Source organism: Nostoc sp., assembly GCF_036917975.1.
Taxonomy (GTDB): domain Bacteria; phylum Cyanobacteriota; class Cyanobacteriia; order Cyanobacteriales; family Nostocaceae; genus Nostoc.
In genome coordinates, this window is record NZ_JBALEJ010000022.1 from 173,015 (window position 1) to 220,486 (window position 47,472).

The window sequence follows — 47,472 nt, forward strand, 5'->3', positions numbered from 1 at the left end:
GCCGATCGCTTGTTTGTCTATCAGGGTAGAATAGCGCCAGAGAAAAATGTCGAAGCCCTCCTCCGCGCTTGGAAGCAGTCGGCAATGGAGCCTGGTACTAAGTTGCTAATTGTTGGCGACGGCCCTTTAAAGTCTTCCTTAGAGCCGTTTTATGGTTCAGAATACGGCATTATCTGGTTGGGATTTGTCGCTGATGAAGACCGACGCATCGAAATTTTGCGGGGCGCAGATGTATTTGTTTTGCCTTCATTGGTAGAGGGTTTGTCCCTATCTCTGTTAGAAGGAATGGCGTGTGGATTAGCTTGTTTAGCAACAGATGTGGGTGCAGATGGAGAAGTCTTGGAAAAGGGCGCAGGTGTGGTTATTAATACTAAAACAGCGCGATCGCAATTAAAAACTCTCTTACCAGTGTTGCAAGACCATCCAGAGTTAACAACTTTACTGGGGCAAAAAGCTAGACAGCGTGTATTAGACCGCTATACCCTGAGTAAAAATATTACTCTACTGGAAGAACTTTATAAAGAAGTTTTAGCACAGCGACCTCTACCACTAAGTCGTAGAGCATAGGGGTTGAATTTCACTTACCTAAGCTTGATATTATATGCCCAACTTCTTGAAGAAGTTGGGCATTTGAGCAATTACCGGCAAAAATTAATATATTAGTTATTATAAAATAATAACTAACAGTAAGTTCAAGCTACAAAACCAACAAATGACTGCAATTATCGACATAAAAACATTATATGAATCCAATTACCTGCAATGGTTAGAAGAGACTATTAAATGTCTCAAAAATCGACAATTAGCAGAGATTGACTATGAAAACTTAATAGAAGAATTGGAAGATTTGGCTAAAAATGAAAAAAGGCGAGTCAGAAGTTTATTAGAACAGATTATTAGACATTTATTACTTTATCAATATTGGGATTTAGAAAAGCCAAGAAATGCTAATCATTGGGCTGCGAAAATTATTAGTTTTCGGAACCAACTAAATGAAGATTTAAGTGCCAATTTACGCAATCATTTAGAGGATAATTTCAACATAATTTATAGCAATGTCTTAGATTATGTTAATGCTAAAACACAGCTAACCAATTTACCTGAATTATGTCCTTATACCTTAGAGCAGATTTTGGATAAAAATTGGTTGCCTTAATCTTAAATTTTGATTCTTTGCGCGAGACATATTCATATTTTAACTCAGTAATACCATAAGATTAAGTCGCTACAATTTATCATATTCTTCTGGTTCTACGTTAGGGACTTTATTCAAAACTTGCTGGAATTTTTCCCAACTACCGCTTTTAGCTTTTTCTTCCAAATAGTCTTTGGTCATCCATGCGGAAACTTGTGCCGATAAAGCAATGGTTGCAAGTTGTTCAATGGAAATATTTTCTCTGGCTGCTAAAGCTTCAATTTGTTTATATAAAGATTCAGGTAGCTGTACATTTAAGTTAGTCATGGGATTTCTCCTACTATTTGCAAGAATTCTTTTGGTGAAACTACCCTCAGTCTAGCGACGAGCTTATACTCTACCTATTGATCAATTAATCTTTGAATTATCCACTAAAGACCATCCCAAAGTAGTTGGCTGTTCATAAACCCGCTTTAGAGTATTCACATCTCTTGCAGAAATCGGCGGCGGGTTACGAACTTGAGAAAAATATAGCGCATCAGTTTGTAGCGGACTATGACCCCAAATTCCCAACGCATGACCGAATTCGTGGCGGGTAGCTGCAATGAGATACTCACCTGTTTGACTGGGACTTAACAAGATGGTGAAGCGGTGGGATAAAACTTTGTTGCTGGTGTATAACTCGTAAGTAGTTTGTGCCGATCGCGCACGGGATATATTACTACCAGGGGAAATTTGTAGAGGTGGCGCTTTTCGTACAATCGTAATATCAGCAACTTCTGGCTGTTCGACTATTGTTAAAGGTAAATAAGTACTCCACTCCTGTACACCCTGCAAGACACCGTTAACCCATGCTTGAGCTTGTTTTTCGCTGATGGCTTTTGGTGGTTCTACGTAAACTCGAATGGGAAATTGCGACCAGACTAAATAACCAACTTGGGTCGTTTTGACTTGGGAAAAGTAGTCACCACTGTTAGTCTTATCTTGCCACTGTGCAAGTGTGGGCGGTAAGGGATGGGGTTTTGGGGAAGATGAGGGGAGAGAAATTCTTAAATCCGAATATACATATTCTGGTATTATTGTAAACCCATCACTCGACTCGATATGAGTAAAAACGATTAACAGCCCTGTGCCAAGGAACAAGGCAAGAGCTACAATTAACCGTCGTAAAATTAAATTTATTAGGGTGTTAAGTATTGGGTGTTGGGTTATTTTCCCCATTTACCTATCCTTATTTAGGCAGCCAACCAGCACTTAAAACTACTGTTAAACCAAGAAAAATTACTGTCAATGCCCAAGTAATTCGGTTTAAGGTGTTTTCTGCACTTTTGGTGCTGCTAAATAGCTGGGCTTGTCCGCCAATAGCGCCAACGCCATCACCTTTAGGGCTATGCAGTAAAACTAAGATAATCAAACCAGTGGCGGAAAATGCCCAAATGCCTTGCACGATATTACTAATTGTCATGGTAGGAATCTCATTTATAAAAAGTTTCAAAAAACAGAATTCAGGAGTCAGAATTCAGAGATTCAAAAGTTAGGAGTTCACTAAAAACTCCTAACTCAACACTCAGCACTCAGCACTATTTTACAGTCCTACTTGCACGGGGGTGCGAGTACGTTGCAGCTCATATTCTGCTGTTTTCAGCAGCGATCGCCCGGTCATTTCTGGTGGCTGAGGCAGCTGTAAAATCTCTAGAATTGTGGGGGCGATGTCGGATAGCTTGCCATCACTTCGCAGTTCGACATTTGTACCGTATCCAGGGATTTTGACTTTCTCTCCTTCCACCAAGATGAAGGGGACTGGGTTAGTGGTATGAGCCGTCCAGGGATTACCCCCATCATCTAGCATATACTCAGCGTTGCCGTGATCAGCAGTAATAATTGTTGTACCGCCGGCTTTGATAACGCTTTCTAACAAGCGACCCAAACAGCGATCGACTGTTTCAACTGCTGTAATGGTAGCGTCGATTTGACCAGTATGCCCTACCATGTCTGGGTTAGCATAGTTAATCACAACTAGGGAATACGTACCCTTTTGAATCGCTGCGATCGCAACATCTGTAACTGCTACTGCTGACATCGCTGGGGCACTATCATAAGTCGCTACCATCGGGCTGCTTACCAGTTCCCGATCTTCTCCAACAAAAGGTTCCTCCAGACCCCCATTAAAGAAATAGGTGACATGGGCGTATTTTTCGGTTTCGGCGGTGCGGAACTGATTCAAACTATGATTGGCTATGACTTCTCCCAGAATGTTACTGAGATTCTGCGGCTCAAAGGCTACAGCCACGGGTAAGTCTGAATCATACTGCGTAAAGGTGACAAAAGATAGCGGTGTGATTTGCTGTCTTTCAAAACCGTCAAATTTGGGACTGACCAAAGCTTGAGTTAATTGTCTGGCGCGATCGGGGCGGAAGTTGAAAAATATTACCCCATCCCCTGGTTCTATTGCGCCGGGAGCAATTCGGATGGGGTTGACAAATTCATCTTTTACCCCTTCTGTGTAAGATGCTTGCAAGACTTCTACAGCCGTGCGATCGCCACCTGCACCATCTTGGGTCATCACGTCGTAGGCGCGCTTGACCCGATCCCAACGGTGATCGCGATCCATCGCGTAGTAGCGACCGCTGAGGGTGACTATGCGCCCAATTCCGGCGCGGTCTATATAATCTTGCAGCAGTGCGATCGCTTTTACCCCGTCTGTTGGGGCGGTGTCACGACCATCGGTGATCGCGTGAATACAAACTTCTGGAATTCGCTGGTCTTTGGCTAAGTCAAGTAGTCCGAATAGATGGGTGATATGCGAATGTACCCCTCCCTCAGAACAAAGCCCGACTAGATGCAGCTTACTATTCCGAGAACGAACTTCCTGGCAAATTTTGACAAGTGCTGGGTTAGAGGCAATAGAACCGTCTTCAACCGCATCGGAGATACGTACCAGTTCTTGCGGTACAACTCGCCCAGCACCAATGTTCAAATGACCAACTTCCGAGTTGCCCATTTGTCCCTCTGGCAACCCTACAGCTTTTCCTGATGTGCGGATGAGGGTATGCGGATAAGCTGCCCATAAACTGTCCACGATGGGAGTTTTAGCAGCAACAATAGCGTTTCCTCGCTTTTCCTCGCAGTAGCCCCATCCGTCTAAAATGACTAGCACCACAGGAGCAACAGGTGCTTTGGTCATAGTAAAATTGCCCTTTACTTTTTGTAATACCCGAATGATACCACTGCTAATCCACGCCGCAAGTGAATTTTTGCTTATTAACTTATTTTCTGAAGGACTTGCAGCTTTTTGAAAGATTTTTTTTAATTTTAGTAATTTTTCTGTGATGTTTTAGAACGCTAATAAGGAGTGATTACTTAGTAGTAGTGCTAAGACGCTACTACTAAGCCCTTTTCTAGTTTCTCATTTCCTTTTCGCGGAAGCTTTAGCAGCTTTTTTCGCTGCTTTTTCGGCTTCTATTGCAGCTAACTTGGCCTGTTCTTTTTCTTCGGCAATTTTCTGGAGATAGTAATGATAATCTCCTAAGTAAACGCGGAATTCACCATCACGGATTTCGACGATTTTATTAGCTACTTGAGAAATGAAGTAGCGGTCATGAGAGACTACAATTGCCGTACCATCATAATTTTTCAGTGCTTCTTCCAGCATTTCTTTCGCTGGAATATCTAGGTGGTTTGTCGGCTCATCTAAAATTAGTAAGTTCGCGGGACGTAAGAGCATTTTTGCTAACGCCAAACGAGCTTTTTCTCCTCCACTTAATGCCCCAACTGCCTTAAATACTGTATCACCAGTAAATAAGAAGCGTCCCAAAAGGGTGCGGACTTCTTGATTATCCCAGTCGGGAACTTCATCATGAATAGTTTCCATGACAGTTTTCTTCAAGTCCAAGGCTTCAGCTTGATTTTGCTCAAAGTAGCCAGGAATAACATTATGATCGCCTAATTTAACACTACCTTCTGTGGGTGGTTCCATACCCATAATTACGCGCAGAAGGGTAGATTTCCCAGCACCATTGGGGCCAAGAAATGCAATGCGATCGCCCCTTTCAATTAGGAGATTTGCTGCTAAAAACAGGATTTTCTCACCATAAAGATGAGTTAAATCTTTAATGTCCACTACCTCGCGTCCACTGCGGGGTGCGGGGGGAAAACGGAAGTGTAAAGTTCTTACCCCAGCAATGGGTGCTTCAATGCGCTCAATTTTGTCCAGTTGCTTTTCCCGGCTTTTCGCCTGGGTACTGCGAGTAGCACTGGCGCGGAATCTATCAACAAAGGTTTGCTGTTTTTCTAATTCTTTTTGCTGGCGTTCGTAAGCACTCAGTTGTGCTGATTGACTTTCGGCTTTTTGTTCCAAATATGCCGAGTAATTACCAAGGTAGCTGGCAGAAACGCCACGTTCAGTTTCCACAATTTGGTTGCAGAGGCGGTCAAGGAACTCCCGGTCATGGGAGACTATTACCATCGGCGTAACCAGCCCTCTGAGGTAATTTTCCAACCACTCAATGGTTTCTAAATCTAGGTGGTTAGTCGGTTCATCCAGCAGCAACAAGTCGGGTTTTTGCAGGAGAATTTTACCTAAACTCATCCGCATTTGCCAACCACCACTGAAGGCACTGACGAGGCGATCGCCATCTTCTAGCCCAAACCCCATTTCTGGTAGAATTTTCCCGATGCGTGCATCTAAGTTGTAACCATCTAAGGCTTCAAATTTGCGCTGCAAGCGATCCAACTTATCGATTAGTCGATCCAGTTCCTCTGGGGTAGCCGTTTCCATCTCTTGTGGTATGTGCGCCAGAGATAACTGTACTTCGTTGGCTTCTTTGAAGACAGTCCAAAATTCTTCTCTAACGGTGCGGGTGGGGTCTACTTCAAACTCTTGGTTAAGATAGGCTATATGTAAGCTATTAGGACGAATGATTTCGCCGGCGGTGGGTTCAATTTCCCCAGAGATGATCTTTAATTGGGTGGATTTTCCAGCACCGTTGACACCGACTAAGCCAATGCGATCGCCTGGTTTAACTTCCCAGTTGATATCTTTGAGAACTTCGCCTGTGGGATAAATTTTACTTATATGTTCTAATCGCAGCATTAAGTTTCTCTCAGGTAGGGAGTGGGTGGTTGAGGACGAAGTACTAACACCGCCTCTAATATTAACAAAAATTAACTATAAATTCGTCGTGATCGAGTTTGGAAGCCGCAAACCAAATTTAGCTTGAGCCACGGATAAAATTTACCACATCTATCTTAAGGCTGACTTTGTGCTACTTGTCTGGCTTCTTCGACACTGAAATCAAATGCCTCAGCCACTTGTTCCACTGTCACCCCAAATTTCAATAAGGTGGGTATTAATTTTAATTTGGCTATACGCTACTTTATTTGGATGCCATCATGATAGAGTTTCGCGTTTTGAACTTGGTTTATAGTTAAACCTAATCCCTCCGCAACTTGCTCAATAGTTAACGCTAAATCTAATAGACGAGGTACTGATTGCCGTAAACCTTCCAAACGCCCTTCTTCAAATGCTTCTTGATAAACTTTTGTATCTTTGAAACTCATAGTTCCTATGTTGTAGTCCACCAATTCCTCTACTCCTCGATCAGAAGAATCCTACTGCGCGGCTTGTCTGACTTCTTCGACACTCAAATCTAGCGCCTGTGCTACTTGTTCTACAGTCAACCCAGCTGCCAACATTGCTGGTACTGCTTTGAGTTTACCTTGCTCAATGCCTTCAACCCTACCTTGTTCAATGCCTTCAACTTTACCTTGTTCAACACCCTCCTGAAAGGCTTCTTGATAAAATCTGGTTTGTTTTAACTCGCTTAAGCCAAACATTTCCTCCATCTCCTCCCTACTCATTGTGGGAAACTTGTAAGCCAAAATAGTCTCTATAAATTGTAATAATTGCTGCTGTTTTGGTGGTGAGCTTATCGGTGACTTGGTTCTGTCTATCAACTCCCTTGCTTGTGCGATCGCTATATCGTCGGTTGCAATTACTAATTTAGCAGTTGCAATGCCAATTGGAAGTGATGCAGCTTCACCTAATTCATCCAAATAAATGCGCCTGACACGCCCACTTGTGAAAAACTCACGGTAATGTTTGATATTGCCTGTATCTACATTCCTGTTTGGGTATAAAACTACAGCACTCCAATCATTTGATGGTTGATTATGACGGAGGTATAAACATATTTCTGCAATTAGCCGTGAATAAATTTCCCCATCAGCTTGAAATTGCACTTCAACAAAGTAAATCGGGTTCTCACTTCCTTGTGTCGGTAGAAATACACCATCTATTCTGAAGGCTGTTTGTTTGATTTCAACCGATGAAAATTGATAAAGGCTAGCTTCTTCTGGCGGATTACCAATAAGTTCAAAGAAGATATCAGGAAATTCTTGAAACAGCCGATAAAAGATGATGTCTGTTTTCACAACTTTATATCACTTGAATATTTTGATTTGCTGTTCATGTGTTACTTTATTATTCACAACCATCTCGCACTTTCAGTAATTGCTCTTTTGCTATCCCTAATATACGTGAAAGGGGCGCTAATAAACTATCATCAAATGCTTCTCCAGCATAAATATTATTCAGTTCCGTAGGAGATAATTTAAAGGTATCGCAGAATTTTGCAAACTCCTGGTTACTCAAATCAAGCTCTTTTTGCCTATCTTGAAGTAAAACTGCGATCGCTCTAGTTCCATGCTTCGGACGCTCACTAGTTTTTACATATTTTTCCATTAAATAATTGACTTTTCTGGTATCGCCACCGATTTTTTTAATTAAATCAGTACAAGCCATTTTTAGCGCTTTCTTTAAAACTTCTTCTTCGTTTAAAATTTTAATAATTTCACTGGCATATTCTGGTTTAAAAAATCCCACCAAATTCCCTTGATGATAAACTGGTATATAAGGATTATTCGTTTCAAGTTGCCAATCTAAAGGCTCATTGCGTAGCGACATAGCTGCACCCCTAAATATTTTAAGATTGCACTATTTTAAAACCATTTATTCCTTAACTGCCAGTAAAGTATGCTAGCCCTGGCGATTAGAAATCGCAGCTATACAGACAAAACCCACCTCCGTGGGTTTCAACTTGCTGGAGTCCACGCAGATGGACTTCGTTTGTGTAGCCATTACGTATTTCTACCAGAACTTTAACTCAGCCAAAATTAGCGATCGCCAGATGAATCAAGGCGATTCTACTACTCACACGCCTTGTTTTGTGATTCGTATTCTTCAAAAATTATTATAGCAGCTTCTAAGTATCGATCTAATAGACGACGAGCGGATATATCAGGTAATACTAATTCGACTGCCCTAGTGGTTTCCATTACTCCACCACGATCTTCTCCATCTTTAAAAGCTGCGATAGAACCCCATAGTCGAGCTATTGCAGTTTGAATTTCTTCCCTTTCAGGCAAATACCATATTTCTCGACTAATTTCATTACACTGTAAAGGAGTTAAAAAATTTGGCTCTGACAAAGCTTGCTGAATATATTTATTAAGCTAGGAGAGTTTGTCCGATTCAATCTCGGATGAATATATTTGTATGCATTCTATTGCCCATTGAATTGCCAAACTATAGTGATTTTTTTGTAATTTCAGTGCAATTGGATAAGCCCAAAGTATTTGTTTTTGCGCTATAGTTTGTTTTACATTTTCTATTACTTGTTTCATAGATGTAACTATATCTAACTAACTTGCAGTAAAACTTATATGTATATAATTTTTTTCACCTCGTTCTACTTAAGGTATCTCCAAATAACAAATGAGCGTCATAAAAATGGCAATAATTATCCTTCCCAGTCTTGATGAGTATCGCACAGAAAATTGTCTGCGATCGCATCATCAAATAAATAAGGGCAATGCTCTGGAAAAGTTCGCAATGGTAAGTTAGTTTCTCGTAGCGCCAAATCAACTCCCGCTTCAAAGCCATCTAACAAGGCTTCTTCTATTCGAGACTTTAAGCTAGGGTTCTGTCGAAGATGCCTGCGGATGGCGCGACGCTGTTCTCGAATTGTTAAAAACCAGCTGCGAGAGCGTTGTTCGGGTTGATACTCCCACTTCAAGAGATGACCGAGTAATACACTCAGACGACTCACGAGTTCCCGATATTCCTGTCTCCCCAAAGCTTGAATTTCCTCTTGCAGGTGTTGCCAGTCTAGTTCCATAACTAGCCTCTGCTCTAACGCTTTAGCCTGCTGCTGTGTCCAGCCATAGAAGTCTTGGTTATACAAAAAAGGTTTGTCCATAGATTTGAGAAACGAGAGCTATAGCGCTTCTGGGTTGAGTCCAATACAGACCTAACCCCCAGCCCCTTCCCTACAAGGGAAGGGGAGTAAAACTCAAAGCCTCTCTCCTTTTAGGAGAGAGGTTTGGAGAGAGGTCAGAGTGCATTGCATACAAACGAGAAACGTTATATTTTAATGATTTCAATTCAATTCTGAACAAATATTCAACTTGCTTTTGCTTCATCCCCAGCTTCAGCCACAGCGGCCAATCTATCTGCCGCAGCTTGGACGATTTGAGCCACTTGAGCCAAAGGCATGTGCTGGATTTGTCTCAAAATCAGACTCAAATCTGAGGTTTCTGGAATTGGTTTGCCATCAATACAGCTGATTAACTCTTCCATTGTGTAGCCTGCTTTCGATGCAATTCGAGCCAAATTTTCTGTATCTGGCACCTTCACACCTTTTTCCCACATCTGAACAGCAGTAGCAGATACTCCCAAAAGCTTACCAAACGCTCGCTGACTCATTGAACCGCGAGCTAGTTTAATGATCTCAATCAGTTTTTGTTTGCTTTCGATCTTCACTGCTTATATAGCTAGCCAACTTTATTTACAAGTCTACTTTCAATATTACAAGTTTACTTTTATATTGACAGCCTTGTGTTTTAGTACTAAACTATATCTCTGGTTGTAAATCGCCAACTACAGGCATCAAGCTAGTAGACGAACCCATCTATCTTTAATCAATCCAAAAAACTTAGTTTGCTACGGCAGTTGTGCTAGTAGCTAGACTTTGCTGCGAAGAAATAATATCGAAGGTGCATCATGTTTCGCAAGCCACGCAAAATTAATCAATATCGCCGCAAAGGTAAAAACTTTATAGCCACTAATAAAATTAAACCAGAACAGTGGAACATTTCTGACGCAGAAACCAAAGAAGCTTTAAAAGTTAAAGGCTACGATGTTAAGCAAATCAAAAAAATTCACCTTCTGAAACATCAAGTGTGTATTTCCTACTGGGATGCAAAAGAGAATATATGCAGTAGCTTTTTTAGCTACCGGATTTTTGCGCGTTGGCAAAAAGAAATAGAAAATTTAATTTATACCTGTCAAACCCTGAAGGAATGGGCGAAGCTAAATTACCTTATGAAGTACGAATTTGCCTATTACCATTATCCCAGTGAAATAGAAAATGTACTCCATGCGATATTAGAAAACCACCTGTGTGTGTTAAAAGAAACACAACAACAAGTGGTTTTACAGCATATTTACCAACAGAATTTAGTTAGCGGCAGAAGTCGCTAACTCTGCCAGACGTTCTTGCTGGTCTAGAGATATGCAAGATTGGATAAGTGTCTCTAAATCACCATCCAAAACAGGGTTAAGGGAATAATTCTGACCTAACCGATGGTCGGTAGCACGGTTATCTTTATAATTGTAAGTGCGAATTTTTTCCGATCGCGATCCAGTACCAACCTGCGATCGCCGCATGGAAGTTACAGCTGCTTGTTGTTCGCCTAACTTGATGTCATACAACTTCGCCCGCAGAATTTGCATTGCCCGTTCTTTGTTTTGCAACTGGCTGCGTTCTTCTGTACAGAAAATGCGTATTCCCGTTGGTTTGTGCATCAAGTCAACGGCTGTTTCCACCTTGTTGACGTTTTGTCCACCAGCACCACCAGAACGGGCTGTAGTCATTTCAATATCTTTCGGGTCAATGTGAATTTCCACATCATCCACCTCTGGCATAATTGCCACGGTAGCTGTGGAAGTATGAACCCGTCCTCCAGATTCCGTTGCCGGCACGCGCTGCACACGATGCACTCCAGCTTCAAACTTTAACTGGCTGTAAACGTCATTACCTTTAATTTCGAGAATGACCTCTTTCCAGCCACCCATTTCTCCACGAGATTCGCTCACTAGAGAAACTTTCCAACCTTGAGTCTGGGCATAGCGGGTGTACATCTGCATCAAATCGCCAGCCCAGATGCTTGCTTCATCGCCACCAGTACCAGCGCGAATTTCCAACATGATATTCTTTTCATCATTGGGGTCGCGTGGTAGCAGTAAGACTTTCAAGCGAGACTCTAAATGTTCTATTTTTTCTTCAAGTTCCTTTACTTCCAGTGCTGCCATTTCTTGAAACTCTGGATCACTTGCAGATTCTTTGTAAACCTGACGCGCTCCGGTCAAGTCTTCTTGGGCTGTTTTCCAAATTTCATAAGTATTAACAACCTCTTCCAAAGAAGAACGAGACTTAGCAATTTCTTGATATTCATCAGGATTGCTAGCGGTATCGGGGTCGCCAAGACGACGGGTTAACTCATTAAAGGTTTGTTCAACGGATTTTAGTTTGTCCAGTAAGTATGATTCAGCCATGACGAGTGCGATCGCTCCTTAAAAAATAACAAATTGGCTCGAGCATATAAATGAAAATCGACCCAGCTGATGCAGGGCCGTCGTTAACAGCAGAGCCAACTCGCTACTTTTTGGTTTGTTCGTCGCCAGATGTTTGAGTGCTGCTCATGCCGTACTTGCGGAGGAAGCGCTCTACTCGACCCTCAGTGTCAATAATCTTCTGAGTGCCGGTGTAAAATGGGTGATTTCCAGACCAAACGTCTACGTGCAATTCTGGCTTGGTAGAGCCAATGGTCATAACAACTTGACCGTTGCAGTAAACTTTAGCATCTGGATACCACTTGGGGTGAATATCAGCTTTAGCCATTGTTCCTTTTGTGATGAATCTATATCAATTATAACTTTTAGCTCTTCAGCGTTTGTAGAATTTTAGATTTTAGACTTTACATTACTCTCTTCGGGCTATAAAATTACCTATTTTTTCCTCTGTTTCCTCCTTGGCGTTCTTGGCGTCCTTCTCTACGAGACGCTGCGCGATGGCGGTTTGTTAAAAAAATTAGATATTCTTTCGGCTTTATTCAGAGTAATTTTAAATCCAAAATCCAAAATCCAAAATCCAAAATTCCCTAACGCTTAGAGTACTGAGGCGCTTTCCGAGCTTTATGTAAACCATATTTCTTCCGCTCTTTTGCTCTCGGATCGCGAGTCAAATAACCTTCGGTTTTCAAAGGTGGGCGGTTATCTGGGTCGAGTTGGCACAAAGCACGAGCAACTCCCAAACGAACAGAATCAGCCTGTCCGGTCAAGCCGCCGCCTTCTGCTTTTACCAAAATGTCATATTCGTTTTCTAATCCCAGAGTTTCCAGGGGTGCTTTAATGACTCCCAGGTAGTTGGGGTTGAATTGGAAATACAACGTTCCATCTTTACCGTTCACAATCAGTTGACCGGTGCCTGGAACCAAGCGTACCCGTGCTACCGCATTCTTACGACGGCCAGTACCCCAGTATACGGCGCGACCGCTATTAGCATCTGCTACTACCATTAATTTTCTTCTCCAGGAATTGTACTAACTTTTAGTTCTTTGGGTTTTTGAGCATCATGGGGATGGGTAGGCCCAGCGTAAACTTTCAGCTTGGTGAACAACTGCTTACCCAGGCTATTTTTAGGTAGCATACCTTTAACAGCTTGTTCTAAAATTCGCTCTGGTATGCGGTCTTGCAGTTTAGCGAAAGTTTCGGTTTTCATCCCACCAGGGCGACCAGAATGGCGGCGGTAAAGCTTTTGAGTGCGCTTTTTGCCTGTTACTGCTACTTTCTCGACATTGATGACTATTACAAAGTCACCTGTATCTAAGTGGGGTGTATATTCAGGTTTCTTTTTGCCTCTCAATACCTGGGCGATTTCGCTGGCGAGGCGACCGAGGCGTTTATCAGTGGCATCTACTATGTACCACTCACGCTCAAGGGTTGCTTGAGAAGGAAGGTATGTTTTAACTGTTGTCATTTGTCATTTGTCCTTTGTCATTTTTAATTTGTCATTAGTCATTTGTCTTTTGTCATTCGTCAGTTGTCCTTTGTTATTCACTAATGACAATTGTACAGACGCGATTAATCACGTCTCTACTGACCAATGACTAATGACTCTTGACTAGTGACGAACTTTGGCAAGGTGTCGTACCAAATCTCTTTTGGAAAGGGAAAATCGGGATAGCCGACTCGCAATAAGCACAAGCCTTGAGGCGGTGCGGCGTGTTTCACTTCTTCCCGACGTTGTTCTTTCCAGAGTTCGGTGAAGTTAGAAAGTGTTCGTTGTTCAGAACCTACTTGTACCAGCATCCCTACCAACAGCCGTACCATGCCATATAAAAATCCATCTGCCTGTATTTCAATATGGATAAATGGCCCACTGCGACGACACTCTGCTGCTTGCACCTCTACCCAGGAATGCGATCGCTTTGAGCCAGCACGGTGAAAAGCAGCTAAGTGATGCTTTCCCAACAGAGGTTTCAAGGCAGCCTGGATTAAAGATTCATCCAGGGGTGCATAATAATAATGCCAACTGAAGGGTCTTACAAACAAGTTAAGCCGATCTTCAGTATAAATTGTGTAGCGATACCGTCGATAGCCTGCACTAAAGCGAGCGTGCCAACGGTTATCGACACTAGCTGAAGCCCTGATTAATATATCTGGCGGCAGGTAGCTGTTGAGGATTGTTGCCCACTTGTGAGGCGGAATAAAACCTGTAGCTTCAAAATGGGCTACTTGAGCAGCAGCGTGAACTCCTGAATCGGTTCGCCCAGCCCCATGTAGTGTTACATGGTACCCAAGAATAGTGGCGATCGCAATTTCGATCTCTTCCTGGACTGTCCGTTGGTTTTTTTGCCTTTGCCAGCCATGAAAATGAGTGCCCAGGTATTGGATTACCAAGGCTACTCGATGAGTTTGTGTAGGCTGGTGGCTTTCTAACATACAGATTTTGTCATTTGTCATTTGTCAGTTGTCCTTTGTCATTTGTGAATAACCAATGACTAATGACCAATGACTAAATGACTTAAACCAATTCAATTATTGCCATTTTTGCATTATCACCCCGACGCGGTACGGTACGCAGGATGCGGGTATAACCGCCCTGGCGATCGCCATATCGAGTTGGAGCTTGCTCAAATAGAGCGTGAACCAGTTGTTTGTCGAAGATATAGCCAAGGGCTTCCCGACGTGCTGATAAGGAGCCATTTTTGGCTAGGGTAATCATTTTTTCCACTTCACTTCTGAGAACTTTCGCTCTAATTAAAGTGGTGGTGATCTTACCATGACGGATCAGCTCGGTGGCGAGCGATCGCAGTAAAGCACGGCGTTGATCGGCTGGTTTACTGAGTTTTTTGACGCGACAACGGTGACGCATAATTATGCACTATGAATTATGAACTGTTTTCTTAAGGGTGTTTAGAGCCTCTTTCCATTGGCAGGGTGATGCCCAAGCGTCGCTGCAAAGCTTCCACAACTTCTTCTGCTGATTTCTGCCCAAAGTTCTTAATTTCTAAGAGGTCTTCTTGGGTATAATCCAACAAATCTGCCACAGAGTTAACTTGTGCCCGTTTGAGACAGTTATATGCCCGCACAGAAAGTTGCAACTCTTCGATGGGTATCTGGGCAGTTGGGTCGTCTGGAATATCGGAACCTGTATCTGTCGGTTCTAGGGAGATGTCTTTCAACGGATTGAATAAATCTACCAAGATCGCAGCAGCAGAAGATAGTGCTTCTTGAGGGGAAATACTACCATTTGTCCAAACTTCCAACAGTAGTCGGTCTTTTGGAATCAAGCCTTCCCCACGAGATTCTTCAACACTGTAGTTGACTTTTCGCACTGGCATAAATATCGAGTCGATTTGGAGAAAATCCAACGATGTGGCTTCCTCACGTCCTCGCTCTACAGTGCGATAGCCTTTGCCCTTCTCGATCCGAAATTCCATTTCTAGCTTTCCACCCTCAGCGATGGTAGCTACATACTGAGTCTGATCGATGACTTCTACTTCACTGGGTAAATCAAAATGTGCCGCAGTGATTGTTGCTGGGCCGCTAACGAGTAATCTACCAATCTGAGGCTGCGAAGAATAGTTTTTCAGGATAACTTCCTTCATTCTCATGAGGATTTCCAGCACATCTTCCCGCACGCCCGGAACTGTGGCGAACTCATGTGAAACGCCCGCAATCCGCACTGCTGTAACTGCTGTACCTTCTAAATTAGACAGTAAAACCCGCCGCAGTGCGTTGCCAACAGTTGTTCCTTGACCGCGTTCTAGAGGTTCCAAAACAAATTTACTGTAATGGTTCCGACTTTCTTCGGTATTCGACTCTACACATTCAATTTGAAACTGCGCCACGGATGAGCCTCCCTTCTTCTAAGGTGCTGCTAGCAGACAAATCAATTGCCTCCTGAATTGATTGCCAATTTTCGATTTTGGACTTTGGATTTTGGATTGTGCTTCTTTCGTTCATGCTCCGCCTCTTATTGACAGAACAAATCTTAAATCATCAACTTAAAATCCACGAGGCCCAGCACCCTTATAGTCGGGTTCAATCTAAAATCGCAAATCTAAAATCCAAAATTGATTAATAATATTTTGAGTAGCCCAAAGCTTAACAGCTTTCCCGGTGGGAAAATCTGACACGCTTCTGGTCGCCCAAGCTCTGACTCAATGACAATTTGCACGTTAGACGCTCAAGTGGTCATTGCTGGCTGTCATTTTTCGCCCTCGCTGTCCAAGTCTTAGTATTTAAACTCGACGGCGCTTGGGTGGACGACAACCATTGTGAGGAATCGGGGTAATATCCCGAATCAGTGTAATTTCCAGCCCTGCTCCTTGAAGTGCCCGGATAGCGGTTTCTCTACCTGCTCCTGGCCCACTGACCATTACCTCAATTTGGCGCATTCCTTGATCGATAGCTCGGCGGGCTGCACTTTCAGCTGCGGTTTGCGCTGCAAAGGGAGTTCCCTTTTTTGCTCCCTTAAAACCGCTAGAACCAGCGCTAGCCCAGGAGATGACATCTCCGTTTTGATCGGTAATGGTGACAATGCTATTGTTGAAAGTAGACTGGATGTAGGCCATTCCACTGGGTACATTCCGTTTCTGCTTCTTGCTCCCGGTTTTTTTAGTTGGTTGTCTCGCCATACTTGTTTAGTTGATTTAAGGTAAAACTTGCTCGGATTAGCAAGCGTTGCAAAATTATTTCCCTGGAGCCTTCTTCTTCCCTGCCACTGTCTGCCTTCTGCCTCTACGGGTTCTGGCATTGGTGCGAGTTCTTTGGCCTCTGACTGGTAAGCCCATACGATGACGACGACCTCTGTAGGTACCAATGTCAACTAAGCGCTTGATGTTCAAAGACTCCAAGCGCCGCAAGTCGCCTTCAACTTGATAGTTGGTTTCTATTTCCCCTCGTAGCGCTGTCACATCGGCATCACTTAAGTCCTTAACGCGGGTGTCTGGGTTCACACCAGTTGCCGCTATAATTCCTTGAGCGCGTGATAACCCAATTCCGTAGATGTAAGTCAGACCGATCTCGACGCGCTTATCGCGTGGAAGGTCTACTCCGGCAATACGTGCCACAATGAACTCTCCCTATTGTTCTCGCAATTACTGTTGGTTAGGAAAAACGTGATTAATCGCGTCTTTTCGTTTTAATGATGATATGCGTCCTGCAACTCACTCTGTTGGTAAGAGTGTTATCCTTGACGTTGTTTGTGCTTGGGGTTCACGCAAATCACCATGACGCGACCACGACGTTTGATCACGTTACATTTTTCACAAATTTTCTTGACTGAGGCTCTAACTTTCATGCCTTTTATTTTTTGACTCCAAATATAAAATTATAGCATTTATAGGGAAAATAATCCAGTTAAATGACTAGCAAACAGTCAAAAAAATGGTTTTATGGTAAAATTCTCTACATATACTTACTTCTTTCGTAGTCGATAGGTGATTCTGCCTTTGGTCAAGTCGTAGGGGGTTAACTCCACCTTGACGCGATCTCCGGGCAAAATCTTGATATAATTTCGGCGAATCTTGCCGGAAATGTGTGCTAGCACGTTAAAGCCATTGTCCAAGTCAACGCGAAACATCGCATTGGGCAAGGACTCTGTAACCGTGCCTTCCATTTCAATCAAATCTTGCTTAGACAATTTGTTTTTTCCTCAACTCAACAATTTCATGTTCAGTTGCAGCCTTCATCTGCAAAGAAACACATTTTAAGAAATATATCAACAGTTTATTAATATATCTTAGCTAAAATTGATCTTTTTTTTGCTATGGGGAGTGGGGAGTGGTGAGTGGGGAATAGTGAGTGATAAGTGGTGAATTCCCTACTCGCTACTCCCCTTTCAAGAAGCGATTACCTTTTGTAGTTCACCAGTGACATCTTCTTGGGACTGATTGCCATTGACTGTTAGGAGTTTTTGGCGATCGCCATAATAATCAATTAAAGGTGCAGTTTCCGCGCGGTATACTTCTAAACGACGACGAATTACCTCTTCGGTATCATCTTTTCGTCCTCTAGCAAGCAAACGTGCGATGACAATTTCATCTGGTGCATCTAAATTGACTACCCTTTCGCCACCTTGATGTATTGCTTCCAGTAAATTCTCCAGAAAAGCTGCTTGGGTCACTTTTCGGGGAAATCCATCCAGAATCCAACCATTTTTGGCATCTGGTTGACTGAGGCGCTCCTGTACCAAGTCCTGCACTAGCTGGTCGGGTACTAACTCGCCGCTATCAACATAGCTTTGAGCTTTGATTCCTAAAGGAGTCTGCTCTTTCATGGCTTGTCTTAATATTTCACCCGTAGAAATATGGGGAATATTCAAGCGTTCAGCCAAGGTTTGAGCTTGTGTTCCTTTACCCGCTCCAGGTGGCCCCAAGAAGATTAATCGCGTCACTATTATTTCACCATTCCTTCATAGCGCTGAGAGATGACATAAGTTTGGACTTGTTTGGCTGTCTCAATTGCCACACCAACTAAAATTAACAACGAGGTTGCACCTATTCCCCGGAAAGTTTTTACATTCAAAGCGCTTTCTACGGCTGTGGGGATAATAGCAACGAAGCCTAAAAAGATCGCACCCAAAAAAGTGAGTCGGTTGGAAACGCGTTCGATATACTCGCTAGTTGCCTTACCGGGACGAATCCCAGGAATACTAGAACCCATTTTCTTCAAGTTCTGCGCCACATCTACCGGGTTGAGAATCAACGAAGAATAAAAGTAGCTGAAGAAAACAATAGAAATCATGTAGACCAAGGCATAGACCCAGGAGCTAGAACCGCTTGGACTCAAATAAGTGTTAACTATATTTGCCAAATCGGCATTTTTAGTAAAATTGGCGATTAGCAGTGGCAAACTGAGGATGGCAGCAGCAAAAATAATTGGCATTACGCCGCCTTGGTTTAGCCGCAGTGGCAGATAACTACGCTGCTCTGCCAAAACTCTTCTACCTACTTGGCGACGAGCCGAAATAATTGGGATGCGGCGCATTCCTTCCTGCACAATCACAATCCCAACAATTGTTGCGAGGAAAACTAAGACCAGCACGATTACCCGACCGACTGCTTCCCGACCGCCGACTTGCACCAAGTCGATGGTATCACCCAAAGCTTTCGGTAATGACGCAACAATGTTGACAAAAATCAACAATGATGCTCCGTTGCCAATACCCCGTTCTGTAATTAGTTCTGATGCCCACATGACGAACATAGAACCAGCAGTCAGAGCGATCGCAGTTTCAGCGACAAAGATTGGCCCTGGCTTTAAGGCGAATTGCTGGAGGAATAATGCCGAAAAAGCTGTACTTTGAAGGATTGCCCAGCCTACAGTTACATAGCGGGTAATTTGCGATATTTTTCGCCGACCGGCTTCCCCTTCATTTTTCTGTAAATTTTCTAAAGTTGGAATCGCCGCCGTGAGTAATTGGATGATAATAGATGCATTAATGAAGGGCAAAATTCCTAAAGCAAAGACTCCCAAAGTCGAAAGTCCTCGCCCGGAAAATATATCCAATAAGCCGAATATGGAATTACTGCCCGATATGGCTTCGGCAAATCTTGGTCTATCAATGCCTGGGATGGGTAAGAAAATACCCAGGCGAACCAAAATCAAAATACCGACAGTGACAAGCAGCCTACCTCTGAGGCCAGCTGCCTGCGCCATCTGTATAAAAGTTTCTTGAGCCGTTGGGGCTTTATCTCGACTGATCATAGAGTGCTACCTTTATAGTGAACCAAGCACTGGCAGCGAGTTGGCTTGCATTTAAGTGCGCTGTTCCGGCTCACTCATAAGACTTCACAACTACCACCAGCTGCCTCAATTTTGCTACGAGCTGAAACTGTAAAAGCTGCCGCTTGTACATTGAGCGGAATGCTCAATTCCCCGTTACCTAAAACTTTCAGTGGCCCCTTGACAGCAGTCAGGATACCTGCGGCTTTCAATGAGGTCAAAGTTACTTCCGTATTGGCGGGAAGGGAGGCTAGCTTCTCTACATTAATCGTAGTGTAAATCTTCTGATTAACAATCGGAAAGCCCTTCAGCTTAGGTAAGCGGCGGTACAATGGCTGTTGACCACCTTCAAAACCTGGTCGAGTCCCGCTACCAGAACGAGATTTTTGACCCCGCATACCTAAACCAGCACTAGCGCCTTGACCGGCAGAAATACCTCTAGCTACACGCTTTTTGCGTTTCTTGGAGCCTTTTTGCGGCTTAACATCATGGAGTCTCATAAGTTATCAAGTTCTCATTTTTCGTTTGTCATTCGTCCTTTGTCATTTGTCATTTGTCCTTTGTTATTCACTAATGACTCATGACCAATGACTAATGACTAAATTTAGATGTAGAGATTTTGAATAGGAATACCGCGATCTTCGGCGACTTCAGAAAGGGTACGCAGTGTAGATAAGGCATTAACTGCGGCTCTAGCATTATTGAGCGGATTGTTGGAGCCTAGTTGCTTGGCTAAGACGTTACGAACTCCGGCTAATTCCAACACAGTCCGCACTGCACCACCCGCAATTACCCCAGTACCAGGTGAGGCTGGACGCATAATTACTTTTGCCCCGCCACCGACACCATCAATAGGATGGGGGATGGAGTTGGATTTGGTGATTGGGATATCAATGAGGTGTTTTTTGCCATCGGCTACGCCTTTTTTGACTGCGCCAATTACATCGGAAGCTTTGCCTACTCCAACTCCAACCTGACCGCGTTCGTTACCAACGACAACGATCGCTCGGAAGCTGAGTTTTTTACCACCTTTGACCACTTTACTTACGCGGCGGATTTGGATAACCCGCTCTTGCCAAGTGGTTTCTTCTTTTTTGGCACGCTTTGTTCTACTTTTACGCTCTGTTGCCATAATTTATGCTCTTTTTATGTCATTTGTCCTTTGTCCTTTGTCATTTGTCAGTTGTCCTTTGTCAGTTGTCCTTTGTCAGTTGTCCTTTGCAAATGACTAATGACCAATGACCAATGACTAATGACCAATGACTTTAGAAATCTAAACCAGCTTCGCGGGCTGCATCAGCTAGTGCTTTGACACGACCGTGATATAAGTTACCACCGCGATCGAAGACTACTTTGGTAATGCCTTTTTCTAGCGATCGCACTGCGATCAACTTACCAACTTGTACCGATGCATCGCGGTTTGCACCTGACGCTAAACTAGATTTCAACTCTGGTTCTACAGTCGATGCGGCCACGATAGTTTGATGCTGAGTATCATCAATTAACTGGGCATAAATATGCTCATTAGAACGAAATACCGCTAAACGGGGACGTTCTGGGGAGCCAATCACTTTGCCACGTACACGTCGATGACGACGGTTTTTTGATTCTCTACGAGTAAGTTTCATTTCTACTTCTTACCACCCTTACCAGTCTTACCAGCTTTCCGTCTGACCACTTCACCGGCATAGCGAATGCCTTTACCTTTGTAAGGTTCTGGTGGACGAACGGCACGAATTTTGGCGGCTGTGTTACCAACAATTTCTTTGTCATAGCCGCTAACAATGACGTTAGTGGTACCTTCTACGGCAAACTGAATTCCTTCTGGTGGTTCAATTTGCACTTGATGGCTATAACCCATATTTAAAACTAGGTTACGCCCTTGAAGTTGTGCCCTGTAACCAACACCTTGAATTTCCAAACGGCGCTGAAAACCAAGGGATACTCCCTCGACCATGTTGGCAACTAAAGTGCGGCTCAAGCCGTGCAATTGCTTCGATGTCCGAGTTTCATCCCGACGATTTACGTGTAATATTTCCCCCTCTTGAGAGAGTGAGACATTATCTCTGAGAGTGCGAGAAAGTTCTCCTTTCGGGCCTTTCACCACAATATTCGTACCATTGATCGCCACTTGAACTTTGGCGGGAATAGTAATTGGACGTTTACCAATACGAGACATGACTTTTTGTCCTTTATCCTGTTATGAGTTATGAGTTATGAGTTATGAGTTTTTATAACTAACTTTTCACTCCTCACTCCTAACTCCTCACTTCTGGTGACTACCAAACGTAACAAAGTACTTCGCCACCCAAGTTCTGACGCCGCGCTTCGCGGTCAGTCATAATCCCACTGGATGTAGAAATAATGGCAATGCCAATGCCGCCTAGTACCCTTGGTAATTCTTTTCGATTTGAATAAACACGCAAGCCAGGCTTACTGACCCGCTTTAAGGCGGTGATCAAAGGCTGACGGTTTTTACCCTTGTATTTCAGGGAAATCACCAGATTGCGTTTTACCCCTTCTTCTGCTTCTTCGATTTCAGCAATAAAGCCTTCCTCCCGTAGCACTTTGGCAATGCTTCGGGTCAATTTTGTCGCTGGCACTTGTGTAGTTTGATGCCGCGCCAGGTTGGCATTGCGGATGCGCGTCAGCATATCTGCAATTGTGTCGTTAGCCGCCATCGTTCCCTCTATAGATGAACTTATTGATCGCGAAAGGGCATTCCTAATTCTTTAAGTAAGGCGCGTCCTTCTTCGTCGTTTTTTGCTGTGGTGATGATGGAAATATCCATCCCACGTACTTGATCGATGCTGTCGTATTCGACTTCTGGAAAAATTAGCTGTTCTCTCACACCTAGAGTGTAGTTACCGCGTCCGTCAAAGCTTTTAGGGCTAACGCCGCGAAAATCTCGAATTCTAGGTAATGACAGGCTAACTAGTCTGTCAAAAAAGGCATACATCCGTTCGGCTCTGAGTGTCACCATGATCCCCACAGGCATCCCTTGACGAATCTTAAAGCCAGCGATCGCCTTTTTCGCCCGTGTCACCACTGGTTTTTGACCTGTTACCACGGCAATTTCGTTGATGGATGCCTCTAGTGACTTCGCATTTTGAGCTGCTTCACCCAAACCACGGTTAATCGTAACCTTTACCAACTTCGGTACTTGATGAACGTTGGTATATTGAAACTGATTAATCAGTTTGGGGACGATTGTCTCTTGATATAAGGTTTTGAGTCTTGTTGTCGCCATAGTTTTTTTGTCCTGATATCCCTGGGCTTGGTCAGGGAAACTTTAATTTTGGATTTTAGATTTTGGATTTTGGATTAAATTTAAAATCTAAAATTTCAAGTTGGCTAATTCTTATTTATCGAGAATTTCGCCAGTTTTCTTGAGTTTTCTGACTTTTTTGCCTTCTGAGGTAAAGGTGTAACCAATACGACTGGCAACGTTTTGCTTGGTGGAATAAAGCATCACGTTGGAGCTATGAATTGGGAATTCTTGGGTAATAATTCGCCCTGATTCCCCTTCTTGCTGGGGTTTGACGTGCTTGGTTTTAATGTTGACACCTTTGACGATGACTTTACTCAGTTGGGGAAGTGCCTGAGTAATTTCGCCAATTTTTCCTTTGTCTTTGCCAGCAATCACTTGTACGGTGTCGCCAGTTTTGACGTGCATTTTATGGAATACTTTGGGCGTACCTTGTTTGGTTGCCATTAAAGCACCTCCGGAGCCAGAGAAACAATTTTAGTAAAGTTTTTATCGCGCAGTTCCCGTGCAACTGGGCCAAAAACCCGTGTGCCTCTAGGATTGCCATCTTTGTTGATGATTACAGCGGCGTTATCATCAAAGCGAATACTCATGCCACTGTCACGACTTACAGCTTTCCGAGTCCGAACAATTACTGCTTCCACAACATCAGACTTTTTAACAGCCATGTTGGGTGTAGCATCTTTGACAACTGCGATAATTTTATCGCCAATAAAACCATAACGGCGATTGCCTCCGCCTAAGATGCGGATGCACATCAGTTTGCGGGCGCCGCTATTATCTGCGACATTCAGGTAAGTCTGGGGTTGAATCACAATTATTCTCCCTTGTAATGTTGTTAGTTTCTAACAACGATGAGGTTTAAGTAGGCTTGACGTTCAGGACTTCTGTGATTTTCCAGCGCTTGGTTTTACTCAGGGGTCTAGTTTCCTGAATGCGAACGCGATCGCCTACTTTACACTGATTTTCTTCGTCGTGAACTTTATATCGTTGGGTGTTAACCACAATCTTGCCGTACTTGGGGTGAGGAGCGCGGTTTTCTATGGCGACTACCACAGTTTTTTGCATTTTATCGCTCACTACCAAGCCAACTCGTTCTTTAACTGCCATAATCTCCTACTTTTTTTCTTTAGCCGATTGACTTGCTGCCCGTTTGCGTTCTGTTTCTAGCGTCAGCAATTGGGCTAGGCGGTGGCGCAATTGTCGGAACTGATGGGGCTTTTCTAGTTGTCTGGTGGCTTTTTGCAAGCGCAACTGAAATAGTTGTCTTTTGATTGCGACAATTTCATCAGAGAGCTTCTCATCACTTAATTCTCTAGCTTCTGAAATCTTGGGAAGAGGCATAAGTTACTCCTGCTCCTGTGGTTGAGAGCGCACAATAAACTTAGTTTTGATGGGCAGTTTAAATGAAGCCAAGCGCATCGCTTCACGCGCGATTTCTTCAGTAACTCCACCGATTTCAAACAAAATCCGCCCCGGCTTGACTACAGCTACCCAAAACTCTGGATTACCTTTACCGGAACCCATCCGGGTTTCAGCAGGACGCATGGTTACAGGTTTATCAGGGAAAATCCGAATCCAGATTTGTCCACCCCGACGAATATAACGAGTCATTGCCCGACGGGAAGCCTCGATTTGACGCGAGGTAATCCAAGCAGGTTCTTGAGCTTGGAGTGCAAAATCACCGAAGTTAAGGGTGCTACCACGGGTGGCTAGTCCCTCCATCCGTCCGCGCTGTTGCTTGCGGAATTTAGTTCTTCTAGGGCTTAACATGATTGGCTACTGGGTACTAGGTACTGGGGATTAGGGATTGGGAATTAGGGATTGGGGATTGAGAATTCTTACCCAGTCCCCAGTCCCCATTCCCCAGTCCCCGTTTACCCTTCATTTGATCGGTCTTCAAATTGCTGGCGACGGCGTTGTTGTTGACGGCGACGGGGTTCACGTTCGCGATCGCGGGGTTCACGTTCGCGATCGCGGCTTGCGGGTGGTAGTGGATCTGGTTCCTGTCCAGGAATAATTTCTCCCTTAAACACCCATACTTTGATACCCAAAATGCCGTAAACAGTTTTTGCTGTGCAATAAGAGTAGTCAATGTCAGCCCGTAAGGTATGTAAAGGTACTCTACCTTCACGAGTCCACTCTGTCCGGGCAATTTCTGCACCGTTGAGGCGACCGCTGACTTGGATTTTAATCCCTTGGACACCAGCGCGTTGGGCACGTTGAATTGACTGTCTCACTACCCGCCGAAAGGAAACCCGACGTTCCAATTGTTGAGCAATGTATTCAGCAATTAGGTAGGCATCAGCATCAACTCGTTGCACTTCAACTACGTTAATGCGAATTTGGCGATTGCTACCCAACAGTCCTTGGAGTCCGGTACGTAAGGATTCAATACCTTGTCCACCGCGACCCACTACAACACCAGGTCTAGCTGTGCGTACTTCTAAGTCGATTTGGTCAGCTTTGCGCTCAATCCGCACTTCGGAAATTCCGGCGTTGTTTTGAGCCTGTCTACCCAGCTTTTGTTCTATGTATTGACGGAGTTTGTAATCTTCTTGGAGAAGTTCTGGATAGCGATCAGGAACAGCAAACCAACGGGATTGATGTTCATGTGTAATACCCAGACGAAAACCAACTGGATGAATTTTCTGTCCCACGAATGCTTCCTCTAAAATTTCTTACTTTACGCAATTTATTCGTGTAAACGTGCTTATTTTTCTGGAGCAGCTGCAACAGCTACAGTAATATGACACGTCGGCTTGCGAATTTGGTAAGCTCGACCTTGCGCTCTTGGCTGGAACCGCTTCAACGGCGGCCCTTGATCGGCATAAGCTTGAGTAATCACTAGTTGAGTCCGATCTAACCCAGCATTGTTTTCGGCATTAGCAGCAGCGCTTCTAAGAACCTTCAAGATGGGTTCAGTGGCGCGATAGGGCATGAATTCCAGGATGATTAACGCTTCTCGGTAGGATCGCCCCCGGATTTGATCGAGTACCCGACGCACTTTATAAGCCGAGATGCGGATAAAACGAGCGATCGCTTTTACTTCAGTAGTATTAGTAGCCATAATTTTCTCCAATTTTGTCCTTCGTCCTTTATCCTTTGTCCTTTGTCAAAAGCTAATAACTAATGACCCTTCGGGTTCACCAGTTGCTCATGGGGGAAACCCCCATCGCTCTTAGCGTCTCCCCTTGGGAGAAGACCGCACTGGCTCACCAATGACAAATGACCAATGACTAATAACTACCTACCCGCTTTTTTGTCGCTTTTTCCATGACCCCTGTAGGTGCGTGTCGGGGCAAATTCACCCAACTTGTGTCCTACCATCTGTTCATTTACAAAAACTGGAACGTGTTGGCGTCCGTTGTGAACAGCTATGGTATGACCTACCATTAGAGGCAAAATTGTTGAAGCTCGTGACCAAGTTTTAATAACTTCTTTTCTGTTGTTGTCGTTGAGCTTTTCAATTTTCTTTAGAAGATGATCCGCAACGAAGGGACCTTTTTTTAGAGAACGACCCATAGTTCAATTTTGGCTTTAGGATTTAGGAATTAGGATTTAGAATTTCGGATTTTGGATAATTAAGGTGACTGAATCAAGTTTCACAAATTTTCAATGTTCACAAGTAGACCCAATCTAAAATCCAAAATCTAAAATCTAAAATTCTATGATTCACGACCACCGCGACCGCGTTTAGAAGACTTACGACGACGACGTACAATCAACTTGCTGCTAAGTTTCTTGCGATTGCGTGTCTTTGCGCCCAATGTAGGTTTACCCCAAGGTGTAACAGGCCCCGATCTACCGATAGGCGCTCTACCTTCACCACCTCCATGTGGGTGATCCACTGGGTTCATGACGCTACCTCTAACCTTAGGACGGCGACCTTTCCAGCGATTTCGTCCGGCTTTACCTGCACTTAGGTTTCTCGCGTCGGTATTGCCTACTTGCCCAATGGTGGCGTAAGACTCGCGTCGAATCAAGCGGACTTCTCCTGAAGGCAACTTGAGAGTTACATAATTACCTTCTTTTGCCACAACTTGAGCGCTAGCACCAGCAGCACGGACAATTTGACCACCTTTACCAGGAGTCAGTTCTACGTTGTGAACACTAGTACCCAAAGGAATCTTCCAGAGTGGTAAGGCATTACCATCTTCAAAAGGTGCTTCCGGTCCAGAAATAATTATTGTTCCAACTTTCAACCCGTTGGGGTGAAGGATGTACCGTTTTTCGCCATCTTGGTAATACAAAAGCGCAATTCTGGCGTTGCGGTTAGGATCGTATTCAATTGCTGCGACTTTGGCAGGAATATTATGTTTATCCCTTTTAAAATCAATGATCCGATAAAGCTGTTTGTGTCCGCCACCCCGGCGACGACTAGTAATCCGTCCGTGATTATTCCGACCTTTGGCGCGATGCTTCGAGGTTGTTAGGGATTTTTCTGGCTCGGTTCTGGTAATTTCCGCAAAGTCAGAAATTGTAACTTGGCGAGTGCTGGGGGTATAAGGGCGATAAGAGCGAGTACCCATAATCTATTTTGGATTTTGGATTTACTTAATTTTGGATTTTGAATTTTGGATTTTGGATTTAATGAGTGTTTAATTAATTACGACCATCTTTGGTACTTATTCAGTAAACTCCTCAATCTAAAATCTAAAATCTAAAATTCCTAGACTTCTGGGAATAGAACTTGTCTAATCTTGTCTTCATCCCCAGGTGCGACAGTGATGATCGCTCGTTTATATTGGGGTTTATAACCAATAAATTTACCAACGCGCCGCTTTTTACGTGGTGGTAAGATGGTGTTGACTTTTACAACCTTGACTTGAAATAAGTCTTCGATCGCAGCCTTGATTTCTGGCTTTGATGCTTTGGGAATTACTTCAAAGGTGTACTTGTTTTGTTCCATCAAGATGGTCGCTTTCTCGGTAACGATTGGGCGACGTACTAAGTCGGCAAGATCACGGGGGTCAAAGCTAGGCACTGTAGACCTCCTGAATTTTTTCTAGGGCTGATGCCGTAACTACAATTTTGTCAGCGTGCAGTAAATCAAAAACATTTAGCTGGTCGGCTGCAATTAGTTTTAAATTTTCAATGTTGCGGGCTGACAAATAAACGTTATCTGTATCCGCAATCTCAGACAAAATTAACAGTGCCTTGCTTTCTGGTACTACTCCCCAACGGGCAAGGGCTGCCACTAATTCTTTAGTTTTGGGGCGAGATAGCTCGGTGCTAAATTCTTCTACTACAATCAAGTCGTCAATACGGCTGACAAATGCTGTCCGCAATGCCAAACGTCGCTCTTTGCGGTTCAATTTGAGGTTGAAGTCTCTGGGTTTTGGCCCAAAGATCACACCACCACCACGCCACAATGGAGAACGAATAGACCCGGCACGAGCGCGACCAGTACCTTTTTGTCTCCAAGGTTTCCGGCCACCGCCTCTGACTTCAGCACGAGTTTTTGTACTGGCATTTCCTTGACGAGCATTGGTCAATTGCCGTACTAAGGCGCGATGCACAATATGAGACGCTGTTTCTTCTTTGGCAACGCGCAACTCGAAGGTCGTCTCGCCGACCTGTTCTCCTTGCCAATTTTTAACTACGCTTTCAACCATTTTTCTTATCTGTCCTTTGTCATTTGTGAGCCACTGCGGTCTTGGGGTCTCCCCAGATGAAGCACGTGGCGTCATTTGTCATTTGTCTTTATGCCATTTGTCTTTAGCCAATGACTACTGACTAATGACTTCTGACTAATGACTTTTGACTATCCCACTACTTTTGCAGGCACAACGCTGACTAGAGCGCCTGGTTTACCAGGAATGGCTCCCTTAATTAGCAATAAGTTGCGTTCTGAATCAACTCGCACTATCGTCAATTTACGGATTGTGATGCGTTTTCCACCTAAACGCCCTGCCATCCGCTTACCTGGATAGACACGACCTGGTGTTGTACCAGCACCAATTGATCCGGGCGCTCTGTGGTTTTTGGAACCGTGTGACATTGGCCCACGAGCAAAGTTATTGCGCTTCTGGTTTCCTGCAAAGCCGCGACCGATGCTTGTGCCTACGACATCGACAATTTGACCTGCGCTAAAAATATCTGCTTTAATCTGTTGACCTAAAGCATAATCACTAGAGCTATCGGTGTGATATTCATTTAAGTGACGCAATGCTGGGGCGGATGATTTAGCCAAATGTCCCAGTAGTGGTCTGTTTAGTGCCTTGGGTTTAACTTCGCCATAACCAACTTGAATGGCAAAATAACCGTCGGTTTCTTTCGTTTTAACTTGTGTAACGGTGCATGGCCCTGCTTGAATGACAGTCACAGGAATAGCTACTCCTGCTTCGTCAAAGATTTGGGTCATGCCCAGCTTGGTGCCGAGAATACCTACAGACACAATAACTGGTTCTCCTTTCTACTTGCTGACCTTGGAATTGGACTCTAGAGGACACGCTTTGTACGCATCAGTTTAGGCTGGGTTAGCCTGCGAAATTTGGAATGGCTTTAATAAACCGCTCCAAATGCTTTCGGACACAACAAACCGTGTCCGTACTGCTTGGTGAATCTGTTTAGCTTCACTCACTAGATCACCAGAACAGCCACAAGTCCCTTCCCATTGGGAAGGAGTAACTTCTGGAATCAATGCAAGGCGCTACAGCTTTAGGCTGTGTGCAGCAATGCTTTCGTCCAAGCAATTGCTCTGGCACTTTCTGGAGGCAGCGCTGTCGGCGGGGTTTCCGATTTTCACACGCCTATGAGACGGGTTCCCGGAGATTGGCTACTGCCGTGTTGCAGTTGGACTTAAGCGGTTTTTACCGCCCAGTATCCGTTAACTGAGACTGACGTAATGCCATGAAACCAACATTGCTGCTCAGTTTTACTTCCTTAAATACCTTAAACTATTGTTTAAGACTTTGCCTACTTTTTCAGAGGCGCAGGAGTAAACTTACCCTGGAGCTTAGGATTCGCTTTGGTTATTCGTCTATCAGCTCCAATGTTGACCTGAAAGCTTTCTTAGTTTACCAGTCTATGATCAATCTGAGTTAGATTATCCAATTTGGATTAAGTCATCAGCTTTTGATGCTAACACTACCTCAGAATGACAGTAAAAAGTCAACCTAATTTGCGTTTTTGGTCACAATCTAATAATATAAATTATTTATTTAGGTTTGTCTAGTAATTTAGAGAGTTATTTTTGAAGAATGGGGAGTGGGGAATAGGGAGTAGGGAGCAGGGGGAAAAGAGTTAATAACCAATGCCCCATGCCCCATAGTTCGACTGCGCTCAGTACAAGTGCCCAATGCCCAATGCCCAAAAAAATGCTTTGAATCTATCGGTTCAGGGTAAATAATAGAGATATCTAAGTGGGATAAGACGAAAATCTATGGCACTAATTACCACTGGCAACGGTTTAATCCGCGATCTGGAAAAATTTGGCGCTCTTGGTGTGTATGTACCTCTGGAAGGGGGTTATGAAGGTCGATATCAGCGCCGAATACGGGCAGCTGGCTATACTACCCTCCACATTACCGCTAAAGGACTGGGTGACGTAGCTGCGTATCTCACAAGAATTCATGGAGTCAGACCTCCTCATCTTGGGAAAAAAAGCACTGGTAGTGGTGCAGCAGTGGGTCAGGTTTATTATCTGCCGCCAATTCTCAATTCTCATCTAGAACAGCTATCACCAAAGTCAAAGGGGCTGGTCTTGTGGATTATTGAAGGGCACATTCTTTCTAATGAAGAAATTGAGTATTTAACGAATTTGCCTCAGCTAGAACCACGAGTGAAAGTCATTATTGAGAGAGGTGGCGATCGCTATTTCCGTTGGACTTCTCTAGAAAAAACTCTGTTAGCTAGTTAGTCCTTTGTCATTAGTCATTAGTCATTTGCTCATAACTAATGACTAATGACTCAATTCAATCAGCAGCGATCGTTAGCTGGTAAGTTTTTTCTTAAATCCACGCAATCGGGTTAACACTGGCTTCGCCCAATTTCCACCAAGCAAATCGTGCAGCAGAATATAAAAACAGGGGATGATAAATAGTGTCAGCATCGTTGCGATCGCCATCCCAAAGAAAACTACAATCCCTAATGGCTGCAAAAACTCAGAACCTTCGCCAATACCTAATGCCAAAGGGAACAGTCCTAAGATAGTGGTGACTGTAGTCATGATAATTGGGCGCAAGCGTTGAGGAGCAGCTTTCATGATGGCAATTTGGCGACTACAACCTTCTTCGTCTCGAATTTGGTTTGCTAGTTCCACCATGAGAATCCCTGCATTCACCACAATTCCCACCAGCAGCACGACACCAACAATTACAGTTGCACCAATTGAAGTTTGGGTAATGTAAAGTCCAAAAATTCCCCCAGCTAAGGCTAGTGGTACGGTGAACATAATTACCAATGGGTCAATTAGGGAATTGTATTGCACCGCCATAACTACAAAGATCAAGAAGGTCGCCAAAGCCCCCAAAGTTTTTAAAGCATCCTGAAGTTGCTGATTAGTTTCTTGGGCAGAACTAGGCACAATGGAAACGCCATCAGGTAAGTCTACATCCTGGAGTACCTCGTTTACTTCTGCGATCGCTTCACTAAGACTAGCTCCCTCGGTGAGATTTCCTGCCACAATAAAAGCTTGGCGTTGATTAATTCGTTGCACCTCACCAGGTGCTTGACCTTCTTGAATGTTCGCAACATCTGAAAGCCGGATTAGTTGATTGTTTTCTGTAAATAGCGGTAATTGCTCTAACTGAGAAGGACGCTGAATCGCTTCTTTATTTAGCTGCACCCGCACATCAACTAAACGATTCCCGCGTTGAATTTGCGTGGGGACTGAACCTTCAATTGCTGTTTGAACTGTTGCACCAATTTGGCTGGCGCTCAATCCTAAAGCTGAAACTCTTTCCCAGTCGGGGCGAATTTGGATTTCTGGTTGCCTAGCATCGGCATCTGGTCGGAATGTCGCTAATTTTGCCCTTTCTTGCAATGCTTGCAGCACTTGTGCGCCTGCTTGGGTTAAGTTTTCTTCATTCTCACCTTGCAGAATCACGTCAACGTCTGACCCTTGCACTGGAGAATTACTCAAGATTAAACCCCGCACCTGACCAGGATTGAGGCGCAGCAGAATTCCTGCTAAGTTGAGTTTGTTAAATTCCTGAGTTACTTTTTTGACGAAGGCTTCGACATCTGTGCCTGGTTTAAGATTGATGGTGCTACTGGCACGTAAAGGATTTTCTGTAGTACTGCTACCAAATAAATTACCACCCACAGTTGTGAAAGCAGATTGGGTTTCTGGTTGTTTGAGCAAAATGTCATCGACAATTTGCATAACTTTTTCAGAGGTTGCTAAAGGTGTACCGGGCGGAAACTGCGCTCTTAAGTTAGCTTGACCAGTACTGATGCGGGGTAAAATTTCTTGGGGAATTTGACCAAACATCAAGAAGCTACTGCCGCCTAAAATTAGCAAAGCAGCAGTTACTACGAAAAGCCGATAGCGTAAAACCTTGGTTAAGAAGTTACCGTATCCCCGCGTCGCATCTTCAAATCGGTGATTAAATTGTCTAAGCAGCCAAAATTCACTAATCCGACTAGACCAAGGAATTCCCAAGAGTCGAGAAGACAGCATCGGTACTATTGTGATCGCAACAATAAGGGATGCTGCGACTGCGAAGCTAATTGTCAGAATCAGTTCATTAAATAGCAGTGCAATAAAGCCGCCAATTAAGAGGAATGGCACTACAGAAACTAAATTAGCACCTGTAGCAGCAACTAAAGCAGATTCTACTTCTTGGGAAGCTGCGATCGCACTGTCAATAAAGAATCTTGAATTTCTCCTCTGCCCCTCTGCTCCTCTGCTCCCCTGCTCCCCTGCCTCCATCTCTCTCTGATTGGGAGTCATGCCTGTTTTTTCGGAAATGTTTTCTAGGATCACAACCGATGTGTCAATTGCTTGTCCAACTCCTAATGTCAGACCTGCCAAACTAAAAACATTCAAGGTTAAACCAAATATTCTCATTAAAGCGATCGCTGCCAGAGTACACAACGGAATCGTCAAACTGATAATAAATGTTTGCCTGAACGATCCTAAAAATAACAACACTGCTGCTGCTGCTAACAATGCCCCGGAAATCCCCGAAAAGATGACATCATTTAAAGAATTGCGGATGAAGACAGATTCATCTGTGGTGGGACTCAAAGTCATGTCTGCTGGAATTAAACCCGATTGTCGTAACTGTTCAATTCGCCGCTTCACAGCATCTACAACTGTGATTGTGTTGGCTTCCGGCTGCTTTTGAATCGAAAATTTCACCGCAGGCTGACGGTTGAGGTAAACAAATACTCGCTGGTCTTCTGTATCGTCAATTACTTCTGCAAAGTCTCGCAAGTAGACGCGGCGGGAAGGTGCAGAGGAAGCAGGGGAGGCAGGGGAGGCAGGGGAGGAAACTTTCAAAGAAAGGTTTTCAATTTCCTTGGCATTTTGGAAGCGTCCAACAGTCCGAGTTAATGGCTCGGAATTTTGCCCTAGAATCCGACCACCAGAAGTATCTTGGTTACGGGCTGTTAATTCATTTAAGACATCATTTAACCCGACACCCAAAGCTTGCAATCGGTTTAAGTCAACAAGCACTCTTACTTCTTCCTCTGCACCACCAGATACGTCAACTGAAGCTACTCCCGGCACGACACTGAGTTCACGGGTTAATTCTTCATCAGCAAATACGCGTAAATCTTTCCCTGGCAATGAAGGAGATGTCAGCGCCAATTCATAAACTGGTAATTGGGAGGGATCGACTTTAAATAAGCGCGGTTCCTCGATCGTATCTGGCAGTTGCCCCCGACCTCGGTTAAAAGCAGCAGTAGCATCATTTAGGGCTTGGTCAATATCGCCCCCTGGTTGGAAGTATAAATCGAGGCTTACCTGTCCCTCACGAGTCCGAGAAAAAACCTGTACTACATTCTCGGTAGCTGATAAAGTTTCTTCTAAGGGTCTGGTGATTTCATCTACTGCTACTTCCGGTGAAATACCAGGGGCTTCTAACCGGACACTAACTCGTGGATAGGTAATTGACGGTAGGAGATCGACTTGGATCGTTGTGAGAAAAAATACCCCAATGACAATTACTGCCACGGTAAGCATGAGTGTGCCAATGTGTTGGCGGATAGCGATCGCACTGAGGCTAAATCCGCTATTGCCATTATTATTGTTTGCCTGTTGCATGATACTAAGTGATAAGTGCTGACTACTGAGTACTTTTTTCTTTGGTATGGTGGTTATTGCTCACCCGACTATTGCTTTTCTGAAAGAATTGAAAGACTTACAGTGTCACCTTCTTTTAACGGCTTACCACTCCGAACAACATAGCGTTCTCCCGCTTGCAAACCGGATAAAATTTCTACTCTCCCATCAGCCCTTTGTCCTAAAGTAACTGCACGTGTCGCTACTTTCGTCTTGCCTTCTGTGTCTTTCACCACAAATAGCGTTCCCGATGGGTTTTCTTGCTCTTTTTCTGCTTCCTTTGCCGCCCCTGCTTGTTTTTGAATCGCTGTTTGCGGCACTACTACGCGCTGTTGAGTCTGGGTTTGAAAATTGACTCGCGCCAGCAATCCACTGCCAATCTTGGCTTGAGTGTTAGGAATCACTACTTCTACAGGTATCAAGCGAGCTGTGGCATCGGCAGCTGGAGAAATGCGCGTAACTCTGCCAATTAATGTTTCTTTGGGGAAGGCATCTAAGCGGACTTGTACAGACTGCCCAACCTGAATTTGTGCCAGTTCTAATTCAGAAACTTGGACAACGACTTTGACACGGTTAAAGTCGCCAATTTTCAAGACTTCGCTACCTGCTTGCAGAAGATTGCCTGGTTCTGTCACCTTTTCTGTGACTATACCAGTGATAGGGGATGTCAATCGAGCGTAAGACCTGCGCTCTTTGGTTTGAGCAACCAATGCCTGTTGAGCAAGTACTCTACCTTGGGCGGCGGCGACGGCTTGCTGTTCTGTACGGACTTGCTCTTGGGCTGCGCGCAATGCCTGGGCGGCTGTTTTTGCCTGGGTACGTGCTTGCTGGGCAGTTTGTTCGGCGATCGCTCCAGCTTTGAATAACTTCTGCTGTCGTTCTGAGTCTGCCTGGGCTTGCACAACCTCTAACCGCGCCCGTTCAACATCTACACGGGCATTGCTTACTTGATTGTTTGCCCTCGCTACTTCTGATTTGAGGGCTGCTAGCTCCGCTTCTGTTTGCTTTAATTGGGTCGAAAGGATGGCATCATCTAACTGCCCGACGTTTTGCCCAAGTTTTACTGTATCGCCAACATCAAGGTTCAAAGCCAACAACCGAGCTTCTACTTGCGATCGCACTGATACAATCCGAAAGGGTGTTGTGTTACCTGTGTATTCTGGTTGTGTTTGCAGCGTATCAGTTCGAGCGATCGCCGCATCTACAGCCGTTGCACCACCACGTTGTCCACTACCCGGACTTTGAGATTGGGCATCAGCCACTTCTTCCTTGGGCAGCGATCCACAATTCGCTGTCAGCAGTCCTATGCCCAGCAAACAGGGAATCAATAATATGGATGTGAAAGGGGAAGACCCTTTTGTGTCAACGCGACTCTTTGTATCTACAACAGCCATATCAGTTTTTATAACTGAATCTAACTGGGCATTAATTACCTGGTTAGCGGCTGCCAAAGGTGAGATTTTCACCTGCTTGTGCGGCTTCTTTCTGTCCAAAATCATTTATTTTTCTAGTATTTGGGGAGCTTTTTGGGTTTAAACTGCCGTGCGTTACCAAGTAATTTTGAGACATTATGAATAGTGAAAAGCGGCGAGAGTCAATTAGCTATCTTCTTGCAGAATTTTGTATCAAAAATTACTTTTTATTCAAAAAAATTCTCACCACTTTAACTCATTACATTGAGTCGGCAGCTTTTTAGCTGTCGATGCAATTCTTAACTCAGTATAAATATTTTTAAATTTCTTGCAATCTGCCCTTAGTAGAAGACTTGCGTTTACTGAAGATACGGGATTTTTACACCCTGTTTCTAAAATAGGCAGTATTAAATAACTAGGACTTACGCATTGATAATAAACGCCAAATATGTAAGAGGTCAAAAACCATATTTTTCGTAGGGGCAATTCATGAATTGCCCCTACAGCGTGGTCTATTGGCAATCATAAGGATAATTTAGAAAAGCCTGAAGCAACACATTTTCGTTAATACACATCACGATAAATTTGTACAGTGCGTAAGTCCTAATAACTATACTTAGGCTGACATTGCCAGACTGACCATAACAAAATGATTGGTAATTTTTACGCTTAATCTAATATATTAAGAATAGTAAACATAAGTTGCTTTTTTTGATGCTGTAAGATTTTAAACAGGCATAGGCGTAGCCCGTCGTAGACATCGCATATACAGCCAAAAAAAGGGCGATATATATTAGAACCACCAAATATTAAGTCAGGAAAGTTACAAGTGACATCATTGCTAAAAATTGCCCAAACCTCTGACGAAGCACAGATTTCCGAATTTTTCCAGGAATCAGTGGGTAAGTGGCGATCGCAACGACGCTATTACAGCCTACCTGAGGGAGAAACCAAGGAGATGGAGAGTATAGTTACGATCAATTTTCTCAAGCAGGGTTGTGATGAATTGCAAAAGCTGGCTCAGATGCACGATTTGTATGATACAGGTAGCTTAATTTGTGGTGCAGCAGTTACATGGGAAAGTACAGATGTACTGAAGTCCAGGAAAGAGTCACAAGGTTCTACATTATTTGGGGCTGTGGGAAATATTTTATATCGCGATCGCGGTTTTGCCATATCCAAACCAGTTACCGCCCACTATTATTTCTCCAACCCTAAAACAATGTGTTTGCGAACTGAATACAACGGTTCAGTCTTTGAAGAAGAGTTAAAGCTAATTGGCAGCAAATACCGCACCAGACAAACCATTATCTCTCGTGCTGGTGAGCAGTTGATGATTGGTCAATATTTAGAAAAGAGAGTGGAGAGTTAGTTTAACTCGTGGGTGTGGTTCGTTATAGCCTCACCCATTTTGGCACTAGCCAGCACTTAGCTGTCAACTGCTCATATAACTTTTTATAACAGTTTTTCAAACTTTTACGCAGAAAGTTAGTTGCTATGTCATCATGGAAAGTGAAATGAGAATTAATTCGGCGACAGTGTTTGTTTTTAGTATTGACAGGCTTTTTCCTTTTGGTATTACAGACTTCTCTCCGAAATCTAAATCTCTACAAACTTATGATTTTGGAGACATTTGATGTCAATTTACGTTGGTAACCTCTCCTATGATGTTACACAAGATGCTTTGAGTGCTGTATTTGCAGAATATGGTACTGTTAAGCGTGTTCAACTACCTACAGACCGTGAAACAGGTCGTTTACGCGGCTTTGCTTTTGTGGAAATGAATTCAGAAGATGAAGAAACAAAAGCCATTGAAGCCCTTGATGGTGCTGAATGGCTTGGTCGTGACCTCAAAGTGAATAAAGCCAAGCCTAGAGAAGACAGAGGTGGTTCCTTTGGTGGTGGTAATCGTGGCGGTGGCGGCGGCTACAACCGGAACAACCGCTACTAAGTTAAGTAGACGAAAGTAACTTAATTGAATCTAGAAAAGGCTCAGGCAGCAATGCTTGAGCCTTTTCTGTGCAAAACTTGACTCTAAATAATTTCGGGTAGTTACTTATCATACCGCCCATATCATTCTCTGACTAAAGTGCCCTGATGAAAGATCATTTTCCATTGATCGTTGTTCAATTTCCAAATAGAACTTCGCAGTGAATGAACAGGCTGTTCACCAGATATGTGTCTAACTATACGATAAATTACTAAAATAACCCCTGTTGCTAAAACTAATGTTTTAAATTCTGTGATTGATCTTTGAATCAGGGGTTCTATGGGTTCATTCTGCAAGCTCTCGATAATTTGCTGTTTATCGAAAACACGCCCTGAGCTTCCGATCTCAATGAACTCATCAGCAAGTAAGTCCATGATATCTTTAGCTGATTTTCGGACATCAGGTTGAAGCAAACGCTCCTCTAGTTGACGAAGAAGTGATTCTTCTAAATAATCTGCTTTCATAAGCTTAACTTTGATTTCTACGCGATCGCGTCCTCATGAGCAAGTTAATAAAAAACCCCGCTGATTGGTAGGGATTCCAGCGGGGTTAAATAATACAATTATTTTTCAGATAAACCAACACTAAACTTGATTACGGAGCTACTAGGAAATTTTACGACTAATAGTAACTATTTATACGTGAGTTTTATGAGTTAGGTTTTTAGCATGACGCTTGTTGGCTTTGTGAAGTTTAATGCGATGATGTTTAACAGTTTTGACGCTAGCGTGATGAATAGTTTTCGCTTGAGCTTGAGATGCAAAAACGGTTACAGGAGCAGCAAATACAAGAGCCAAAAGTAAAGCTTGAGCGAACTTATTCACTTGAAAATCCTCATCAGGTAATCAACAATCTAACTATCCGATAGGCGTATGTCATAAGTTTGTAATTGATATGAATCTTTCATGTCTATTTTTACATCCGTAGATACAGGACTTATGTGCAATACTGTGGTAGGAATACTTGCTAGTATTTATATATACGTGTAATATTTTTGACATCAGAGCCAGGCAACTGTAATTTGATCTGATGTTTATGTTAATTTTGATTAATAAATGCTGATATCCATCAATTCTTCTGCTATTTCAAAGTTAGCTGTGACATTTTGCACGTCATCCAAGCCTTCTAGAGTATCAATTAACTTGAAAAGCGATCGCGCCTGATTGAGATCGGTAACTTCTACACTATTACTAGGAATCCAGCGCAATTCGGCATCAACTACCTTAAGACCTTGCTCTTTTAGTGTTTGGCTAAGGGCTTCTAAATTTCCGATGTCAGTAAATACCTCAGCTATCTCATCTTCAGTCATCTCATAAGACTGGGCACCACCTTCAAGGGATGCTTCTAAAAGCTGTTCTTCGTCAACCACACCCTGCACAACACAAACGCCTTTTTGGTCAAACATCCAGCTAACGCAACCTGTTTCACCAAGATTGCCACCATTTTTACTAAAAGCTACACGCAAGTCAGCAGCAGTGCGATTGCGATTATCTGTAAGGGCTTCGATTAAAATCGCTACACCACCGGGGCCGTAACCTTCATAGCGAATCGCTTCAAAAGTAGCATTATCGCCGCCAAAAGTGCCTGCACCTTTAGCGATCGCTCGTTCAATATTATCATTAGGGATACTCGCAGCCTTTGCCTTGTCAATTGCCGTGCGAAGTTGAAAATTCAAAGCTGGATCTGGTACACCGCTTCTAGCTGCAACAATAATCGCCCTGGATAACTGAGTAAAGGTTTTTCCCTTTTTTGCATCTACTACCGCCTTCTGGCGCTTAATATTTGCCCATTTACTATGTCCTGCCATAATTTGAAATTATCAAAACTCTATTGAAGATTAGGATATATCTAACTTTTACACCGATGCAAAGGTGCATTTGGTAAAAGTGAGTGGGGAGTAGGGGGAGATGAGGGAGATCAGGAAGTAACCAATGCCCCATGCCCAATGCCCAATACCCAATTTAATGAATATTATGCACGATTTCTTTAACCCTCCTCGCCATGCCAAGCGAAAAATCAAGAAAGTGTCACGCTACTTTCGGAGCTTACTGCTTGTATTATTGGTGGGCATACTAGCTTTAGTTGGATGTCAAAGTATCTTACCTGGTATTAAAGAAGATAAAGTAATTCATTTAACTCTTTGGCAAGGTGTCAATCCGCCGCCAAATCGGGATGTGCTGCAAAAGCTGGTAGATAAGTTTAATCAATCCCACCCAGATATTCAAGTAGAGTCGCTTTATATTGGGCAACAGGATCAGCAAACGCCCAAAATTTTAGCGGCGGTGGTAGGAAACGCACCTCCAGATTTGTTGTGGTACAATCCGACGATCGCAGGTCAATTAGTAGAACTCGATGCGCTTTTACCTTTGGATGAAATGCTGGAAAAATCTCCAGTCAAAGCCGAAATTGACCCGGCTTTGTATGGATCAATGAAATACAACGGTAAGATTTGGTCTGTGCCCTTTGCGACGAATAACGTTGGTATTTTTTACCGTCCGAGTTTGTTTAAGGCTGCGGGAATTACTGAATTACCCAGTACTTGGCAAGAGTTTGGACAAGTTGCCAAAAAATTAACTCGTGATACCAATGGTGATGGGCGAACCGATCAATATGGGATGTTTCTGCCTTTGGGGAAGGGAGAATTTACAGTATTCACCTGGCTACCGTTTATGTGGAGTGGTGGCGGTGATTTGGTGAGTGGTGATTCACAAAATGCCGCAGCAGTAAATTTGTCAGATAATCAAGGGGCGATCGCAGCTTTGCAATTCTGGCGCAATTTAATTACGGATGGTTCCGCTATTTTATCTGGGCCGGAACGAGGTTATGAAACAGATGACTTGCTGACTGGCAAAGTTGCAATGCAATTAAATGGCCCTTGGACTCTGGGAGAATTTCAAAAGACTGGTGTCGATTTTGATGTCTTTCCCATTCCAGTTGGGCAGAAACCTGCTACTATTATTGGCGGTGAGAATCTCTTCTTTTTCAAAACCACGCTAGAACGCCAAAGAGCAGCATTTAAGTTTGTCGAATATGCTTTGAGTGAAGAATTTCAGACAGAACTAGCATTGGGAACTGGCTATTTACCAGTGAATTTGAAGTCTCGTGAAAGTCAAAAATATCAGGATTTTATCAAAAAAATCCCACAGGTGAAGGTATTTTTAGATCAAGCTAAATACGGGCGATCGCGTCCAATATTTCCCGGTTACAATCGGATTTCTGACAGTGTAGGTCGGGCAATTGAATCTGTATTGTTGGGCAAAAGTTCGCCAGCAGAATCACTCAAAGTAACTCAGCAGCGTTTAGATTTGATTTTTAAGTGACATGGTTAACTTGTAGAGACGCGATTCATCGCGTCTGTTAATCACATTTATAATTCAATACGCTTGGGTTAAGACTAAAATCCTTTGTCAAAGCCAATTTTTTTAACGTAGACGCGGAGCGGCTTGCCGCAGGCTACCACAGAGACGCAGAGGGCACTGAGAAAAGAGACAAATGTTAACTGAACCGTATTGGTTTATAATTCATCGCGTCTATTAATCGCGCACATCCCGTTTAAATCACAAAAGGTTCAAGTTCAGTGTTATGCCATTTATCTTCAACCCGTTCAGTAATTAGCGGTCTGATGATAAACTTGGGCGGGCTACCATCCAGAACATCAATCCGCACACATGAGTAAGGCAGTCGGTTCTGGAAATTGTAGTCATGACGACCCACAAAAAGCATTGAATCTGCAACTTTCCGGCTGGGTTTACCTGCAATTTCCGTAAAAGTCTCCATCAATTCAGTCCCCCCTCGCCGTTGATAACGGGGACGATGACCACTACCGCCAGAGATAATGCAATTAATGTGGGAGTCAGCAAATCCGGTATCAGTTGTGCAAAGATGCTCCAAACAGTGAGCGTGACCGTTTAAAATCAAATCAACTATGGGACGTTCTTTAATTAAAGAACCAAGAGTTTCTGCAACTTGTTCAAACACCCAGCGCAAGCGGTGGCGAACCGCCAAGGTTTGTGCCTGATTCCACTTGGTAGCTTCTGTGACGTATGGGGGATGGTGGAAAAAGATTACACGTCCGCGCACTTCAGAGTTATTCCAAGATTCGATTAGTCTGCTTCGCAACCATTCAAGTTGTTCAAAATCGATCGCAGGCATTTTCTGAGATGCTAGTTGTTTTTCAATGTCGATTTTAATCTCGTTGATTTGGTCTAATTTGGCGCTAAGGTCATCGAGTTGTTCCGCTTCGGTGGGTTTATCAGGGTTGAGGCGATCGCATATTTTTAAAATCTGCAATTCTTCTCGATCGATTTCATGGCGACGTTTTTGCAATTCCCGACGGTAAATTTCTCCCTCTTGAGTTGCAGGTAGAGGTGACGGTGTATTAAAGGTATTAGAATCCAGTGCAAAAAAGTCAATCCCACCGTAACGAAAAGTGTAATAGCGATTGGGTAAGCGGGTAAACTGTCCAGGTTCGTAACGCAAACATCGCCCTGTGTCGGTCTTCGCGGTGTAGTGCCGATCTAAATGACGTTCTAACTCTTGTGGAGATATCGCCTGAGTGTAATCCATAAATGCCCGTGCATAGGCGTTACCTTGATACGATCCATGCCAGCCAATCTCTGTATCTTTGTAGCGGAACAGGTGACGTAGTGAGGATGTTGTACCAGTAAATAAACGGTACATCAACGGCACATCGTAGTAATCATGATTACCGAGTACTGGCAAGAACGGCAGATTAAACACCATGCGGTCATAAGGAATGCTTTTCGGGTTGTCACCACCGACAAGAAATTCCCGATAAGGCTCAATAAAATTTGTTGAATAATATTCTTGGGAACCCACCACATAGATAACATCGCCTGTGTGCAACACAAAACTGCAATCATCGCGGTGAGTCAGCATCAGTTCGGCAACTTTTCGTTGGGGATGGTATCGAGAATGGGATTTAGTGCCAGAATCACCGATAACCATAAAGGAAAATTCTGGATTATCTTCTCTGCGATCGTCAATAACTAGACTGGTTTGGTCAATTCCCCGTTGCACAAAACTTGGATGCATCCACCGCACCCGTTCCTTCATCTTTTGAATTTTCACAGGAATCGGTGGATCGGAAATCAATTTCATGGCTGATAACTCTTGAATGCCTAACGCACACACCGATTGTAACGAAATAATAAGGATTAGGGATTGGGGATTGGGGATTAGGGACTGGGGACAAGAGGAAATTATTGAACAAGCTTCTTTCTTATGCCCAATTCCCGATTCCCGATTCCCAATTCCCAATTCCCAGTCCCAATTCCCAGTCCCAATTCCCAGTCCCAATTCCCAGTCCCCAATTCCCAATCCCCAGTCCCCAGTCCCCAATCCCCATCCCTACGGCAAATTCTCCCGCAATAATGCTCGAAAGCCTGCTTGTTGAAAATGCTCATCGGCGGTCAGTGCTTCAGTGATTCCGCTATATTGCATGACAATAAAAGATATGCAATCGACAAATCCCCATTCTTTCTCTGTTTGTTCCCGATATAGCTGAAAAGCACGTTCGTAGAGTTCCTGGGAAAGGGGGACAATTTCTACTTTAGAGTCTGCTACTAGAGAATTTAATAATATGATTGCCGCCTGACGGTAAGGTTGTTGGGATAAGGCATTGCCAATTTCCAACATTACCGCCTGTGTTGTCACCAAACGAGTTTCTGCTGCTTGTAACATTTTAGCCAGATGCAAGGCTCGGTCATGCAGGCGATCGCTCGGCGCAGATAAGGCAATGGCAAATGATGTATCCAGAAAGACTTCAGAATGCATGAAAAGTTTACTTACTATACAAATATTTATCTATATTGCTAGACCAGTCAGGCGGTCCTTCAAGATTGAGCGATCGCGCCGTCTGCAAAAATGATACCGTTTCATGTTCGCTTGGCGGTAAAATTTCAATGCTCATTCGCACGCGGGTATTGATTGGCAGTGCGATCGGTTCAGCTGGATAGAACACTTTGCCATTAAAGACAGCTGTGATTTTTTCTACCATTTTCCTCAAAAATTGCTTCTAGTCTATCCTAAGCTGCTTATAGTGCTACGGGTAGGGTAGACGACGCTATAAGTAGTGAAGATACGTATACTTCTCTTACAAATTATCTCAATTTTTCAAAATTGCCTAAACTACTAACTGAATTACACCCCACTGTCCATTTGTCAACCAAGAAGAGTCAGATTTTGCTACTTCCTCAATAACTTCTGGTTTCAAACCTACTACTACTTCTGATTTGAGGGTACGTAAAGCTACCATTGGCACGGGTAAATAACAAACTATATCTGCAATGCTGGTGGTAAAATTCCAGTGGCGATCGCCTAATAATCGGCGATAATTTGCATCTCCTTTGACTATAACTAAACTCGCATTGGCTAATTCATTTTTGAGTGAGTTAGGTATTTCCCAAAATGCTAAAGGCGATGTCCAAAAGTAATCTTCAGATAGTACTAAATGCCCTAATGCAATATTTTTTTGCAATCTTTGAGCAAAGGATATAACTTGTTGATTTCCAGTAGCAGCTAAAAATTTTATTGTGTAACGTACATCCTTAATCATGGCATCAGATACAAAAGTCGGATGTGGCTTTAAGTGTAGGTAAACCTGATTAGCCAGTCCGCTACTTAATAAAAAATCCACTAAAGATAGATCACAAACAAGTTCAAAACCAGCATTATCTACAACAAAATCAATTCGTCCACCATGAGAACTAATTAACAATTCCGTGACTTGGGAGGCATCATTTACTAAGATGTGAGCTAGTTGGGTTTGAATATCAAAACGACTCCGGTCACTCTCGAATGCTGACCATAAACTCAAGTCAACTCGATTTCCCCACAAAGCAAAATATAACAGTGCAATTAAAGCTGTTTGGTTTGATTTTTCCCCTAAGTGGGAATTATCTAACCAATTGTTGACTTGTTCGGATAACAAAATAATCGAGTCTAGAGATGCTTCCAAGCCTTGAGATTTTTGTAACTCAAATGGATCGACACCTTCCCATACACCAGGGCGAAAATAATCGGTAATTTCCAGAATTAATCGATAAAAATAAGTTTCGGCAAAAAACCAGGGAACATCTACCCAACGCTGACCCTTGTAGAATTCTAAATATATATTCCAGGCAGAAAAATCTCCAGCAGTGTCATTTACAAGAGGTTGTAAAAATCCTGTTGGCAGTTCTGTAGCCAGGTTTTCTAAGCTGGTATTAATCTCAGATGAGAAATTATTTTCGGCGATAACTCGGCGAGCGATCGCAGGCATTCGTTGAGTAACGGTAAACTCAGTAAAAGAACCGATTTCTGACCCCAAAAGAGACGGTGGTATGGGCAATTTGGGGATGTGGGATATATTCACCACAAACTTTTCTTATCCTCATATTTCTAGTTATTCTAACTTGAGTGTGAAAATGAGGTGGGAGAATTGTCAAATCAACTCAAAAGCGGGATAAATTGACCGATGGCTGCAAACAAAGCATCTCTATACGATATGCGGAGATTGATTTCACCACTCCTTCGGGGCGGGAGTAGGGAGTAGGGAGTAGGGGAAGAAATTAGCCCTCGATTTAGGTTTAAAGCCGTACAACTCTTAGAGACGCTACCGCGTAGCAAGATCCCCGTAGGGGTACGTCCCGCTACACGCTAACGCCTGCAAGTGGCGCGAACGCGAACAGCATCTCGTCAGAGAAAAAATCCTTGTATCGCATATTGGTTGAAACCCCGCTTTTCGGAAAAGCTTTCTTAGTTTCCCTACTCCCCACTCCCTTTCATGCCGTGTTGTACTAGTTAGATAAATCATTAATACTGCCCAATGATGTCAGCTGTGAATCGAGCGCGTTGAGGTAACTTGAATCATTCAAAACTTGCGCTGGTAACTTATTAGCCTTGACAGCAGCCTGAACTATATCTTTGGCTGTCAGGTTTCCGCTTTGGTATTTAAATAACAAAGCGCCCCCACTGGGAATACCCTGCTCTTTTAAATAACCTTGATAAGCGAGAAAGGCAATATTAAAGGGTTGCAGATATTTGGTATCTGTATTTATTTGTCCACCACCATTGTTAGTATTAGCTGCTTGAGCGCCAGCAATTCCAGGGATAAAAGCAATAGAAGTAATGATAAGTGCAGAATTTAACCAGGTTGTGAGTTTCATAATTTTCTCCTCATTAGAGATTAATTAGTGTTGTTATGTAAATTACAGATCGAAAGCATAGAAGTAACTTAAATCATTCAAAATCACCAAGACCCATCATGTAATAGGCAATAAAAGCAGTGTCAAAGGGTTTGAGGTAATTGGCATTTGTAGAATTTTTAGGGAAATTGTTAGAGTTGACGACAGTGTTTATTGATGGGCTATTGTGATTCTTAACTGGATGAAGACTAGTGATTTTAGGCATAGAATTAATCCAAGCAACAATATATGGATAATTTATCAAGTTTGTGAGTTTCATAGAGTTATCCTCAATTAGAAGAAAATGCAATCAGTATTCTCTAGTCATAGAGTCCACTGTTTTATTAATCTCAACCTTTTTAGGATCAGTTCACCTGACAGGTTGATTTGTTAATTACCCAAATGGGAATTATAAGAAGGTTTAGTAATAACTTAAAAAATGCAAAGATATTCTAAATAAAATCCTTAGTTTGGAAGTATTTCTAGAAGGTGCATTAGCGTAGCTCGCCACAGGCTTCGCTGATATATCTTTCTTCTAGACATTTTCTATTCAAGTTATAAACCAAAATCCAACTTTGTTTGGACTAATTAACTTTCCATATCAATATGCTATAAAATCTTCTCGGTATAAGCAAATGCTTTTAATTTTCAAATCCATAACTAAAAGTGATTGTAATTAATAGCTAAAAGAAAATTCTGCAACCCATTACCTTGGATATATCCGAGTTTTTATCTTATAATCAGAGAATAACTATCATTGCGATCGCCTAGCGTCTCGTAGAGAGGAAGAACAACTAAGCTATCGCATGGACTCGCTCTTAGTTGAAGATTTTGCGATCGCTTCACTTCGTTATGGTCGCAATGATATGCAAGTGGGATGCTCCCCATTACCTTTTCGTGACTTCTGAACTCTTTTGGCAGGGTAGCAGGTTCTATAAATTCACTACAAATAAGCTGATAGTGTCAAAATGTTATATGTATAGTTTATTTACAAAGTCATTTATGCCAAAAGCAATTTGGAATGGTGCTGTTTTAGCCGAGAGCGATAATACTGTAGTTGTGGAAGGCAACCATTATTTCCCTGTTGACACCATTAACAAACAGTACTTCGCAGAGAGTAACACCCACACGACTTGTCCTTGGAAAGGTGTTGCCAGTTACTACAGTATCGAAGTTGATGGGCAAATCAATAAAGATGCTGCTTGGTATTATCCCAGCACCAAGGAGAAGGCTAAAAATATTGAAGGTTATGTGGCCTTCTGGAAGGGTGTGAAAGTTGAGGCATAATAAAGTTTCCTGAAAGTATTTTCGTTTCAGGGAATTGATATTATGTCCTAATACAGTTCAGTTAAGAGTTACTGGTGTAGATAATTGGTCTTTCAAGACGCGATAAATCGCGTCTCTACATGAGGTTTTTTTTGCTCATTCTGAACTGTATTGTGTTCTGTTCGACTAATTACCCATAACATAATTAGCCCGCCTGTACGGGCTAATTATTTAAACTATTTACAATATTTACAAATTGATTTTAAATAGTGCGATCGCACTTGGTTCGGGTACTATTCTCAAAATTTGGATGAGTTTGTCAAAATTTAAAAAGTCTGGGATATTAGCCTTATATATTTTAACTGAATACCACTCATCTTTATTGACTAATTTTTGTTGCTTTTAGCCATGCAAAAATTTGTGTAACTTATCGGAGTACCCAAATACGATATCGGGGTACCCAAATACGATATCGGAGTACCTCAATACGATATTGAAGTACCTCAATACGATATTGAAGTACCCAAATACGATATTGAAGTACCCAAATACGATATTGAAGTACCCAAATACGATATTGAAGTACCCAAATACGATATTGAAGTACCCAAATACGATATT

At 43.2% G+C, this 47,472-nt stretch carries 63 protein-coding genes (1 of these 63 running past the window's edge); 8 read left to right on the forward strand and 55 right to left on the reverse strand.

The annotated features are described in order from the left end of the window. Together V7K76_RS07710 and V7K76_RS07715 are read left to right on the forward strand one after the other, a co-directional pair. Positions 1-567, forward strand: the 3' portion of a protein-coding gene (locus V7K76_RS07710) for a glycosyltransferase family 4 protein (protein WP_334778462.1). The gene continues 582 nt to the left of window position 1, outside the view; 567 of the gene's 1,149 nt are visible here — the last part of the coding sequence; its start codon lies beyond the left edge, outside the window; it ends in the stop codon at positions 565-567. A 145-nt stretch (positions 568-712) separates the two neighbouring features. Continuing rightward, entirely contained in the window at positions 713-1,156 is a 444-nt protein-coding gene (locus tag V7K76_RS07715) for a DUF29 domain-containing protein (protein WP_334778463.1), read from the forward strand. 69 nt (positions 1,157-1,225) lie between these two features. Here the strand turns inward: V7K76_RS07715 and V7K76_RS07720 are convergent, their stop codons facing one another. From V7K76_RS07720 to V7K76_RS07770, 11 genes are all read right to left on the reverse strand, one after another. Further along, entirely contained in the window at positions 1,226-1,462 is a 237-nt protein-coding gene (locus V7K76_RS07720) for a hypothetical protein (RefSeq protein ID WP_118167601.1), read from the reverse strand. Between the two features lie 81 nt (positions 1,463-1,543). Then, a complete protein-coding gene (locus V7K76_RS07725; RefSeq protein ID WP_334778464.1) occupies positions 1,544-2,356 on the reverse strand; it encodes a peptidase in 813 nt (270 codons plus the stop codon). Positions 2,357-2,366: 10 nt separating this feature from the next. Next, a complete protein-coding gene (gene secG, locus V7K76_RS07730; protein WP_179066611.1) occupies positions 2,367-2,600 on the reverse strand; it encodes a preprotein translocase subunit SecG in 234 nt (77 codons plus the stop codon). Positions 2,601-2,720: 120 nt separating this feature from the next. Beyond that, on the reverse strand, positions 2,721-4,319 hold the full coding sequence (gene gpmI / locus V7K76_RS07735) for a 2,3-bisphosphoglycerate-independent phosphoglycerate mutase (RefSeq protein ID WP_334778465.1): 1,599 nt from the start codon (positions 4,317-4,319) through the stop codon (positions 2,721-2,723). 222 nt (positions 4,320-4,541) lie between these two features. Next, on the reverse strand, positions 4,542-6,227 hold the full coding sequence (locus V7K76_RS07740) for an ABC-F family ATP-binding cassette domain-containing protein (protein ID WP_334778466.1): 1,686 nt from the start codon (positions 6,225-6,227) through the stop codon (positions 4,542-4,544). A gap of 278 nt (positions 6,228-6,505) precedes the next feature. Continuing rightward, positions 6,506-6,694, reverse strand: coding sequence for a hypothetical protein (locus tag V7K76_RS07745; RefSeq protein WP_334778467.1), 189 nt, complete (start codon positions 6,692-6,694; stop codon positions 6,506-6,508). A 51-nt stretch (positions 6,695-6,745) separates the two neighbouring features. Beyond that, positions 6,746-7,567, reverse strand: a complete 822-nt coding sequence (locus V7K76_RS07750; protein ID WP_334778468.1) for an Rpn family recombination-promoting nuclease/putative transposase — start codon at positions 7,565-7,567, stop codon at positions 6,746-6,748. Between the two features lie 49 nt (positions 7,568-7,616). After that, a complete protein-coding gene (locus tag V7K76_RS07755; protein ID WP_099101143.1) occupies positions 7,617-8,099 on the reverse strand; it encodes a hypothetical protein in 483 nt (160 codons plus the stop codon). 242 nt (positions 8,100-8,341) lie between these two features. Then, positions 8,342-8,560 (reverse strand): hypothetical protein, encoded by a 219-nt coding sequence (locus tag V7K76_RS07760; protein WP_334778469.1) that lies wholly within the window; start codon positions 8,558-8,560, stop codon positions 8,342-8,344. A gap of 374 nt (positions 8,561-8,934) precedes the next feature. Further along, positions 8,935-9,393 carry a DUF29 domain-containing protein gene (locus V7K76_RS07765; protein ID WP_334778470.1) on the reverse strand — a complete coding sequence of 153 codons (459 nt, stop codon included), beginning with the start codon at positions 9,391-9,393 and terminating at the stop codon, positions 8,935-8,937. Positions 9,394-9,596: 203 nt separating this feature from the next. Then, positions 9,597-9,956, reverse strand: a complete 360-nt coding sequence (locus V7K76_RS07770; protein WP_334778471.1) for a helix-turn-helix domain-containing protein — start codon at positions 9,954-9,956, stop codon at positions 9,597-9,599. 240 nt (positions 9,957-10,196) lie between these two features. Between V7K76_RS07770 and V7K76_RS07775 the strand changes: the two genes are divergently transcribed. Next, on the forward strand, positions 10,197-10,676 hold the full coding sequence (locus V7K76_RS07775) for a hypothetical protein (RefSeq protein WP_334778472.1): 480 nt from the start codon (positions 10,197-10,199) through the stop codon (positions 10,674-10,676). Here the strand turns inward: V7K76_RS07775 and prfA are convergent. The 32 genes from prfA to rplC form a co-directional block, all read right to left on the reverse strand. Then, positions 10,653-11,750: a peptide chain release factor 1 gene (gene prfA, locus V7K76_RS07780; RefSeq protein ID WP_334778473.1), complete on the reverse strand. Its 1,098-nt coding sequence runs from the start codon at positions 11,748-11,750 to the stop codon at positions 10,653-10,655. The genes V7K76_RS07775 and prfA overlap by 24 nt on opposite strands. Before the next feature lie 103 nt (positions 11,751-11,853). Further along, a complete protein-coding gene (rpmE, locus tag V7K76_RS07785; protein WP_012410697.1) occupies positions 11,854-12,096 on the reverse strand; it encodes a 50S ribosomal protein L31 in 243 nt (80 codons plus the stop codon). Positions 12,097-12,355: 259 nt separating this feature from the next. Then, positions 12,356-12,772 (reverse strand): 30S ribosomal protein S9, encoded by a 417-nt coding sequence (gene rpsI / locus V7K76_RS07790; protein WP_104906415.1) that lies wholly within the window; start codon positions 12,770-12,772, stop codon positions 12,356-12,358. Then, on the reverse strand, positions 12,772-13,233 hold the full coding sequence (gene rplM, locus V7K76_RS07795; protein WP_179068341.1) for a 50S ribosomal protein L13: 462 nt from the start codon (positions 13,231-13,233) through the stop codon (positions 12,772-12,774). Before rplM ends, rpsI begins: the two co-directional genes overlap by 1 nt. Positions 13,234-13,349: 116 nt before the next feature. Further along, positions 13,350-14,198 carry a tRNA pseudouridine(38-40) synthase TruA gene (gene truA / locus V7K76_RS07800; RefSeq protein ID WP_334778500.1) on the reverse strand — a complete coding sequence of 283 codons (849 nt, stop codon included), beginning with the start codon at positions 14,196-14,198 and terminating at the stop codon, positions 13,350-13,352. 82 nt (positions 14,199-14,280) lie between these two features. Then, entirely contained in the window at positions 14,281-14,631 is a 351-nt protein-coding gene (rplQ, locus tag V7K76_RS07805; RefSeq protein ID WP_094349105.1) for a 50S ribosomal protein L17, read from the reverse strand. A 31-nt stretch (positions 14,632-14,662) separates the two neighbouring features. Next, entirely contained in the window at positions 14,663-15,610 is a 948-nt protein-coding gene (locus V7K76_RS07810; RefSeq protein ID WP_094349104.1) for a DNA-directed RNA polymerase subunit alpha, read from the reverse strand. Then, complete coding sequence (locus V7K76_RS07815) at positions 15,591-15,725, reverse strand: hypothetical protein (RefSeq protein ID WP_334778474.1); 135 nt, start codon at positions 15,723-15,725, stop codon at positions 15,591-15,593. Before V7K76_RS07815 ends, V7K76_RS07810 begins: the two co-directional genes overlap by 20 nt. Before the next feature lie 278 nt (positions 15,726-16,003). Next, a complete protein-coding gene (gene rpsK, locus V7K76_RS07820; RefSeq protein WP_069070761.1) occupies positions 16,004-16,399 on the reverse strand; it encodes a 30S ribosomal protein S11 in 396 nt (131 codons plus the stop codon). Between the two features lie 54 nt (positions 16,400-16,453). Then, complete coding sequence (rpsM, locus tag V7K76_RS07825) at positions 16,454-16,834, reverse strand: 30S ribosomal protein S13 (protein ID WP_334778475.1); 381 nt, start codon at positions 16,832-16,834, stop codon at positions 16,454-16,456. Positions 16,835-16,950: 116 nt separating this feature from the next. Next, positions 16,951-17,064, reverse strand: a complete 114-nt coding sequence (rpmJ, locus tag V7K76_RS07830) for a 50S ribosomal protein L36 (RefSeq protein WP_015129703.1) — start codon at positions 17,062-17,064, stop codon at positions 16,951-16,953. A 117-nt stretch (positions 17,065-17,181) separates the two neighbouring features. Next, positions 17,182-17,406, reverse strand: a complete 225-nt coding sequence (infA, locus tag V7K76_RS07835; protein WP_006276978.1) for a translation initiation factor IF-1 — start codon at positions 17,404-17,406, stop codon at positions 17,182-17,184. A 198-nt stretch (positions 17,407-17,604) separates the two neighbouring features. Beyond that, positions 17,605-18,159, reverse strand: coding sequence for an adenylate kinase (locus V7K76_RS07840; RefSeq protein ID WP_334778476.1), 555 nt, complete (start codon positions 18,157-18,159; stop codon positions 17,605-17,607). 2 nt (positions 18,160-18,161) lie between these two features. Next, positions 18,162-19,472 carry a preprotein translocase subunit SecY gene (gene secY / locus V7K76_RS07845; RefSeq protein WP_334778477.1) on the reverse strand — a complete coding sequence of 437 codons (1,311 nt, stop codon included), beginning with the start codon at positions 19,470-19,472 and terminating at the stop codon, positions 18,162-18,164. Between the two features lie 74 nt (positions 19,473-19,546). Further along, complete coding sequence (rplO, locus tag V7K76_RS07850) at positions 19,547-19,990, reverse strand: 50S ribosomal protein L15 (RefSeq protein WP_292848139.1); 444 nt, start codon at positions 19,988-19,990, stop codon at positions 19,547-19,549. Positions 19,991-20,094: 104 nt separating this feature from the next. Next, a complete protein-coding gene (gene rpsE / locus V7K76_RS07855) occupies positions 20,095-20,622 on the reverse strand; it encodes a 30S ribosomal protein S5 (RefSeq protein ID WP_094328453.1) in 528 nt (175 codons plus the stop codon). A 133-nt stretch (positions 20,623-20,755) separates the two neighbouring features. Further along, on the reverse strand, positions 20,756-21,118 hold the full coding sequence (rplR, locus tag V7K76_RS07860; protein WP_334699060.1) for a 50S ribosomal protein L18: 363 nt from the start codon (positions 21,116-21,118) through the stop codon (positions 20,756-20,758). 2 nt (positions 21,119-21,120) lie between these two features. Then, complete coding sequence (rplF, locus tag V7K76_RS07865) at positions 21,121-21,669, reverse strand: 50S ribosomal protein L6 (protein ID WP_334778478.1); 549 nt, start codon at positions 21,667-21,669, stop codon at positions 21,121-21,123. A 100-nt stretch (positions 21,670-21,769) separates the two neighbouring features. Beyond that, on the reverse strand, positions 21,770-22,171 hold the full coding sequence (gene rpsH, locus V7K76_RS07870) for a 30S ribosomal protein S8 (protein WP_094349096.1): 402 nt from the start codon (positions 22,169-22,171) through the stop codon (positions 21,770-21,772). A 20-nt stretch (positions 22,172-22,191) separates the two neighbouring features. Beyond that, a complete protein-coding gene (rplE, locus tag V7K76_RS07875; RefSeq protein ID WP_104906405.1) occupies positions 22,192-22,740 on the reverse strand; it encodes a 50S ribosomal protein L5 in 549 nt (182 codons plus the stop codon). A gap of 111 nt (positions 22,741-22,851) precedes the next feature. Continuing rightward, positions 22,852-23,205, reverse strand: coding sequence for a 50S ribosomal protein L24 (gene rplX, locus V7K76_RS07880; protein ID WP_094349094.1), 354 nt, complete (start codon positions 23,203-23,205; stop codon positions 22,852-22,854). Continuing rightward, positions 23,205-23,573, reverse strand: coding sequence for a 50S ribosomal protein L14 (gene rplN, locus V7K76_RS07885; RefSeq protein ID WP_069070772.1), 369 nt, complete (start codon positions 23,571-23,573; stop codon positions 23,205-23,207). The genes rplX and rplN overlap by 1 nt, the downstream gene beginning before the upstream one ends. A gap of 46 nt (positions 23,574-23,619) precedes the next feature. Then, positions 23,620-23,868, reverse strand: coding sequence for a 30S ribosomal protein S17 (gene rpsQ / locus V7K76_RS07890; protein ID WP_094349093.1), 249 nt, complete (start codon positions 23,866-23,868; stop codon positions 23,620-23,622). A gap of 6 nt (positions 23,869-23,874) precedes the next feature. Continuing rightward, entirely contained in the window at positions 23,875-24,102 is a 228-nt protein-coding gene (gene rpmC / locus V7K76_RS07895; protein ID WP_179068334.1) for a 50S ribosomal protein L29, read from the reverse strand. Between the two features lie 3 nt (positions 24,103-24,105). Then, the gene (gene rplP / locus V7K76_RS07900; protein WP_179068333.1) at positions 24,106-24,531 is read right to left on the reverse strand and encodes a 50S ribosomal protein L16; all 426 of its coding nucleotides are present in this window, start codon (positions 24,529-24,531) and stop codon (positions 24,106-24,108) included. A gap of 104 nt (positions 24,532-24,635) precedes the next feature. Continuing rightward, positions 24,636-25,418 carry a 30S ribosomal protein S3 gene (rpsC, locus tag V7K76_RS07905; protein WP_334730164.1) on the reverse strand — a complete coding sequence of 261 codons (783 nt, stop codon included), beginning with the start codon at positions 25,416-25,418 and terminating at the stop codon, positions 24,636-24,638. A 53-nt stretch (positions 25,419-25,471) separates the two neighbouring features. Beyond that, complete coding sequence (rplV, locus tag V7K76_RS07910; protein ID WP_334778479.1) at positions 25,472-25,828, reverse strand: 50S ribosomal protein L22; 357 nt, start codon at positions 25,826-25,828, stop codon at positions 25,472-25,474. Between the two features lie 176 nt (positions 25,829-26,004). Then, positions 26,005-26,283, reverse strand: coding sequence for a 30S ribosomal protein S19 (rpsS, locus tag V7K76_RS07915; protein WP_012410721.1), 279 nt, complete (start codon positions 26,281-26,283; stop codon positions 26,005-26,007). 143 nt (positions 26,284-26,426) lie between these two features. Then, positions 26,427-27,290, reverse strand: coding sequence for a 50S ribosomal protein L2 (gene rplB, locus V7K76_RS07920; protein ID WP_334708512.1), 864 nt, complete (start codon positions 27,288-27,290; stop codon positions 26,427-26,429). A gap of 140 nt (positions 27,291-27,430) precedes the next feature. Continuing rightward, entirely contained in the window at positions 27,431-27,745 is a 315-nt protein-coding gene (locus tag V7K76_RS07925; protein WP_179068331.1) for a 50S ribosomal protein L23, read from the reverse strand. Further along, a complete protein-coding gene (rplD, locus tag V7K76_RS07930) occupies positions 27,738-28,376 on the reverse strand; it encodes a 50S ribosomal protein L4 (RefSeq protein WP_069070797.1) in 639 nt (212 codons plus the stop codon). The genes V7K76_RS07925 and rplD overlap by 8 nt, the downstream gene beginning before the upstream one ends. A 149-nt stretch (positions 28,377-28,525) precedes the next feature. Continuing rightward, positions 28,526-29,158 carry a 50S ribosomal protein L3 gene (gene rplC / locus V7K76_RS07935; RefSeq protein WP_334778480.1) on the reverse strand — a complete coding sequence of 211 codons (633 nt, stop codon included), beginning with the start codon at positions 29,156-29,158 and terminating at the stop codon, positions 28,526-28,528. Positions 29,159-30,145: 987 nt separating this feature from the next. On the opposite strand from rplC, the gene V7K76_RS07940 reads away from it, so the two are divergent. Beyond that, a complete protein-coding gene (locus V7K76_RS07940) occupies positions 30,146-30,622 on the forward strand; it encodes an NAD(P)H-quinone oxidoreductase subunit N (protein WP_334778481.1) in 477 nt (158 codons plus the stop codon). Between the two features lie 72 nt (positions 30,623-30,694). On the opposite strand, the gene V7K76_RS07945 is transcribed toward V7K76_RS07940, so the two are convergent. Continuing rightward, positions 30,695-33,979 (reverse strand): efflux RND transporter permease subunit, encoded by a 3,285-nt coding sequence (locus V7K76_RS07945; RefSeq protein WP_334778482.1) that lies wholly within the window; start codon positions 33,977-33,979, stop codon positions 30,695-30,697. Between the two features lie 68 nt (positions 33,980-34,047). Beyond that, positions 34,048-35,496, reverse strand: coding sequence for an efflux RND transporter periplasmic adaptor subunit (locus V7K76_RS07950; protein ID WP_334778483.1), 1,449 nt, complete (start codon positions 35,494-35,496; stop codon positions 34,048-34,050). Positions 35,497-36,238: 742 nt separating this feature from the next. Between V7K76_RS07950 and V7K76_RS07955 the strand changes: the two genes are divergently transcribed. Together V7K76_RS07955 and V7K76_RS07960 are read left to right on the forward strand one after the other, a co-directional pair. Beyond that, complete coding sequence (locus tag V7K76_RS07955; protein WP_334778484.1) at positions 36,239-36,781, forward strand: phycobiliprotein lyase; 543 nt, start codon at positions 36,239-36,241, stop codon at positions 36,779-36,781. Between the two features lie 264 nt (positions 36,782-37,045). Further along, positions 37,046-37,360: an RNA recognition motif domain-containing protein gene (locus tag V7K76_RS07960; protein WP_334778485.1), complete on the forward strand. Its 315-nt coding sequence runs from the start codon at positions 37,046-37,048 to the stop codon at positions 37,358-37,360. 122 nt (positions 37,361-37,482) lie between these two features. Here the strand turns inward: V7K76_RS07960 and V7K76_RS07965 are convergent, their stop codons facing one another. The 3 genes from V7K76_RS07965 to V7K76_RS07975 form a co-directional block, all read right to left on the reverse strand. Continuing rightward, on the reverse strand, positions 37,483-37,863 hold the full coding sequence (locus V7K76_RS07965) for a nuclear transport factor 2 family protein (RefSeq protein WP_334778486.1): 381 nt from the start codon (positions 37,861-37,863) through the stop codon (positions 37,483-37,485). 171 nt (positions 37,864-38,034) lie between these two features. Then, positions 38,035-38,223 carry a hypothetical protein gene (locus V7K76_RS07970; RefSeq protein WP_334778487.1) on the reverse strand — a complete coding sequence of 63 codons (189 nt, stop codon included), beginning with the start codon at positions 38,221-38,223 and terminating at the stop codon, positions 38,035-38,037. A 224-nt stretch (positions 38,224-38,447) separates the two neighbouring features. Further along, positions 38,448-39,206: a YebC/PmpR family DNA-binding transcriptional regulator gene (locus V7K76_RS07975; protein WP_334778488.1), complete on the reverse strand. Its 759-nt coding sequence runs from the start codon at positions 39,204-39,206 to the stop codon at positions 38,448-38,450. Positions 39,207-39,372: 166 nt separating this feature from the next. On the opposite strand from V7K76_RS07975, the gene V7K76_RS07980 reads away from it, so the two are divergent. Further along, complete coding sequence (locus V7K76_RS07980) at positions 39,373-40,719, forward strand: ABC transporter substrate-binding protein (RefSeq protein WP_334778501.1); 1,347 nt, start codon at positions 39,373-39,375, stop codon at positions 40,717-40,719. A gap of 232 nt (positions 40,720-40,951) precedes the next feature. Here V7K76_RS07980 and V7K76_RS07985 read toward each other — a convergent pair whose 3' ends face one another. The 7 genes from V7K76_RS07985 to V7K76_RS08015 all read right to left on the reverse strand — a co-directional run bounded on the left by V7K76_RS07985 (position 40,952) and on the right by V7K76_RS08015 (position 46,473). After that, positions 40,952-42,520, reverse strand: a complete 1,569-nt coding sequence (locus V7K76_RS07985) for a metallophosphoesterase family protein (protein WP_334778502.1) — start codon at positions 42,518-42,520, stop codon at positions 40,952-40,954. Between the two features lie 249 nt (positions 42,521-42,769). Further along, the gene (locus V7K76_RS07990) at positions 42,770-43,195 is read right to left on the reverse strand and encodes a type II toxin-antitoxin system VapC family toxin (RefSeq protein WP_334778489.1); all 426 of its coding nucleotides are present in this window, start codon (positions 43,193-43,195) and stop codon (positions 42,770-42,772) included. Between the two features lie 7 nt (positions 43,196-43,202). Further along, positions 43,203-43,418 carry a hypothetical protein gene (locus tag V7K76_RS07995; protein WP_292843976.1) on the reverse strand — a complete coding sequence of 72 codons (216 nt, stop codon included), beginning with the start codon at positions 43,416-43,418 and terminating at the stop codon, positions 43,203-43,205. 126 nt (positions 43,419-43,544) lie between these two features. Beyond that, positions 43,545-44,774 carry a damage-control phosphatase ARMT1 family protein gene (locus tag V7K76_RS08000; protein ID WP_442936251.1) on the reverse strand — a complete coding sequence of 410 codons (1,230 nt, stop codon included), beginning with the start codon at positions 44,772-44,774 and terminating at the stop codon, positions 43,545-43,547. A gap of 424 nt (positions 44,775-45,198) precedes the next feature. Continuing rightward, the gene (locus V7K76_RS08005) at positions 45,199-45,567 is read right to left on the reverse strand and encodes a hypothetical protein (protein ID WP_334778491.1); all 369 of its coding nucleotides are present in this window, start codon (positions 45,565-45,567) and stop codon (positions 45,199-45,201) included. A gap of 73 nt (positions 45,568-45,640) precedes the next feature. Next, positions 45,641-45,865, reverse strand: a complete 225-nt coding sequence (locus V7K76_RS08010; RefSeq protein ID WP_334778492.1) for a hypothetical protein — start codon at positions 45,863-45,865, stop codon at positions 45,641-45,643. A 449-nt stretch (positions 45,866-46,314) separates the two neighbouring features. Then, entirely contained in the window at positions 46,315-46,473 is a 159-nt protein-coding gene (locus V7K76_RS08015; RefSeq protein ID WP_334778493.1) for a hypothetical protein, read from the reverse strand. Between the two features lie 114 nt (positions 46,474-46,587). On the opposite strand from V7K76_RS08015, the gene V7K76_RS08020 reads away from it, so the two are divergent. Further along, positions 46,588-46,872 (forward strand): DUF427 domain-containing protein, encoded by a 285-nt coding sequence (locus V7K76_RS08020; RefSeq protein WP_179068312.1) that lies wholly within the window; start codon positions 46,588-46,590, stop codon positions 46,870-46,872. Positions 46,873-47,472: the final 600 nt, after the last annotated feature.

Excerpts from the sequence above, each read along its gene's own strand:
- V7K76_RS07990 (WP_334778489.1), bottom strand. The coding sequence starts at position 43,195 with ATGCATTCTGAAGTCTTTCTGGATACATCATTTGCCATTGCCTTATCT.
- V7K76_RS07950 (WP_334778483.1), bottom strand. The coding sequence starts at position 35,496 with ATGATTTTGGACAGAAAGAAGCCGCACAAGCAGGTGAAAATCTCACCT.
- rpmJ (WP_015129703.1), bottom strand. The coding sequence starts at position 17,064 with ATGAAAGTTAGAGCCTCAGTCAAGAAAATTTGTGAAAAATGTAACGTG.
- rplP (WP_179068333.1), bottom strand. The coding sequence starts at position 24,531 with ATGTTAAGCCCTAGAAGAACTAAATTCCGCAAGCAACAGCGCGGACGG.
- V7K76_RS07965 (WP_334778486.1), bottom strand. The coding sequence starts at position 37,863 with ATGAAAGCAGATTATTTAGAAGAATCACTTCTTCGTCAACTAGAGGAG.
- V7K76_RS07975 (WP_334778488.1), bottom strand. The coding sequence starts at position 39,206 with ATGGCAGGACATAGTAAATGGGCAAATATTAAGCGCCAGAAGGCGGTA.
- rplF (WP_334778478.1), bottom strand. The coding sequence starts at position 21,669 with ATGTCTCGTATTGGTAAACGTCCAATTACTATTCCCGCCAAAGTTCAA.
- V7K76_RS07815 (WP_334778474.1), bottom strand. The coding sequence starts at position 15,725 with ATGAACGAAAGAAGCACAATCCAAAATCCAAAGTCCAAAATCGAAAAT.
- V7K76_RS07985 (WP_334778502.1), bottom strand. The coding sequence starts at position 42,520 with ATGAAATTGATTTCCGATCCACCGATTCCTGTGAAAATTCAAAAGATG.
- V7K76_RS08005 (WP_334778491.1), bottom strand. The coding sequence starts at position 45,567 with ATGAAACTCACAACCTGGTTAAATTCTGCACTTATCATTACTTCTATT.
- gpmI (WP_334778465.1), bottom strand. The coding sequence starts at position 4,319 with ATGACCAAAGCACCTGTTGCTCCTGTGGTGCTAGTCATTTTAGACGGA.
- rpsQ (WP_094349093.1), bottom strand. The coding sequence starts at position 23,868 with ATGGCAGTTAAAGAACGAGTTGGCTTGGTAGTGAGCGATAAAATGCAA.
- V7K76_RS07960 (WP_334778485.1), top strand. The coding sequence starts at position 37,046 with ATGTCAATTTACGTTGGTAACCTCTCCTATGATGTTACACAAGATGCT.
- V7K76_RS07755 (WP_099101143.1), bottom strand. The coding sequence starts at position 8,099 with ATGTCGCTACGCAATGAGCCTTTAGATTGGCAACTTGAAACGAATAAT.
- rplR (WP_334699060.1), bottom strand. The coding sequence starts at position 21,118 with ATGAAACTTACTCGTAGAGAATCAAAAAACCGTCGTCATCGACGTGTA.
- rpmC (WP_179068334.1), bottom strand. The coding sequence starts at position 24,102 with ATGCCTCTTCCCAAGATTTCAGAAGCTAGAGAATTAAGTGATGAGAAG.
- rplM (WP_179068341.1), bottom strand. The coding sequence starts at position 13,233 with ATGACAACAGTTAAAACATACCTTCCTTCTCAAGCAACCCTTGAGCGT.
- V7K76_RS07775 (WP_334778472.1), top strand. The coding sequence starts at position 10,197 with ATGTTTCGCAAGCCACGCAAAATTAATCAATATCGCCGCAAAGGTAAA.
- rplB (WP_334708512.1), bottom strand. The coding sequence starts at position 27,290 with ATGGGTACTCGCTCTTATCGCCCTTATACCCCCAGCACTCGCCAAGTT.
- V7K76_RS07765 (WP_334778470.1), bottom strand. The coding sequence starts at position 9,393 with ATGGACAAACCTTTTTTGTATAACCAAGACTTCTATGGCTGGACACAG.
- rplO (WP_292848139.1), bottom strand. The coding sequence starts at position 19,990 with ATGAGACTCCATGATGTTAAGCCGCAAAAAGGCTCCAAGAAACGCAAA.
- V7K76_RS07995 (WP_292843976.1), bottom strand. The coding sequence starts at position 43,418 with ATGGTAGAAAAAATCACAGCTGTCTTTAATGGCAAAGTGTTCTATCCA.
- V7K76_RS07945 (WP_334778482.1), bottom strand. The coding sequence starts at position 33,979 with ATGCAACAGGCAAACAATAATAATGGCAATAGCGGATTTAGCCTCAGT.
- V7K76_RS08010 (WP_334778492.1), bottom strand. The coding sequence starts at position 45,865 with ATGAAACTCACAAACTTGATAAATTATCCATATATTGTTGCTTGGATT.
- prfA (WP_334778473.1), bottom strand. The coding sequence starts at position 11,750 with ATGGCTGAATCATACTTACTGGACAAACTAAAATCCGTTGAACAAACC.
- V7K76_RS07745 (WP_334778467.1), bottom strand. The coding sequence starts at position 6,694 with ATGAGTTTCAAAGATACAAAAGTTTATCAAGAAGCATTTGAAGAAGGG.
- rpsE (WP_094328453.1), bottom strand. The coding sequence starts at position 20,622 with ATGGCAACAGAGCGTAAAAGTAGAACAAAGCGTGCCAAAAAAGAAGAA.
- rplV (WP_334778479.1), bottom strand. The coding sequence starts at position 25,828 with ATGGCTACTAATACTACTGAAGTAAAAGCGATCGCTCGTTTTATCCGC.
- rplD (WP_069070797.1), bottom strand. The coding sequence starts at position 28,376 with ATGGTTGAAAGCGTAGTTAAAAATTGGCAAGGAGAACAGGTCGGCGAG.
- V7K76_RS07740 (WP_334778466.1), bottom strand. The coding sequence starts at position 6,227 with ATGCTGCGATTAGAACATATAAGTAAAATTTATCCCACAGGCGAAGTT.
- rplQ (WP_094349105.1), bottom strand. The coding sequence starts at position 14,631 with ATGCGTCACCGTTGTCGCGTCAAAAAACTCAGTAAACCAGCCGATCAA.
- rplE (WP_104906405.1), bottom strand. The coding sequence starts at position 22,740 with ATGGCGACAACAAGACTCAAAACCTTATATCAAGAGACAATCGTCCCC.
- V7K76_RS07725 (WP_334778464.1), bottom strand. The coding sequence starts at position 2,356 with ATGGGGAAAATAACCCAACACCCAATACTTAACACCCTAATAAATTTA.
- rpsK (WP_069070761.1), bottom strand. The coding sequence starts at position 16,399 with ATGGCGAGACAACCAACTAAAAAAACCGGGAGCAAGAAGCAGAAACGG.
- V7K76_RS07715 (WP_334778463.1), top strand. The coding sequence starts at position 713 with ATGACTGCAATTATCGACATAAAAACATTATATGAATCCAATTACCTG.
- rpsS (WP_012410721.1), bottom strand. The coding sequence starts at position 26,283 with ATGGGTCGTTCTCTAAAAAAAGGTCCCTTCGTTGCGGATCATCTTCTA.
- truA (WP_334778500.1), bottom strand. The coding sequence starts at position 14,198 with ATGTTAGAAAGCCACCAGCCTACACAAACTCATCGAGTAGCCTTGGTA.
- rpsH (WP_094349096.1), bottom strand. The coding sequence starts at position 22,171 with ATGGCGGCTAACGACACAATTGCAGATATGCTGACGCGCATCCGCAAT.
- V7K76_RS07980 (WP_334778501.1), top strand. The coding sequence starts at position 39,373 with ATGCACGATTTCTTTAACCCTCCTCGCCATGCCAAGCGAAAAATCAAG.
- V7K76_RS07720 (WP_118167601.1), bottom strand. The coding sequence starts at position 1,462 with ATGACTAACTTAAATGTACAGCTACCTGAATCTTTATATAAACAAATT.
- secG (WP_179066611.1), bottom strand. The coding sequence starts at position 2,600 with ATGACAATTAGTAATATCGTGCAAGGCATTTGGGCATTTTCCGCCACT.
- rpmE (WP_012410697.1), bottom strand. The coding sequence starts at position 12,096 with ATGGCTAAAGCTGATATTCACCCCAAGTGGTATCCAGATGCTAAAGTT.
- rpsI (WP_104906415.1), bottom strand. The coding sequence starts at position 12,772 with ATGGTAGTAGCAGATGCTAATAGCGGTCGCGCCGTATACTGGGGTACT.
- V7K76_RS08015 (WP_334778493.1), bottom strand. The coding sequence starts at position 46,473 with ATGGGGAGCATCCCACTTGCATATCATTGCGACCATAACGAAGTGAAG.
- V7K76_RS08020 (WP_179068312.1), top strand. The coding sequence starts at position 46,588 with ATGCCAAAAGCAATTTGGAATGGTGCTGTTTTAGCCGAGAGCGATAAT.
- V7K76_RS07940 (WP_334778481.1), top strand. The coding sequence starts at position 30,146 with ATGGCACTAATTACCACTGGCAACGGTTTAATCCGCGATCTGGAAAAA.
- rplX (WP_094349094.1), bottom strand. The coding sequence starts at position 23,205 with ATGGCAACCAAACAAGGTACGCCCAAAGTATTCCATAAAATGCACGTC.
- secY (WP_334778477.1), bottom strand. The coding sequence starts at position 19,472 with ATGATCAGTCGAGATAAAGCCCCAACGGCTCAAGAAACTTTTATACAG.